Genomic DNA, 57,671 nt, shown 5'->3' with positions numbered 1-57,671 from the left:
GAAGCCGAAACACAACCGAAGAAGCAAGTCTTATGGATAAAACAACAAAAGATCTCGTCTGTCTTCTGCTGACGGATCCCGACCCTGATGTCCGGCGCAGAGCAGCAGAAGATCTTGCTGAGAGCAGCGACCAAAATGTCTTAGCGGTTCTCTCGATTGCTCTGCAAGATGAAAATAAAGGAGTCGAAGATGCTGTCTCGCGTTCATTTCTGAGTATTGGCGGGGCGGCTGCAGCGCGAGCTATCGTATATCATATTGAGGATGAAGATATTGTCCCTCGAAATCTTGCTGCAAAGTTGCTTGTCAGACTTGGAAAAAACTCAATTCATGCGCTTGTTCCTTATCTCAGATCTAATAACAAAGATGTTCGCAAATTAGCTGTTGATATTCTCGGAGAAATAAAGGATAAAGAACCAATTTATTATCTCTTGCCGCTTTTAGATGATACGGACCCCAACGTCATTGTTGCGGTACTCGAGGCACTTGGCAATATTGGCAGCAATACGACGATCAAACCAATCGGCGACGCGTATGAGCACTATCCATTTGCCCGTATTATGGCGATTGAAGCACTCGGGAAAATCGGCGGCACCTCTGTCCGAGATTTTCTCGAGGATAAATTCAAGAATGCGCTCATTATTGGTAATCCAGATGGAGTATATCTTTTCGCATTGCTCGATGCCATTGGAATTGTGGGAGACAAGGGAACACTCGAAATACTTCTTGCAAACTATGAGCACATCAGGGAACACCTTCGGGATGTGTTGCTGCATGAAGTTGTTCAAATCATAGAACGGCACAACCTGGATTTTCAATTTGAGGATAAAGTACGAGACGATTTGTTGCATGCACTATGCATTGATAATCAACATATTCAACTCAGCGCAGCAAAGGGGCTGGTCCAGTTCAAAGACCGGGATGTAACGCAAGCTCTTCTCCTCTCACTTGGTATTTCTGAAGAGATGGATTTTGTCATTATCGCCCAGATGTCTGCCAGACCGTTGGTCTTTCAAATTGCTGTTGAATGTCTCGAACGAGGAGTGTCAAGAGGGAAGATTCAAATGATCATGTTGCTTGGGAAGCTTGCAACCGAATTTATTCACTCATACAAAAATTATTCTGTTTTCCCCATAAACGACATTGAACTGAAACGGATATTTGCTGTGACCATAGAGGCATGGCAGGATGCCAGCGAGGAAGATCGTGAAATCATTGCGGATACGCTTTTTCGGCTCGATTGTGATTGTGCTGTTACTTTTTTGAGCAGCGCTCTCATTGAGATGGATCCGTGGTCTCGAGCTCATATAATAGATCAACTTGGAACAATGCCGACACGACGTGCTCTGGATTGCATCGCTCGATTTGTTAATGACGAGAATGAAATGGTGCAAGAAGCAGCCATAACAGCGTTGCGAGCTGCTGGACTTCCGGTGGAAATTGGTAGTTCAATAACTGGAGATGAAGCACTTGATAAGGGAGCCGATGACTGTGCTTGAACAAGTCCCAGATAGAATCCGACCAGAGATTTCTTCCGCACCGAAGCTTTCTGATGAAACCTTTGCGCTCCTGAGGGATTTTATTTATTCAAAAACAGGTATTTATTTCACGGAAAAGAAAAAGTACCTCATCGAAGGAAGACTTACGAGACGGCTGCAATTACTCAATATTGCTCATTTTGAAGAGTATCTTCAATTGTTGAAATATGGTAAGCAAAGAGAACGTGAGTTCGAATCCCTGTGCAATATCGTGACGATCAACGAGACTTCTTTCTTTAGGAACGAAGGGCAAATGAACGCGTTTCAACAGAAACTTGCAGGGGAAATCATCGCCAAGAAGACATATGGCGCACGAACCCTTCGAATATGGAGCGCAGCATGTTCTTCCGGTGAAGAACCTTATACGCTGGCAATGTTATGTTTAGAACATCTCAAACCTCAATATCCCGACCTGCATATCGATATCATAGGTTCGGATATTAACACGGCAGTGGTCGACATGGCACGCGTTGCTGAATATAGTCACTATGCGATCCGCTCTCTGCCGGAAGTATATGTGAAAAAATATTTTGAGAGTTATAATGGACTCTACCGTCTGAGAACAGAAGTAAAAGAGTTAGTGCGGTTTGAATATAATAACTTGATTAATCACCAAACGATGCGACAAATGACGCATTTCGATTTCATTTTTTGTTCGAATGTTCTTATCTATTTCGATCAAAAAGCAAAAATACAGGTTATTGGAGATTTATACGATAGTCTCAATCGAGGCGGATATCTCTTCATAGGTTCTTCGGAAATGCTGCACAAGATTTCGAATGCGTTTAAATTGGTGAGTTTTCCCAAGACGACCGTATATAAAAAGGAGTAATATAAGTATGGACAAGGTAGTTTTGGTTGTAGATGATTCGGCGACAGTAAGAAAGTTCGTCGCCGCATCATTGAATATGAAGGGATTTCGAGTGGTCACTGCAGCGGACGGAGTTGAGGCATTGGAACTAATGCCCGCAGAAAAGTTCGATCTTATCATCACAGATCTCAATATGCCCGATATGGATGGATTTGAATTCATCCGAACACTTCGAGAAACTCCGGAATATTATGCTATTCCAATAATTGTCCTGTCTTCAATGACAGATTTGAAAAACAAAGATTATGCGTTAGAACTAGGAGCGGTTGCGTTTCTCGAAAAGCCGCTGAGTACTGAAGCTATACAGCGTGAAGTTTTTCGGTTTGTTAATAAAACAATCCAGCATAAGATATGAGTATAGGAAATATCCTATTATCAAATCGTTCCTTTCCTTATATCTTTTACGATGACAAAATAGCACTTTGATGCAGAGCATCAGTGAATGGTCTGCAAAGAAAAAAAGAAACTTAACAATAACACCAAACAAAGGATAAGATCATGACATCAATGAAAATCCTCATTGTGGACGATTCGATCACAATACGACGTATTATAACGAATGCGTTGAAAACCGTAGGGTTTCCAGATACCGTTGAGGCGGCAAATGGAAAAGATGCCCTTGAAAAACTGACTAACGCCAATGTGGATTTCATTATCACAGACTGGAATATGCCGGAAATGAACGGCCTGGATTTTATTAAACAGGTCCGTGCAAATCCGATATACTCATCTTTGCCCATCCTTATGATCACCACTCGAGGCACAGAACATGATGTGATTGAAGCACTTCAGGCAAAAGTGAACAGCTATATTGTGAAGCCATTTACGCCGCAAGAACTGAAAGAAAAGATTGAAGGTATTCTCAAAACTGTTCAAGTCAATACAGTGTAGAGCAGATGAATAGATCAATCTCAATACAATTTGTTCTGGAGAGGGTAGAGTTATGAATCAACAGGAACTTGATGGCATCTTGCAAAAAGCCGCTGAACTGAAGGTGTTCTGCGAGTATGGAGAGCGCACCGTTCCGGTTCTCGATGAGATCGCTGCCTTTGTCAGGGAAATTAGTCCTGCCATTGAAGATCTCAGGGCGGTTGTCGAGGTGTCGATGGTTAATATTCCCAGGGCTGCAGATCAGCTCGCACGGGTTACACAAGCCACTGAACAGGCATCGACCGACATCTTGAACACGTTAGATAGAATGGTAGCAACTCTTGACGAAGTGATTGCGTCGGTTGCCTCTGGAATGATATCTTCAGATCTAGGCGCGGCGACAAAAAAAATGGCCGCAATAGTGAAATCATTAGTAGATAAATCAGGTTGGGATGAAGATATTGTCAAGCTCGCAGAAGCATGGGATATTCATCTGCAAAGCATGAGAATGAACGGTCCAACAAGCAACCTTGAACGATTGTTGAAGGATCTTCAAAGTGATTGCACTGAAATTATGATGGCACTTCAAGTATCGGATATCACTCAGCAGCATATTGGTACTGTGATGGGAACAATTGAAGCCGTCGCTGATGGACTTCGTAAGCTCACGACCGGCTTTTTCAGTACGAGTACAGCAGAGACTCTCCCGCCGTTGCCCGCCATACTGATTCAACCTGAACAGGAGAATGTGGGTGATGTCGAAAGGAAGAAAATGGTTGAGGCCTTGCTGAGTAAGGCGCGTGCAGGACAATTGTAGAAGTTGAAAAGTGAAAATCTGGTTTAACGCGAAATTGAATAATCACGAGCATAAAAAAAAGGTGAAAAACATGGCAAACGAAGAGAAAATCGAAAATGTTGAAGGGACGACAGAAAGCGTAATAACTGCGCTCCAGAAGGTTATCACATTGCTTGATCGTATAAAGAACGCCATTGAGGAAAGCTCAAGCAAGATTCCCAATGCATCTGTCCAGTTGAATACCGTAACGCAAGCAACAGAACTCGCTACGGTGGAAATTCTTGATGTTCTCGATGTGATGGGAACGAAGATTCACATACTAGAGAATGGAATGAAAGAATTCGATCAAGCCGGGATTTCCGAAAAACAAGTCTTGATGCTCACAGGCATCAAGCAGACCTTGGCAGAATTGAAAGAGAACACAAGCAATATCACTGTTGCCTTACAGGTGCAGGATATAACAGCACAAAAAATTGGAGCAGCAAATCATCTTATAGAATCTGTTCGCAAAGAATTATTAAACGAGTTGAATTATTTTGAGACAGCCAAACAGAATGCCGACAATGCGCGGCGTCAATTTGAAGTGGAAATAGATGGACCCAGAGCATTTGACGTGAATGCCTCATATATGAAAGCGCCCGAACATCAATCAAAGATTGATGAGGTCGTTTCGGCTTGGCAGGAAAAAGAAGCAAAATAAGTGAAGGAGTTTTTCCGTCAGAGTATACAAAAGATGGAACATTATTCAATGGATGATAAACAAGATAAAGCCGGTTTTGATGAGGATATGAGGGAGATCTTCGACAGTTATCTTGTCGAATCTAAAGAAATTCTTGATCATTTAAGTCAGGATTTGCTTGCTCTGGAAAAAAGTCCTACCGATGCGGATTTATTAAACAATATTTTTCGAGGAGTACATACACTCAAAGGCACATCGTCGTTTCTCGGTTTCAACCAGATGACAGAACTGACCCATACCGGTGAAGACTTATTAAACAAACTCCGGAAAGGTGATTTTATTGCGGATAGTAAAATCATAGATGTGCTCATTGAAGTTCACAATGCAGCAAGTGCTCTCCTCCAACGGATCGAGAGTCGCAATCTACAGCCCATTGAACTGAATGGGATTCTTGAAAGATTACGTGCAGCAATGCAGCCGCAGCCTGTTATAGCTCAGGTTGAAGATGGTGTACAGGTAACGAAAGAGCAAACCCCATCCGCATCTGAAACATTTGAAGTCAAGCAACAACGCACAGCTGATCCGACAATCCGGGTTGATATTGACAGACTTGACGATTTGATGAATCTTGTTGGCGAGCTTGTTCTTGCCCGCAATCGTCTTGCACAGGCTACCCAGTCGCTGATGGAAAAATATGAACGGATTGAAATATCAAAACATATCGCCGATGTCAGCAGTCAGATTGACTTTGTGACAACGGAACTTCAAATGGCTGTCATGAAAACGCGGATGGTTCCAATTGAGAAAGTATTCAATGGACTTCCTCTTCTCGTGAGAGACCTTATGCGCACGACAGGCAAGGAAGTCGATCTTCAAATTTACGGCAAGGAAACGGAGCTGGATAAATCTATAATAGAAGAATTAAACGATCCGCTCATCCATATGACGCGCAATGCCATTGATCATGGTATTGAATCGCCGGAAGAGAGAACGAAAAATGGAAAACCAGCGCAAGGGATCGTTGTGGTCAACGCTGAGCGTGACGGAAATTATATTCTTATCACAATGGAAGATGACGGGCGCGGTATGGATGCCGAGCTCATTAAACAGAAAGCAATCGAAAAAGGAATAATCTCAGAAGCACAAGTACGGGATATGACGACATCCGACATACTGAACTTGATTTTCGTCCCTGGCTTCAGTACAAAACCTGAAGCTACAAATGTATCGGGAAGGGGTGTCGGAATGGATGTCGTTAAAACAAATATCGCAAAGTTAAAAGGAATTGTCGAAATAGATTCCGAAGTCGGCAAGGGAACTATTATCATCTTGAAAGTACCGTTGACGCTTGCAATTATTCAAGGCCTTCTCATGAAGGTGGCAGACGAAATTTTTGCTGTTCCGCTGAGCGCTGTGCTTGAAATTATTAGTATTGAACCTGATGATATATATACAATTCAAGGACGGGAAGTAATACGGCTCAGGGACGTTATCTTACCGCTGGCAAGGATGTCCGATATTATTGGAAATTCAAAAGCCGCAAAACAGTCACCAAATTCATACGTTGTTGTAGTCGGTTGGGCGGAAAAACGAATCGGCCTTTTGGTCGACTCTCTCAAAGGACAGAAAGAGATCGTTATCAAATCGTTAGGCAATTATCTGGGCAATGTTCCTGGAATAGCAGGCTCAACAATTCTCGGAGATGGAAGCGTCATTTTAGTCATCGACGTTGGTCAATTTATTGAATTGTTTGCACGTCATTTTGGAAAAGTAGCATAAGTAACGGATAGAGCATGAAACAATCCGAAGAGAACTTGATAAAAGTCATAATCATTGATGATTCTGCATTTATGCGGAAATCATTAACGCTTATGTTGGAATCGGATAAAGAAATCCAAGTCATTGCTACTGCTCGAGATGGCAATGATGGAATAGACAAGATAGGTAAATTGAAGCCTGACATAGTAACGCTGGATATTGAAATGCCTGGTATGGATGGCCTCACTGCTTTAAAAATTATTATGGAACAAATGCCGGTGCCGGTGCTTATGGTCAGCTCGTTGACGACGGCGGGCGCATATTCCACCATGCAGGCACTTGAATTAGGGGCAGTTGATTTCATTTCAAAAGATCTTGCCTCTCTCTCGACGAACATCAGGAATATCAAAGATGAACTTATCGACAAGATAAAACAAATTGTACATAGCCGTTTAATTCAAACCCGATTTCGTATGAGGCGGTTAGCGCAATCATCGTACGTGAGAAAAAGTCAAAGCAAACCAAAATCTAAAACTGTCTCTTTCGAAAGTATAGCATTGGATTTCCAAGCAGTCGTTGTTGGGATCTCAACAGGTGGACCCGAGGTTTTAAATAAGCTCATTCCGAAAATTCCAGAGCAATTTCCCATAGGCATGGCAATTGTACAACACATGCCCCCGCATTTTACAAAATCGTTAGCGGATAGACTGAATAGTTTAAGCAGGGTTTATGTAAAGGAAGCAGAACAGGGGGAAATCATTGAAGCGGGAAAAGTGCTGATTGCACCTGGTGGGAAACAAATGACGTTTTGCAATGACGGTCCATATGTAAAAGCGGAAATTTCTGATGAACCTTTGAATGAACTGTATCGACCTTCTGCGGATATTATGATGAAATCTGCAGCTGCAACATTTCATGGACCGTTACTCAGCCTCATTATGACTGGTATGGGAAAAGATGGAGTCGGAGGACTGAAATGCATCAAATCAAAAGGCGGATATGTAATTGCGCAAGATGAAGAAAGCTGTATTGTGTATGGTATGCCACAGGCGGCGCTTGAAGAAGGTGTTGTAGATTGTATGGTATCACTCGAGAAAATCTCACTTGCACTTGAACAGTTAACAAAATTAAGGGTGCCATCATATAAGCCTGTTGGCAGAGGAGAAGGTATATGAATAAATATACCATGAATGATAATATGAATATTGCTTTCGGTGAATCGGATAAAAATCGTGTTTCCGATGAACAGAAGGGTAAATCGTTCAAGCGCCTCTTAGGAAAGAGGGATCAACATCTAAAATCAAATGACTCTTGTTCAGAAGGTACTGACGATAGATTGATGCCATCTATGAATATTCACGGTGCGGTTCGAGCATTCGAACAATTAATGCTGCATCGTCAAACATCAAAACAACTTTCCAACGATATTATTAAAGTATATACGGAAATGCTTCAGGTCGATGGTGCTTGCATATACAAATGCACCACCGAAGGTACTCTTGAGGTGGTGGCTTGTAATGCTACTTGGTCAAATACATTTTCCACGCCGGAGGCAGCGGAAGAAGTCGACGGTCGAAATATTCTTTTAAACCCAGTAGCGTTATTCCCCTGCGCCACGAGCACCACGAACTTATGGGAGATGGATCGATCGTCGAAAGCAATACCTTTGCCCTTAGGTGCGCATACGTATGGTTCGATCATATCATTGCCGCTGATATGCGACGGTACAACAGTTGGGGCGATCTCACTACTCAGTGCCCGTCCGCAATTCTTTTTACCAGAACGTATCGATGTCCTCCGCACGGTTGCCTCTCTGACCGCTTCGCTTTATATGAATATAAATGTAAGGAATGTCCTAGAGAAAGAACAGATTGAACGAATATCTCTTCAAAAAGATATTCAGATGCTACGTGAACAAAGAGCATCTCGGCAGCGCAATACCGACATAGGCACTGGAGCTGATGCCGTGTATGATGAATTGGAAGCGTTGTCATTTTCGGTCTCTCACGATTTGCGTGGACCAATTCTGACGATACGGAACATTTGCGATTGGTTAAGTACACAACATGCAGCAAATCTCGATACAGAAGGGCATGCACTGTTACGGCAGATTACTGCAAGCTCAGAGCACATGGAAAAGCTTCTTGACGGATTGCTCGCTTTTTCAAAAGTTGTTCAACTTGATCCACAGCAATCGCTGATTGATATGACTACTCTCGTGCATGCGGTGGTTGACGATTTGTTGAAATGTGAAGGCGGATCGTCTTCTCTTTCAATAGCTATCCGACCGCTCATTCCTGCTTACGGTGATGCAACATTAGTACGTCAAGTATGGTACAATCTTCTTTCGAATGCCTTCAAATATACACGCTATAAACAAAAACGAGAAGTGACCATTGATTCACAGCCGTTCAACGAAGGCGCAAAATATTGTGTAAGTGATAACGGTGTCGGATTTGATATGCAATATGTTGATCGCCTTTTCGGTGCGTTTCACAGATTACACGCTGCTGAAGAATTTGAAGGGACAGGAGTCGGTTTGGCAATTGTCCAACGGATTGTCCGAAGACACGGCGGACAAGTTTGGGCCGAAGGCAAAGTGGACACGGGTGCTCGGTTCTCATTTACACTTCCCAAAACAACGAAAACAATAAGTGAAACAATAGGCATAATGCAATGACACAGCAAAATGGAAATTTGAAAATTCTGATGCTGGAAGATATTCCGATCGACGCTGAAATGATAGAACGAGAACTTCAGAACGCAAACATTTTGTACAATGCACGGCGAGTTGCTTCCAAGAATAAGTTCTTGAAAGAGCTTGAAATATTTTCTCCAGATTTAGTGCTTGCAGATTATTCGCTGCCTCAGTTCAGCGGCTTGGAAGCGTTGAAAATAGTGCGTGGAAAGAAAGTAAGGATTCCATTTATCCTTGTCACAGGAATGAAGAATGAAGAAATAGCTGTAGAATGCCTGAAGGAAGGTGCTGATGACTATATTCTGAAGTCAAGTCTTCGTCGATTACCGGGTGCTATTCAAAATGCGCTTGAAAAACAGAGAGCAGAACGGGAAAATGAACGGCTTGAGGAGGAACTCAGACGGTCTCAGAAACAAATGCTCACCATCTTTGAAAGTATCACAGATGCATTCTTTTCCGTGAACAAATCTTGGTATGTCATGTATTTAAACCCGCGATCCGATACATTTCTGGCAAAAGTAAATAAACGACGTGAAGATCTCTGGGGGAAAAATTGGTGGGATGAATTTCCCGCCCCAAGCGATTCGGTGGCGTACAAAGCGTTACATCGCGCAATGGCAGCTCATGAATTTGCTGAATTTGAAGAGTACAATGCTGCATTAGATTCTTGGATGCAGGTTCGGGCGTATCCCGCAGAAGATGGTCTTGCCATTTATATGCAAGATATTTCTGAACGCAAAACAGCAGAGGAAAAAATTAGAGAACAAGCGAGTTTACTCGACATCGCACAAGATGCAATTATTGTTCGTGATCTTAACGATCATATCATTTACTGGAATAATAGTGCGGAAAGGATCTACGGATGGAAGCAAGAAGAAGCAATTTCAAAAAATGCTTCTCAATTGCTTCACACAGAACTCGACAGTATCGAGCGCGCGCTGCAGGACATAGAAAAGAAGGGACTATGGTTTGGTGAATTGCATCAGGTGACCAAGATGCAAAAGAGTGTTATTGTTGAAAGCAAGTGGAGCGTTGTCCGGGACGAACAAGGAAAGCCAAAGTCGATCCTTACTATCAATACGGACATTACTGATAAAAAGAACATCGAGCAGCAGTTTCTTCGTGCACAACGTTTGGAAAGCGTTGGTACACTGGCAAGCGGGATTTTACATGATCTCAACAATGTTCTGACACCAATCATTTTAGCTGTTCCTTTTATGAGGGAAAAACTAACAGATGAAGCAAGTCAGGATATCCTCAGAACGCTCGAAAGCTCTGCAAAACGGGGCGAGGGGGTTGTCAGACAACTGATGTCATTTGTACGGGGAGTGAAGGGCGACCGCGTTATGCTTCAACTCAAACTCCTTGTGTTTGAATTATTACATTTCATTGCAGAAACATTTCCACCAATTATTAAAGTAGAAAAGCATTGTCCTAAAGGTATTTGGTTTGTTGTGGGAGATTCGACACAATTATATCAAGTATTGATGAATCTTTCGATCAACGCCCGTGATGCAATGCCCAACGGTGGTACGCTCAAAATTGATTTACAAAATATTACACTCAGCGAACAAGAGGCAGGGTTACACCTGGATGCTGCACCTGGCATGTATGTTGTCTTAAGTGTGAAGGATACTGGCAGCGGAATTCCGCGGGAAATAATCAATCGAATATTCGATCCATTTTTCACAACGAAGGAACCGGGGAAAGGAACTGGCTTAGGCCTCTCATCGGCGTTAAGCATTGTAAAAAGCCACGGCGGTTTCATCGATGTTCATAGTGAAGTAGACAAGGGGACAGAATTTAAAGTCTTTCTTCCTGCCAAGGAAGAGGTGGCGGAGTTGGAAGTTGTGCAGGATTGCGCTGTCGCGATGGGCCATGGTGAGACCATTCTTGTCGTGGATGATGAAAAAACCATGCAGGATCTTTTGCGGCCGACACTTGAAAAGAAAAACTTTAAAGTACTGACTGCTTATGATGGGTATGAAGCAATTACTGTGTATAAAGAAAATCAAAAGAAGATTGATATTGTATTGCTGGACATGCTTATGCCAAAATTAAGCGGACTATCAACAATTCCTGAACTCCGACAAATAAATCCACAAATTAAAATAATTGGTATGACGGGAAGTATGTTGGAAAACATGAGTAGTGAGATGAACGCGATAATGCATGAGTTACCTTTCCTTCAGAAGCCTTTCAGTTCTGAAGACGTCGCTTCAATGGTGAACGAAGTATTGTGTGAAGTTCCAAGTGCGTGAACCGAGGAATAAGTTTTTATAATTGGCGAAATGCCGTGCATATCGCGGCTCGATGATGAGATAAAATAGTATGGCTGCTGTTAAGACAATTTGGGATCAAAAAAGAATCGGTGTCATTCAAAAGGTGACATCCTCAACTGCGACTGTCTTACTTGATTCGCAATTAGTAAGTCTCTCAGTGCAGTTGAATGGGAAATCGTATCCTATCGGACAGATAGGTACCTATGTGCTTGTGCCTGTTGGCAGACAGGTTTTGCTTGGTATGGTGTCAGAATTCAGAAAGTTCGAATATGGAGAAAATGGGAAAACGAAATCTCATTATGAAATGATCATTTCTCTTATTGGATCTGTCAAAAATGGTATTTTTGAGCGCGGCGTCTCTACGTTCCCAACAGCAGAAACTCCAGTATACATTCTTGAAGAAAAAGATCTTGCAGTTGCTTTTTCAGTGTTTCAGCGGTTCGGGTTTTCGACAGGCAGACTTTCCCTTTTTGAAAACGAGCGGGCCTTTATTGATCCAAACCGGTTTTTTGGAAAACACCTTGCGGTCATTGGAACAAGCGGCTCCGGTAAGTCATGCACCGTTGCTTCAATCCTTCAAAAAGTGATCGGCTTTCCTGATACGAAAGTGATCATTTTAGATATACATAATGAATATCGAAGCGCTTTTCCAAAGAATAGTCAATATCTTAATATAACGGAACTCGAGCTGCCATTCTGGTTAATGACGTTTCAAGAAATGACGGAAGTATTTGTTAATCCTTCAGATGAACATGCGGCAACTCACATTACGGTTTTAAAAGAGCTTGTGTTTCAAGCAAAACGCTTGCAGAATCCGGAATTGAAAAATGTTCTGACGATTGATACGCCAGTGTACTACGATTTCGAAAAAGTTCGTTCAAAAATAGAAGCACTTGATTCAGAAAAAAGCGGCCCATTTTATGGAAAGTTTGCCCGATTTCTGGTGCAGCTCGACACTAAATTAAATGACCCGCGTTATGACTTTATGTTTAAGCCCAGACTGTATATTCACTCTGGCTCGTTTTCAGAATTGCTCACAAAAATGTTCGGGCCGAATGGGGCATCGAAGATTACCATCATGGATATGAGTGGTGTTCCATTCGATATCGTGAATACCGTCGTTTCGCTTATGGCGAGATTGGCATTTGATTTTAATTTCTGGAATATTAGCCGCCGCGAATGTCCGATTCTCTTGGTCTTTGAAGAAGCACATAATTATTTGTCAACTACCACAGAAGGAACGCAAGCGGCAAGGCGCACAGTCGAACGTATAGCAAAAGAAGGGAGAAAATACGGGGTAAGTTGTATGATCGTCAGCCAAAGACCCTCTGATATTTCCGATACGATTTTATCTCAATGTAACAACTTTGTCGTCATGCGTCTCACAAATCCAGTAGATCAGAATTATGTGTGCCGGCTCGTTGCAGATACATATCCCGGTCTTGAAAGCCTGCTCCCCTCGCTTCGTCAAGGAGAGGGATTATTTGTCGGTGATGCGGTTCCTATGCCGCTGCGTATTCAAATAGACCCGCCAGACCCGGAACCAGCAAGCGCGGATATACAGTTTTTTGATAAATGGAAACGTAAGACTGAACCGACGAATGTCGGCGAGATCGTAAGACGATGGTGGTACCAAGAACGTTGTTAGTGGGATGAACAATGTGCTGAAGAAAAGCTGCACAACGAGAGAATGCATAAATTATTGACATAGTACTTATTGTATCATCAATAATATTGTACAGAAATTGTGAATGACCAACAAGTGATGGCTACAGCACCGAATGCGTCCGAAGAACTTCGAATGGAAGCCAACCACATTTTAAAAGTGGTTGACCAAGCCATTAAAGCAGGATATTTAGACGAAGCAAAAGAGCATCTTGAAAAAGCAAAGAGGATTGATCCGACTAATGCATACATTTATGCATTCCAAGAACGGATTGCCTTCCTGAAGGAGGAAGCAGCAAAGAAAAAAACTGCATTATCCAACCGTGGTGCGATGGAAGATGCAGCACGATCAAAACTCGATGCTGATCGTCGGCGCGCAGAGGAAGAGCGGTTAAAAAGGGAAGAAGCGCAGATACGACAACTAGAGGAGTGGCATCAGAAAAAGCTCGAGGCGGAGCAACGACACCAGGAAGATTTGATACGTGCCGCTAGAGGACAAGCACCGTCTAACGCAACCCCCACTTCCATTGTCCCTGAACGTACCTCTCCTGTTTCGCCAGAACAGCCTAGAAAAACTGATGATGTACCCCAGCAACAACCCATACCGCAACAAAGATCCATACCGCGGCAACAACCCGTGCCACAGCAGCCATCGCCTGTACCACAGCAAAAACCTATTCAGGCAGATGCACAACAGAGTACGCAGGCGACAAAAGCGAACGAAGCCCACGATATGTACAAACGAGTGTTGCTGCTTGCTTGGGCAGACGGCGCAATGTCGCCAGAAGAAGAGAGTCAGCTTAGGGATTTACGAACATCACTCCGTATTACGACGGAGGAACACACACAGCTCGAGTTAGAAGCCAAGGAAGAATCCTACGCACATGCATTTACGCTTGTTTGGACTTCTGGGATGAATGCGAAAGAGCGCTCGGCTGTCATTAATGAACTTCGTCAAAAGTATCATGTTTCACCAGAAGCACATTCAAGAGTCGAAGCAAAAGTTCTCATAGAATTTGGTCATCATCAGAATAAGCCAACACTCTATGTTATTGATGACGAGGAGAATACGCTTGGAATGATCGTACGGGTACTTGAAGGAGGAGGTTTTGCTGTCCATGCTTTCAATACGTCTGATGAGGCACTTGCCAGTCTTCAGCAGGATATACCTGATTTGATCGTTTCTGACATCAATCTTGAATCTTCAACAATTGGAGGATTTTCGTTCTATGAAAAAGTCCGACAGTTGCCCCATCTCAGTCGCGTACCATTCATTTTTCTAAGTGGAATGATTGATGAGGGGATGATAAGATACGGCAAGGGTCTTGGAGCCGATGATTATCTAACAAAACCCTTTTCCGGTGACATGCTTCTCGATACAATTAAAGGGAAATTAAAACGTTATAAACAGCTAAAATCCAATTAATATTTAATATAGCAATATAATGCGCTCACGCAGATATAAAGGAGCAAAATCATGATGGACATATTTAAAAGATCTTTGCAAACCACATTGATTGTGAGATTTCTCATTCCGTTGTTAGCGATCTCTCTTTTCGGAATCATTTACTTTGCAATCAACCAGCAGTCGGCTGGACGTGAAGCATCTGACCGTAATGCACGGTTGCTTTCAGAAACGCTCTCCTTCTCGGTTGGAGCAGGTTTGAATGACGGCAACTTCGATCTTGTTCAAACATCTTTCGACTGGGCGAAGGGAGATGCTGCTGTCGCCTTTATATTGATCCTTGACGAATCCAATAAAATAATTATTGAACATAATCCAAGAAAGCTAACATATGATTTGCCAACACTCATACGGCGTGAAACATTTGACGATGCAAGAGACGTTGTTGTGGCGATTCATCCAATCGAATATAAGAACAGGAAGTTAGGTACAACGATTGTTGGTGTTACCATGGCACCGGTTTTGGAAAGCATGAATAGACAAATATTATTATCTGCCGCATTCAATATATTAATTCTCATATTAGGAATTTGGTATGTTATTTTCTTTGCCCGTGTATTAGTTAAAGACATCAAAGCCGTGCAGATAAGTATCGACAATGCAGATTTGAATACGCAATTTAACACTATACGGGAAGATGAAATGGGCCAGCTTCAACATGCCTTCGATCGTTTTGTTGGATCTATCCGCGAAACATTAATTAAAGTGTCAGAGACAGCCGCTTCCGTTGCAAGCGCAAGTTCAGAGATAAGCTCAAGCACGGAAGAGATGGCAGCGGGTTCTCAAGAACAGACCACACAATCGGAGGAAATAGCAAGGGCGGTTGAGCAAATGGCAAAAACCATCGCCGTGAATTCAGAGAATGCGGGGGAAACTGCACATACTGCGGAACAGGCCAAAACCGCTGCAGAACAAGGTGGAAAGGTCGTTACAGACACTGTGATCGAAATGAAACAGATCGCGAATGTTGTACGAGAGTCTGCAGGCACAATTCAAAATCTTGGTAAATCAAGTGATGAAATTGGTGAGATCATTGGTGTGATCGAGCATATTGCCGACCAAACAAATCTGTTAGCTCTCAATGCGGCTATCGAAGCGGCGAGGGCTGGTGAACAAGGTCGTGGATTTGCAGTGGTTGCCGATGAAGTGAGAAAATTAGCAGAACAGACCACAAAAGCGACAAAACAAATTGCAGGCATGATTCAGCAAATTCAGGCAGATAGTCATGGTGCCGTCAGCTCAATGGCGAATGCCACAAAGCAGGTAGATGCAGGGATTGTGTTAGCAGATCGGGCAGGAACGTCGCTGCAGGAGATCGTGCAGACCTCACAAAAGGTAACACAAATGGTGACTCAGATTGCGGTTGCAAACGAAGAGCAATCGAGCACCAGCGAACAAATCAGTAAGAACATGGAAGCTATTGCCACGGTTACTCAACAAACAGCTTCAGGCACCCAGCAAATAGCACGCGCAGCCGAAGATCTGAATCGATTGACGGAAGCTCTTCAACACCTCGTCGGTCAGTTCAAGTTAACAGCACAAAAGGAACATGAGGTATTTTCTGTGTCTCCACAGAAATCATTTGAATTGAAGCCACGTTCGAAATACGCTATTGAAGAAGGTTCTTCATTACCGGCTATTCATAGAAATTGGACGGAAAAATAAAAAAGGATATATTACTATCAAATCAAAACTCAATAGGGGCAATAATCTTTGAAAATGAACAGTACATTTTTAAAAAATAATCGAAAGGATAAAAATACTATGAAAAAAAGAATAGTTCTTCTCTGTTGCCTAGTTTTTATAAGTTCTGGTTTGATTCTAGCTCAAGTAAACAACAAAAAAGAGAATGCGAAGAGCATCACAATAGGATTTATAGGAAAAAGCAAGTCGAATGATGTGTTTACAGCCGCATATTCTGGAGCCCGTGTTGCTGCAAAAGAACTTGGAGCTAAATATGGAGTCCAGGTTATTATCGACTGGCAGACACCGCAAACTGAGAACCCAAAGGAACAAATTCAGGCAATTGAACGGCTTAGTCAATCTGGTGCAGCTGGAATTGCCATTGCACCCAGCGATGCGAATACAATAACTTCTCCAATCAACAAAGCGGTAGATCTCGGTACACAGGTAGTTTGCTTTGATGCCGATGCACCAAAGAGCAAACGTTTTGCATATTATGCTTCCGATAATGCTGAACTCGGACGTGTAATCATGAAAGAGCTTGCTCAAGAAATGAATGAAAAGGGTGTCATAGCAATTCTCGCCGGTAATAAGAATGCACAAAACCTTCAGCAACGCGTTAAAGCTGTCACTGAAGAACTTAAAAAATATCCATCTATGAAACTCCTGCCAAATGGAGTCTTTTATCATGATGAAATTCCTGCGAGAGCATCTGAGGTGGTTGCAAGAGCGCAAAAAGAATATCCTCAAATTGGAGGTTGGGCGTTTATCGGTGCTTGGCCGCTCTTTATGAAAAATGGAATAAAATGGGAACCGGGGCATGCCAAGATTGTTGCTGCCGATGCGCTCCCTGTTGAATTAGAATACATCAGGAGCGGACATGCGCAAGTTCTTATTGCACAGGACTGTTTTTCTTGGGGATATAAGTCTGTTGAGCTTTTACTTGACAAGGTGCTAATGAATAAAGCTCCAGCTGAAGAATCCATTTCTGCCCCACTGACACGGGTCACGAAAGAGAATTTAGACGAATGGTCTTTGAATTGGAGGAAATGGTTGCTCAAGGAAGCAGTGAATCGTTGAGGATGATTTCATGAGCGACATTGATAAATGTTGCTATAAATTGTATGTAAACAAAATCGCCCAATGTACGTTGGGCGATTTTGTTTTACAGAAGGGGAAGGAAATCAACCAAACTCTGTAGTGTATTGTTTCAATCCACGCGCCCTGACAAAGTCGGGAGCGCGACATCCAGAAGAGACGATTCGTTTCAATCGGATCGCTATAAGGCATTCCAGGGGCAATGTATGTTCATCATACGTTCTCTATATGGAAAAAGAGGAGCGATAAAAGTTCGTGCAACAACGGAAGGATTACGCAGGGAAGAAATTTCAATTCAATCTCAGTAAACTCAAATAAGAACATACGCTTCCAACAAAACAAAAAGCCGATCCAGAAATGAATCGGCTTTCACAACTACCCTATTGCATTTGTCTCACTTCAGCAGAACCAGTTTCTTTGTTTCTGTGAATGAACCAGCTTGTAGACGATAAAAATAAATTCCGCTAGTAAGTCTACTTCCATCAAATTTAATCTCATAATCTCCAGCTTTTTTTCCTTCATTAACTAAAGTTTCTAACTCTCTTCCCAGTGCATCGTATATTTTTATCATTACAAAACAATTGTTAGGAATTGAATAACTTATATAGGTGCTTGGATTAAATGGATTCGGAAAGTTCTGGCGAAGATTAAATACTTGCGGTAATATCTTTTCTTCGAATATGTCTGTAACGTATTGATTTTCAAATATTCCCATATCAGGTTTTAACCCGGTATAATATTCATGAAAAAGATTAAGTACCGCTTCATTCTGCCAAAGAAAAAAATCTGTACCTGCGTCTATGCAAGAGCTGCTTTGCTTAAGTTTAAAATTATCTCTGGTAATATCTTCGAATTTAGGATCCATATTTATATTGTTCTGCAACCAGTTGATAGTGTAACCGCTCTCATAAACTATGTTATTTTTACCTCCCTTTATATCAGAGTAAGCGATATTTATTTCTGCACCGAAAAGTTTAATTTCTGAGAAACCGTTACCCCATAAAATACTATTAAGAAATAATGGTGATGAATGTTCAATATAAGCGCCGGTTGGACTGCCCAGGTTTTGACTAATTGTACAATTAATTATTTCAGGATCGCTACTTGAAAGCATATTTAGTGCATTACCTTGCCATATAGCAGTATTTTTAAAAAGTAAAACTCTTTCTATTCTCGGATTAGAATTTCCAATACAGCTTATTCCGCCACCCATGCTTGAAGTATTATTTTTAATGGTTATATCGAGTAATATAGGGCTTGCATTATCCCGGCATGCTAATCCTCCTCCAAATCCAACGGAAGAATTATTTATAATTTTTAAATTTCTTAAGGTCGGTTGAGAGCCCCTGCAATATATCCCTCCACCCTCCTGAACATCTCTTCCGTTTTCTACTGTCAATCCGGTAAGTACTGCATTATTATTCTCATTGTTTAAAAATTTGACAACATTATATCCCGGGTTACCTCTAATTCTTGTCGACGAAATAAAAGAAGTATCATTTGTTAATAAAAATCTAGAGCCAATAGTTATATTTTTTCCTTTATAATCAATATTTTCATTATAAACTCCCGGTTCTAATAGGATTGTATCATTAATAGCAGAGAGATTTATTCCTCTTTGTATAGATAAAAAAGGATTTTCCAGTGTTCCGTTTCTAGAGTCGGAACCCGTAGGAGAAATCCAAGTAATTCCTTTTTTATATATTGTAATAAAGTCTTTAATAGTGAGGGAATCGGATATTGAGTTATCGGAAGTTTTTAAAGTAACATTATAAAATCCGGGTTCTTCAAATATCCAGGTAGGTTCTTTCTCATATGAATCTGGTTGCCCGTCATTATTAAAGTCCCATTCCCACACAATATCTTTGTTAATTGAACGTGAAAGATTTATAAAATGAATTTCTAACGGCGGATATCCTTCTCTTACGTATGATGTAAAGTCTGCAATTAACAAGCCTGACAACGGAATGTCTAAAGAATTTTCATACGCACCCAAATCTACACTAGAATTGGGATTAACTTGTCTGGCGTTTCCTTCAATATCCTCTCGCGGCGCATCTTCATTATTAATGCCTGTTCCAATACAATAGCTATTATCATTTAGATGAAAATTCCCATTTTGTGCATCGATAAATAGAGGATCTCTCGTTATGTTGGTTCCTTGTTGAAGTACAACATTACCGTTTGCATTATCCCATATTCCGTTTCTACCGTCCTGAATATCAGAGTACGAAATATTAACTGAATTTGGTGAGTCGAGGTCATAAAAAAAAATCTGTTGAGGTGTATTGTTCCACATTATTGAATTTACAGCTTTTATAGAAGTCGCCTGACAGTAGATTCCACCACCCAGGTCCTTAGATTTGTTATATGCAATTGTGACATTTACCAAATTATAACTTGCATGATAACCATAAAGAGCTCCTCCCCAATCATCAGCTATATTATTATAAAGCAAGACATTTATTAATGTAGGATAGGCGCCGAAAGAAGAATTTATCGCTCCACCTTGTAATGAATGACAGTTACTTATTATTACATTTATAATTGTAGGACTGGAAGCGTTACAATATATCCCTCCGCCAAGTCCGTAATCCCCACTTGTTATTTTTAAGTTCTGTATTGTTATATTAGAAATATTACTCAGAAAAAGAATTCCGGAACTGAAATCACCCATTAGAATCGTTTCATTAACCCCGCTGCCGTTTAAACAAAGGTTACTTTTAAGTACTAATTCATATTTCTCACCGTTTGTATTTTTACTGTAAATACCCGGTAAGAGGTTTAGTGTATCCGTTACATTGAAATTTCCATTTAGCTTAGAAAGGGCATAACTTATTGTTTTCAACGGATAATTCTTAGTTAACCCTGAATCATTGTCGTTGCCGTTAGGGGAGACATATAGAACCGTTTGTTGACTCTGTGCGAAAGAAACTTCGCACTGAATTAAAATAAATATTGTTGTAAGTATATTATTCATGATTATCCTAGAAGTTTGAAAACTCTATTTATAATATTGTTACAGTGACAACGGTATTTTATGTTACAATTCAAACGATATGGAGTTCTCTGATTAAAAATAATAAATCTGGCAACCTAACGGTTGGCGGCTAAGCTGCGGCAACGATAACCCGCAAATTGCTAAAAACGAAACAAGTTCATGCTGAAAAAGAAATTATTAAGACTAAAACCTATGCTTGCCATGTGCCGCTTTCCTGCATCCCGTACAGCGGGACTTAACCTACTATGCCCGCCGAAGTTTGCTTTTAAACGTAGGCGGGCAGCTCTCAACCGTCAGTGAGCGCCGAAGGCGCCATCCCGCTAAAATAGATTAATTATTGATAGCGGGACTTGTTGAGCGCTTTATGCGAAACCCCGCATAGCGAGGAGCGCCTGATTAGGCGGCATTTTATGTTTTTGATATCGACAAATGTAGCATATACTGCACGTCAAGAGAATCTGAAAGCAAGCCCATAAGTTTATTTCTAAAACTCAATCCAAGCCCCTTTATCTTAAATGTGTAAAACGTATTTAATATGCTAATCCTCTTATCCCATGAAGTTATGATTGACTTGTTTTTTAGACCCCATTTAAAGAATGATTTGGAATCCAATCCAGATTTATGAATTACTTGGTTTGCTATATGAACTCCTTTAGGTGAAGTTACATCAAATATTATTTCGGAATTATCAAATTTGTCGGCGAGCTTAACAATGAAATTCTTTATTTCTCCTTCTTCAAAATAAACGAATACTCCGGTTGCTATAAACAGAACCTTATCAGGGATAACAATCTTATTAAACCATTTTGTGTCAAGAAAAGAGCATGAGATAAATTGTCTATTTTCATTCTCCATCATGAATTTCTTTCTTAAATCTATCACATCCGGAAGGTCTAAGTCATACCAAAGAATCGACTTATTATTAAGCCTTTCATAGGTAGTATCCAATCCACAACCAATATTTACAATTGTTCCGTTGGGATGATTTTTGATGAAGTTTTCTATTACGGAATCAAATCTTTTGCAGCGAGCGATCCATGCAATCTGACTAATTTCAGATACATTTTTTGACATCCGCGAAAAATCATAATCAACGAGATCAATAATTTCTACTGCTGCTTTATCAATGAATATTTGTTTACTCTTCTTAGCTTCAACTGCTCTTGCCCATACCGGCATAAAAAGAGTTTTTTGAATGTCTCCTAATTCGACTTTAATTTTATTATTCATGTTTTATTCCTTTGGTTCTCAACGTATTTCTTAATTGCCGCTAACATACCCGCTACTTTCCGCGTTTTGTGCGTCCCGCTGTTTTGTAGCGGGATAGCAGGAAGCGCCTGGTCAGGGCACAACCTTCTTTGCAATTAGTGTAGTTTGCCAATTTGAATACAAAACGTTATTCCACCATAGGCTTTTATACTATTGATATTGGCAAATCCTATTATCGCTACACCCAAATAAGAAAATGGTGCTACTGATATTTCAACTTGAATAGGTAAACCAACTGACGAACGAGAGATTTCTTCATAGTCATCAGCACCAAACATTTCATTTGCCCTACGTATCAGTTTACCTCGATTAATAGAGTGTACATAGCTAATGCCGGCACCAGTTGAAGCATACCATTTACCCCATCGAGCGGATACTCCATAAAGGATGCCTATATCTCCGATACGTTCTACTGGATTGTCGCCAAAAAGTTTAAATTCGTCTGTTGCAACAGCATGTATGGAAAGAAACTGACCCGAAAAGTCGTATGCAAATGATGCTGTTCCGCTAACATCCATTGTTCCAACACCAATGCCAAGACTCAATTTATATAAACTGCAAGGGGCATTTTGAAGATCAGTGGCATTACTTGCACTATTTATTTGTGAAAATGATGCACTAATAACGAAAATATTTATAAGGTATGCTTTCGCAAACCATCCAGACACGTTATCCATCAAGTCTCCTGAAAAATTGTGCCCTAACGGACCGACTCCCAATAAATCGAGGCGGAGCCCTGTAACTGTGACACGCGAAGCGTGTCTCTATATCTATAGTTCATGCTGAAAAAGAAATTATTAAGACTAAAACCTATGCCCGCCATGTTTAATGTACCCAGCTCTCAACCGTCAGCTTGAGCGCCTGGTTATACCGCTTGCGCATTTTTTTGACATTAGACTGTCTTTTCTATGGTAGTATCTGAGCTAGAACAAGTATCGCTACTGTCATTCAATTTTGAACAATGGGCAGTAGGATTATCAAAATACTTACGCACATTTGGTTGAAAATCTTTGCTTTTATACCATCGGTTCTCACTGAATGCAGATCGTGGTTGTCTTGTTTCCCTGTCGATAAATGTTCGATAATATTTCTTGTTATTAGCTCCGGTAGAACTAATAAAAACTTTCCACAAACTTTTAAATTCTGGCAAGCTTCCAGCAATGGCTGACTCATATTGCTCAACCGTTGTTGGTTTGTACATCTTTGTCATTGCATAAACCATTCCGTAGATATCTTTTTGCATTTTTTCGAATGGCCGTCTTCCTTTTATCAATTCCTTAAAGCAAAGGAATCCAAAATAGAAATTGTCAAATTTATCAACTTGCTTTAATGTCTCAAGTGTAAAATCTTGGCGAATAAACAATTTCTTTTGGATGCCTTTATTAATATCACCGTTTGCAGAATAGTATATTCTGAAAAACAGGTTTCGTTCTATGATCTGCTCTGAATGAACATATTGATTATAAAGACCGTCGCCAAACTCTCCTCGTTTTCGTTCATAAAGTATACCATAACGTTCGAAGAGGCATTTCTGGATCGTAGCATGGATATCTGAATTCGAGAATCTATCAGCGATGATTACTGGAGTTTGCTGATTCGTTGCGATAGAGATCTCGTCTATTAATGATATTGTGTCTACACGACCTTTGCTTCCGATCAAAGTTATTACTTTAAGCAGAACTTCTTTATTATGAAATATTTGTTCAACGTTATTGTTCTTGTGCTTATCGAATATTCGGCTTAGAGTAAATGCCGTTTGTCCACCATTGATAATTTGGGGATTCTTAATACTCAATTGTGCTTTATTTTTTTGCCCTATTTTTTCATTAATATATGTCTCATCAGATAACATTGTTATACCGTTATTAAACAAGGCAAACTCGTTTGTGTCTTTGCTTAGTATAGTTTCTTTTATCGCCTCATTTACCTTTTGTCCCTCGAGCTCTAAATAACTTCTTGGATTAAATTTCAATATTGAGTTTTTATACTTACTCATTATTCTACCAATTTCTAAGGTAGGAACGAAGAGCACAGTAATTTCACATTCATTATTTTTAGTCTGCACATTATAGCTGATTTTACTCCCGGCACTTTTATTGCTCAAGTCAATAAAAATATTCATATCTGAAGCGTTAAAATATGTACCCGATATAACCGGAAACACAAGTTGCTCATAGCATTTATCACAATTTAGTACTTCAACTGCATATCCACCGCATAAAGTCCTTAACTTCGATTCTTGTATTCCAAACAAGTTTGCGATAATAATGACTCGATACGAATATCTTGCAATATTGTCTAATGTAGAAATTTCTCGTTGCAGTTGTTTTATTTTCCCGCTGTAATCATTACCTTGTTCATCGTTTGCTTCACCTTCAAGTATTCTATTTATATCCATTCTCAGGATTTCTTCAAGCTCTATCTTTTTATTTTCAAAATTATCTTCAGTCGTTCGAAATTTTGATTGTATAAAATAGATAGTTTTATTTTCATTATTAATGTAGTATCCATCTATTCCTCCATCATATGCTCCATCTGTGACAAAGTGCTCCCGATCTTCGAACTCTAATAATCCGAAACTAACCTTTAAATAAAGGTGTATAAACGCACGAGACCTTGCTTGATTGATAGCTTCAATTTCCGACGCAGGATTGTATTTTTTTTCATATCGAGGCGTTGCCTCAGATCTGATTCGATCTAGAATATTTAATAATGTTTGATACTTGCTAATGCTCACTGTTACCTCTATGATATATTTTTAATGTCGCAAGCGGTATAACTACTGCTTAGATAGAGTAATTCTATTATTTATGCATATTAGCATAAGCTATAGACATTGTCCATGTTTTGTTCTTTAAATACATGATAGGCAGACCTGTATTCTATCATTTTAGGATTTTCTTTGAAGATGGAGAAAAGTAGTAGATGCTTAGTACCTCCACAGCCGGAGGCCTGATAATGTAACACGCGAAGCGTGTTTCTATTTCTAAAGTTTATTCGGAAGAAACTCTTATAATGAATGATGCTTCTATTCGCCACGCTTAACGTACCCAGCCCAGCCGCAACTACTTGGTGATAATGTAGCTCTGATTAAAATCATTGTCAATAAGTCGGAGGCCTGAGAATGTAACAAGCGTTAGTTTGCTACAATATTCAAGTCATTTCGCCAGCCAGCGCGATGACTAAAACTACACAGGATTTTTTTAAATAACGCGTAAAGTACGTTTCTTATCAAAAACTAAAGCGCCTGATACACTACCAGATGTCAGACGCTTAGGGAGGATTACGCTCTGTCGGAACGAATAATAAAGTAACGCATAGTATTTCTCCTTAACGACACGGATATTCTCAAGTAATAATAAGATTGAAAGGTTTTAAATCTATTATCAATTCCTCGTGAAGAGTGATGAAGTGGATGAAGCTCTGTTCCAAATCAGGATGAAATGATTGGACACAATCATTACCTCTCCGATCGCTGAGAGCGGTCGGAGAGGTGGTCTCAAGTTGTGAGGGAGTTTCGCTATTTAAATCGGTGGAAGAAACAGGGTTACAGAGATTTTTAATAATATGCGTTCGCTTTCTCTTAATATGACACGGAAACTAAGCAAAGAAATGAACATTCCCGCGGAATCTTTAAGTAGCGTAAATGCAGCGTAATAGATCATAGAATGATTTAACAAAGTCTCAATCTAATATACCGGAAATCGAGGCTTTTTTTATTGACCCCTTCATTCATCCGTTTTGCCCTGTTGACTCAAACAGAAAAAACCCATAGTATTAAGTAAACTCTACCGGTTGTTCACCACACACAAACACCATCTTTCAAATGTGGGGTATCAATTCAATAAAATAAATGAATTGCAAAATCCAATAGACAAATCGGTAGTGGCTATTTTGGATTCCCCTTCCAACGTGTCTAGACTAACGGGAATCTAACTTTTAAATAATTAACTATGTGAAAATAGCCCACTATGTACTATTCACAAACAAATATTGAATCCGAACAAGTAAATTGTTTATAATTTTAAAATTATAGGTTATAGAATTTTGAAATTGTTTTTGAAAGGAGTAGTTATGAAACGATATAAAATCAGTGAACGAAAGGGCTTTTCCCTAACAGAGCTTATGGTAGTTCTGGTTATTATCGGTGTGTTGGTGTTGTTGGCACTGCCTAAATTGCTTCCACTCGTTACAAAAGCAAAAACCACAGAAGCTAAATTAATGCTTAAGCAAGTGTACACATTGGAACAAAGCTATAAGTTTGAGCATGATCATTACGCTCAACTATTACCAGAGATCGGGTTTGAGCAGACCAAGTTAATTGCTGAAGGTGGACAAGCACGATACAAAATTGAAGTGCTCACAGCAGATGAAAAGGGATTTACAGCACAAGCAACATCTGTTGTGGATTTTAATAATAACGGAATATTGAATGTTTGGGTCGTGGATGAGACAGGAACGATTATAGAAAAAGTACCAGATTGATGGACGGTAATCAGCAGTCAACCACAAGAAATCAGTCATTCGTTGTTAATAGTCCGCAGTCTATTTTCCGTTCCTCCAGTAATAAATCACAAATCTCAAATCACATTTTACATCAGCACTTATATATTCTTCATGGGTATTTCACAAAACTAAATTTAGAATTGATCCTGAACATTGTACGTAAAAAATAAAAATGTAATAATAAGAAATTAATTTTTTCTTTTATTTACTGAGATACGTGTTGCCTCATAAATAAAGGTAACCGAAAACTACGAAGAAGGAGGTTCTTTTGCAGCATATCGTGGAAGGTGTTCGGCTTGCACAAGGAGAGCTTCGATTTTCTTAAAGACCAGTTGTTGCAGCAAAAAGGGATTCAAAGAAGAATAAATATTTAGAAGATATTTTTTGTTTTACGAGAGAGCACAGAGGAAATGAGAAGACGTTGGAAAGGAGTTTGAGGGTGATCGTAGACTTTGACAATATGAGAACCTCGACGTTCTTTGCGGATGAGCTTAGTAGAAGGGATAAAAAAGTTCATCAGGAGCCTCCATTGTGAGCGCTAAAAGTTCATTGAGTTGATCGGCTCAGCAGGGTTTCGCCAATCGTTGATAGCCGAGGTATTGTCTGACGAGTGTCCAGTTCTTTTCTTCTATGTGCGCGTTATCGTTTTTGTGATAGGGCCGCGAGCGAGTAAATTGCACAGGGCGTTTACGGTTGGTGAAGTATTTGAGAATGGACCAATTAAGAAATTCGGAACCGTTATCGCAATCAAAGCCAAGCAGTGGGAAAGGCAACGAGTGTCGATGTCTTGGAGAGCCAGTAAGACACGACGTTTCCCTTTGCCCCAGACGGCACGTTGCTCACGCCAGGAAGCAGCTAAATCGATGCAATTGACTGTAAAGACGAACATTCCTTCGGTGGAAGTACCACAATGAGCAACGGTATCAGCTTCGAGGAAGCCAGGACGAGTGACATCCCATTGATCAGTGTTGATGGGAATGTGTTGTTTGAGCAGCGAGCCAGGCTTAGTAGTACAGAGCCCTTGTTTGCGTGCAGAGTTGCGAAGAGCAACCATCAAGCGGTCGATGGTTGCTGGTGAGATACTCAGAAGTAAGGCATGTTGTTTTATGCTCAGCGTCGTACGATATTGAAGAGCGTAGAATGGGAGCCACAGTGGAAGTGCAGCTTTGAGTCGCTTGGAACATGGCAGGTTCAAAGCTATCCAAATGCGTCTCAGCACGATTAAGAGAGTCGGATCAGCATATTTCTTGGGTCGCCCACGGTGTTGTTTTTGAAGTCGCTGTGGTCTCGTTCGTCTGCCATTGAGGAGTTGGATTGCGTATTTGCGATTGTATTCACAAACAGCACAGAACTCATCGAGAATTTTGCGCTTCTGCTTCTTGGTGACTCGATGAGAGCGTTCTAGAATCGCTTGAAGATATTCGTGTTTTCCGTTGATGCCCATAAAATAGGATCCTCCAATTTGGGTTACCTATATTATGAGTCAACGACTCCCATGCATTGCTGCTAAAGTTACATCCTTTTTGAGTCAATGCGTAGCAAACTACAGCGTGAAAATGAATAGAAAAAGGCATAAAATGAGCAGAGAGTGCTCAATCCGACCAGCAGGCAGTTTATGTAACTTAAAGTTGAATGGTTCCTGAATTGTTTCCTTGTAAGAATTCATGTAACTTCTGGCAAGAGTTACGAGTTCAAGAGGGAGCGGGTGTATACCAGACCGTGCTTTTGCTACATCTGCAATGTACGACCCACTCATATGACTTACCATTGAACCCGCAATCTTTATAGCTTATGGCGCGTAATATGCGATGAACATTGTTCCCGTAGCGCCGTTTTTTAGGTTTGTGATTGTGTCTTCTGTTATATCTTTTCAGAGAAGACTTCAATCGCAGACCAAAGTATATGGGAAGGAGCATTGAGACAATGAAGTCCCCGACCGCTACACTATCTATCATCAAAAAACGGTACTTCATTGTTCTCGTTGGCTCGATAAGGATGCTACTCATGTCCGGTGGGAAGAATTGGATAAGAAATGAACTGTGGAACCATCTATCATTTCAAACTTGTTACAAATGCGAACATACGGTTGCAGCCGTGAGAGGTGGTCATTGGTTGAAGAAAAGCCGACGTTATCGATGTCGGCAACACTAACCTTGCGAAGGTTTCTCTATAAAGAATTCTCTTTATGAAATATTCTGAACATATCGTACATCGAACCGGATATATATTCATATTCATTGCCGGGATTGTTACAGCGGGTCTGGGGCTTCTCGTCCTGTTTGGATGGGCTTTCCAATCTCCTTCTTTGACCAGCTTTGGTGTAAATCTTATACCGATGGCGCCAAGCACAGCGTTATTTTTTGTGCTGATGGGAATTGCGCTCTCTCTTCGCAGTCGCATGCCTCAAAACCGCAGGATGTACTATGTGGGCATATTGATCGGTGTGCTCGTTGCCGTCTTAGGAATGATCTTCTTCTTCTCATCTCTCGCGGGAATATTTTCACGTATCGAGTACCTTGGTTTTACTATCACTGACTCTCTTAATGGTATTTCTCTTGGACACATGTCTCCGGCAACAGCAATCTGCTTTGTGTTGTGCGCTTTGGCATTCTTACTGACACTTTCGCAATCACGTGAACGCTCAAAACGAGTATGGATTGCTTTGGTATTAGCTTCTCTAGTCATCTTAACTTTTTTACTTTTTCTGATTGCATATCTCCTTGTATCACCCTTGATGTATGGTGCAGGTGTTATTCCCCCGTCATTGCCTACCTCTCTTGCTTTTCTCATTCTCTCGATTGGCCTGTTTGTGAATGCCGGACTTCACGTCTGGTCTTATGACGGAATAAAAAATGCAGCAACTGCACGAGTGTCCTATGTTCTTTTATTGATTTTCGTTCTTCTTGCAGCGGGTATTGTCACCGGCAGTTATTTTGCTTATCGCAACTATGAGAAGAACTATCGCACTGAAGTAGAACAACAGCTGTCTGCTATTTCGGATTTAAAGGTCAATCAATTGGTTCAGTGGCGAAAAGAACGACTGGGGGATGGAAAGATCTTTTACAAGAACGATTTGTTTTCTGCAGTCGTGAAACGGTACTTCCAAAATCACAATGACCGCGATGCGAAGAAGGGAATTCTGACATGGGCAGGACAATTACAGAACGCTTATAGTTACGATCTCATGATGCTGCTGGATTCACAATTGAATACGGTACTCGTGTTCCCGGAGAATAAGGAACGAGCGAGTTTAGTCATTGGCCAAGAAAATATTGAAATACTTCAGTCAGGGAATATTGCCTTTCAGGATTTTTATCGGAACGATCAAGATCAACACATCTATCTAAAGGTTCTTGTTCCGATTCTGGAAGATCGTTCCACAAAACGGTTGATCGCTGTTCTGGCGCTCCGGATTAGTCCCGAGGAATATCTCTATCCGCTTATTAAGGAATGGCCTACCTTAAGCCGGACAGCTGAGACTATACTCATCCGCAAGGATGGGAACGATGTGCTGTTTCTCAATGATCTTAGATTTCGCAAGGATGCAGCTTTGAATCTGCGAATTCCATTAGAAAATAAAAATGTTCTCGCAGTAAAAGCATCTTTAGGTAGTGAAGGAATTGTAGAAGGTATAGACTATCGTGGAGCACAGGTTATTGGCTATGTGCGAGCAGTTCCGGAATCTCCTTGGTTTTTGGTAGCTCGTATGGATATGGAGGAGGTGTATGCGCCTCTGAAAGAAAGATTGTGGCTGACAATCATTCTTGTAGGCGCCTTATTTGTCGGCGCAGGTACCAGTATGGGTTTTATTTGGCGGCAACAACGTACTCGTTTCTACCAGGAGCAGTATAAATCTGCGGAAGCATTGCGGAATTCGGAAACACGTTATCGCCGGCTCTTTGAGGCGGCAAGAGATGGCATTCTCATCCTTGATGCTAAGACGGGAATGATTGTTGATGCAAATCCATTTTTAATCGAGATGCTGGGTTACACACATGAACAATTTCTTGGGAAGAAACTCTGGGAAGTGGGGTTCCTCAAAGATACAGCAGCGAACGAGAAGAATTTTTTAGAATTACAACAGAAGGAATATATCCGTTACGAAGATATGCCGTTGGAAACAAAAGATGGCCGGATTTTCCATGTGGAGTTTGTCAGCAATGTTTATCTCGTCGACCACTATAAAGTCATTCAGTGCAATATTAGAGATATCACTGACAGGAGGCTGGCGGAAGAAGCGCTGCGGGAAAGTGAGGAAAAATTCCGAGTCATATTTGAAAACAGCTCATCTGCATTGGCGATCATCGAGAGAGATACAACGATATCAATGGTCAACAAGGAATATTGCAGAATGAGTGGTTACGAGGAGAAGGAAGTTCTCGGGATGAGCTGGACGAAGCAAATTACTCCGGAAGATCTCGAGAGACTGAAAGAATATAACCGACGAAGATTGATTGATCCCAAAAGCGTTCCTGATCATTACGAGTTTTCGTTTTATCGTAAAAATGGCGAGGTCAGAAATTCCCTCATGTCTGTTGCTGTGATTCCAACAAACCAAAAAATCATCTGTTCATTCACTGACATTACCGAACGTAAATGGGCAGAAGAGGCGCTCAGGGAAACCCGTGATTATCTTGACAATCTTTTTAGATATGCAAATGCCCCGATCATTACCTGGAGTTCTGATTTTATTATAACCCGCTTCAATGAGGCGTTCGAGCGAATCACTGGCAGGAATGCAAATGATGTCATTGGGGAAAATATCGAATTACTGTTTCCAGAGGAGACGAAGAGACAATCGCTGGAATATATCCATAAAACCGTTTCTGGCGAAAAATGGGAAACCGTTGAGATTGCAATAAAGCATGTTGATGGGACAATAAGGACACTGCTCTGGAACTCCGCCAATATTTACAGCGCGGACGGTACGATGCTCATCTCCACAATTGCTCAAGGGCATGACATTACCGAGCGCAAACGAGCTGAGGAAGAACTGAGTAAATTGTCCGTCGCTGTTGAACAAAGCCCTGCTTCGATAGTTATTACTGACACAACGGGTGCAATTGAGTATGTCAATCCCAAATTCGTTGAAATTACTGGATATTCACTCGCAGAAGCTATCGGCAAAAATCCGCGTATTCTCAAATCTGGTGAAAAACCGGCGGAGGAATATAATCAACTCTGGGATATGATTACTTCCGGTAGTGTGTGGCGAGGAGAGTTTCACAACAAAAAGAAAAATGGCGAACTGTACTGGGAATCTGCTATTATTTCTCCTATTATTGATGTACATAGGGTCATCACTCATTTCCTTGCGGTCAAAGAGGATATCACAGAACGCAAACAGGCTGAAGCAGAACGTGAAAAACTTATCAGGGAACTTAAGGCAGCGTTAAATGATGTCAAGACATTAAGTGGCTTACTGCCGATCTGTTCGTCCTGTAAAAAGATTAGAGATGATAATGGATATTGGCAACAAGTAGAGGGGTATATTCAAAAGCATAGCGATGCTAAATTTACACATGGCATCTGTCCAGATTGTGCAAAGAAACTCTATGGAGATCTCTACGAAAAAACGATTAACAAAAATAGGTGAAAATACATGTAAGTGATCAGTAGTGTCAGGAATTATATTCTGATAGGTACAAAGCAAACTTAAATAAAAGTAAGAACAAACAAGAGGTTTTAATGAAAAACACAACTGCGAATTCTCATGTAATGCAAGCCGCAGAAATGTTGAAAAGGCAACGCTAGCTTGATGTTATCGTCAGGATTCTTGATATTGATGAAAGCATTTGTGAGCTGTTCCACCGCATGGTGGAAAGCTTGCAGTAACAAAAATTACTCTCAATAATAAATAAATTTTTACAGAGCATTCACAATGAGTGTCATTGATTCGATTGACGATATTCTGATTGTTGAGGATACGGCAACAACCCTCAACGTGCTCATGGATGTTTTGAGCGATGCCGGTTACAAAGTACGTCCCGCAAGCGACGGCAAATCAGCTCTCCGCAGCATTCAAGCCAAATCGCCAGCCCTCATTATTTTGGATATTATGATGCCGGATGTAGATGGGTACGAAGTGTGCCGGATCCTCAAAGCAGATGAAAAGACCAATTCCATTCCCATCATCTTCATCAGTGCGTTAGGAGATGAAGATAAAAAGTTGAAGGGTTTCCAAGTCGGCGGCGTGGACTATATTACTAAACCATTTTATTCAGAGGAAGTGATCGCGAGAGTAAAAGCCCATCTCAACTTGCGGCGTATGCAATTTGATCTGGAAGAGTCAAACGCAACGCTTGTGGCGGAGATTAAAGAACGCAAGCGGATGGAAGAGAAATTGCGTGAAAGCGAGGAAAAATTTCGTGTTATATTTGAAAACAACTCATCCGCTATAGCGATCGTTGAACCGGACACTACTATCACCATGGTAAACGGTGCCTTTTGTCAAATGATCGGCTTTACAAAAGAAGAAGCTGTTGGAATGAGGTGGGCACAACAAGTGCCGCCGGAAGATCTTGATCGTCTAAGAGAATTTAACCGTCAACTGCTTGCCAATCCTCTGGATGCTCCTGATAAATATGAAATTACATTCTATCGTAAAAATGGTGATCTAAGGCAAGCATGGATGTCGGTTGCCATGATTCAAAGCAGTCGAAAAATTATATCGTCATTTATTGATGTCACTGAACGCAAACAAGCTGAGTCGGAACGCGAAAAACTTATCGTTGAACTCCAACAAGCGATTGCCGAAGTAAAGACATTAAGTGGACTGTTACCGATCTGCGCATCTTGCAAGAAAATTCGTGATGATAAGGGATATTGGAATTCTCTCGAAGCATATTTGATGAAACACTCCAGCGCGCAGTTTACACATGGCATTTGTCCTGAGTGCATGGCTAAACTCTATCCTAACTTCATGCATACAAAACCAACCGAATAAAATGAAACTTGATAAGTATTGGAAGTACCGGTAAAATCTCTCCGAATGTAGTACAGCCATGACTTCGCCAAATCCTTTGAACCTGATATCACATTGAGAGTCGAGAGGTTGATATGAAAACGCCACTGCGAGTTCTGATTGTCGAGGACTCCGAAATCGATGCCGAACTTGTTCTCCGTCAGTTGAAGAAAGCGGGATACTCGGTTCACCACGAACGGGTTGAAACTGCAAAAGACATGAAAGGTGCATTGGAAAATCAAAAGTGGGATCTTGTGATTTCAGATTACACGCTGTCCCGTTTTAATGCGCCTGCCGCTCTTGCACTCCTGCAAAAAACCAAACTTGATATTCCGTTCATCGTTGTATCTGGCACTATTGGCGAAGAAGATGCGGTGGAACTCATGAAAGCCGGAGCGCACGACTATCTGATGAAGGACAAACTTGCACGTCTTGTGCCGGTTGTGAGGCGTGAATTTGCCGAAGTACAAATGCGGCAGGAACACAAAAAAGTTGAGGAAGAAAGTCTATTATTGGTACAAGCTGTTAAATCGACAAGGGATTGTATATCTATTACTGATCTGGAAAATAAAATTCTATTTGTCAATGATTCCTTCCTTGCTACTTATGGATATTCTGAAGCTGAGTTGCTTGGGAAAAATATATCAATTATTCGTTCGCCAATAGTCTCTTCTGAAGAGAGTGATGCCGTCCAATCAGGAACAATGAGAGTTGGTTGGCATGGAGAAATTCGCAATAGGCGCAAGAACGGCGATGAGTTCATGGTTGAATTATGGACATCTATTGTCATGAACAATTTCGGTCGTCCTATTGCAATGGTAGGTGTCGCACGCGACATTACAGAGCGCAAGCGGACGGAAGAGGCGATAGAGAAGAGCGAGGAGAAATTCAGGCAGATGTTTGATGATGCTCCGCTTGGGTATCATGAAATTGATATTAAAGGAAAAATCAAGAATATAAATCGCATGGAATTGGAGATGCTCGGCTATACCTTGGAAGAAATGCGGGATGCTCCAGTCTGGAAGTTCAATTCTGATAGGGAAGAATCAAAAAAGAGGATACTATCCAAGTTAGCAGGGACAATGCCTTGTGATAAGCAAGTAGAACGAACCTACACGCGAAAAAATGGAACAACAATTCCGGTCTTGCTTGATGATGGTCTCCTGAAAGATGAAAAAGGAAATATAACAGGAATACGAACAATCATTCAAGACATCACCGAGCGCAACCGGGCAGAGGAAGAGCTCAAAAAGTCGAAAGAACGATTCGAACTCATATTCAAATTTGCGCCCGATGCTTATTATCTGAGCGATCTGAAAGGAAATTTTATCGACGGCAATAATGCCGCGGAGATAATTACAGGTTATAATAAGGAAGAACTCATCGGGGGTAGCTTCCTAGACCTCAACCTGCTTTCCTTGGATCAATTTCCGAAAGCCGCAGCACTTTTAGTTAAAAACGTCATGGGGAAACCGACCGGTCCCGATGAATTTATTTTGAAGAGAAAAGCTGGAGATAAAATCCCCGTCGAAATCACAACGTATCCTATAGAATTGGAAAAAGGAACCGTGGTTTTGGGAATCGCCAGAGACCTCACCGAGCGCAAGCGGGCAGAGGAAGCGCTCCGGAAATCTGAAGAAACGCTGTCGCGAATCACAAATTCGATTGAAGATGTAATTTATAGTGTCAATGGCCAGACACAGGAGTTCACTTATCTCAGCCCTGCTTTTGAGAAATTGCTTGGCTATACAATTGCTGATGTTCGCCAGATGGGAGGGCGTCGAGCGTTTCTTTCAAAGGTGATCGAGGGAGGGCAATTTGCAGAACAAGATGTGGAGTTTGAAAAACTGCGCTCAAATATAAAATCGGAGGCGCCGATATGGGAAGCATGGTGGCGCTGTAAAGATGGTTCATTAGTATGCCTTGAGGATCGTTCAATACCAACATATGACGGGGAACGCTTATTAAATACGGATGGTGTTTTAAGAAACATTACCGACCGTAAGCATGCTGAGAAAGCGATAAACGAATCGCAAGCGCTTTATCATTCGCTCGTTGAGCAACTTCCCGCCGGAGTTTTCCGCAAAGACAGTGAAGGGCGCTACGTCTTCGTCAATTCATATTTTTGCCAACTCAAAGGATTAAATGCGGATGAAATTTTAGGTAAGACGCCCCATGAATTATCAGTATACGAATCAGCGATAGAAAATTCTCGAACTCCAGAAATGATTGGCACGCAACGCACATTGGCAGAGCAAGATTCTGACCACCATAAATTAATTATGAGCACCGGCAAACCTATCGAACTGGAAGAAATATATCCCCAATCAGACGGTATGACACAATATTTTCAAGTCGTAAAATTGCCGGTCTTTGCCTCAGATGGAAAAATAATAGGCAGCCAGGGAATCCATTTTGATATCACCGAACGTAAACTGGCGGAAGAAGCGAGGCACATTAGCGAGAAGTTATTTCGGGATTTGTTCAATGCTTCACCTGACGCCATTGTATTAATCGATCCCAATAATCCAGGTATATCATGGCCAATCGTGGATTGCAATGAAGCGGCTTGTCAAATGAACGGGTATACGCGCGAGGAACTGGTCGGCCATTCCATCGATATACTCAATCCGACGGAGGGAACACGAGAAGAGCGCATCGCCTATATTAAAAACCTTCGGATAAAGGGTACTATCCACGTGGAAATTTTCCACCGTCATAAGGATGGACACATCTTTCCCATCGAGGTTTCAACAACAATTATCACTTTGGGTGGGCGTGAGATGGTGCTTGGTATTGATCGTGATATAACTGAGCGCAAGCGAGCAGAGAAAGCGTTGCGACAATCTGAAGAGAATTATCGTTCGATTTTTGACAATGCAGCCGAAGGCATTTTCCAAAGTACCCCCGAAGGAAAGTTCCTTAAGGCAAATCTTACTATGGCGCGCATTCTCGGTTTCTCCTCGCCCGAGGAGTTAATTCGCGAGCGCACTGACATCGCCCGACAAAGCTATGTGCACCCTGAGCAGCGGGAGGAATTTAAGCGGCTGATGGAACAACAAAACAAAGTATCCGGAATCGAATATGAGGTTCCACGCAAGGATGGCAGTCTTGTATGGGTCTCCGAAACGGCACAAACCGTTCGGGACGCTGCAGGCCGCATAGTGCGTTACGAGGGAATATTCATAGATATCACCGAACGTAAAAAAGCAGAAATTGAACTGAAAGAAAGTGAAGAACGCTATAGGCGCCTCGTAGAATTTTCTCCAGATGCTATTGCAGTGCATAGCGAGGGAAAAATTGTATATGTGAATCCTGCCGCTATTACACTCCTTGGTGCAAACAACGCTTCGGAGTTGATCGGTAAGCCGTTCTTGGATATCATCCATCCGGATTATCGGGACTCTGTCCATCAGCAGATCATCGCGGTCATAAAGGAAGAATATGCAATCCCACCGATAGAGCAAAAATTCATGCGGTTGGATGGATCTTGCATCGAGGTCGAAGTCGCTGCATTACCGATAGTCTATAAAGAAAAATCTGCCATGCAGATTGTTGTTCGTGACATTTCTGAACAAAAAAAGCTGCAGAACCAGCTTATGCAAACACAGAAGATACAGAGCATCGGTACACTTGCAGGCGGTATTGCGCACGACTTTAATAATATACTCGGTATCATTTTGGCATACTCTTCTCTTCTCGACAAGAACAAACTGAGTCCGGATAAATTCGCTAACAGTATTGCCGCTATCAATCAAGCGGTACAGCGGGGAGCTGCGCTTGTCCGCCAGATTCTAACGTTTGCACGGAAAACTGATGTCGTATTTGAACCGATGGATATTTCTGTATTGATACATGAGCTTCTCTCAATGTTGGAGCAGACCTTTCCTAAAACTATTACGTTCTCAGAGAGCATCGAAAATGATCTTCCGTTTATCTTTGCTGATCGTACACAGGTCCATCAAACGTTATTGAATCTCTGCATCAATGCGCGGGATGCTATGCCAAACGGTGGATCAATCTCTCTTGTGGCTGAGAAACGAACCAAAGAACAGATGAACCAGCAATTCCCCGATGCCGAGGCGGAAGCGTACGTTTGTTTGACTGTAACCGATACGGGCAAAGGAATGGACGAGGCAACGTGCCTTCGCGTATTTGATCCGTTTTTTACAACAAAGGAAAAAGGAAAAGGAACTGGTCTCGGTCTGTCCGTTGTATACGGTGTTATACAAGTTCATCATGGCTTCATAGATCTCAAGAGTGAACCGGGCTGCGGTACAACCTTCTGGCTCTTTTTCCCTATCCCAGCGATCAACAAACAAACGGCCGATTCTCAGCTGCCGACCGAATCATTTGAAATCGGAGGAACAGAAACAATTTTGTTTGTTGAAGATGAAGAAATGCTAATCCAAATGGTGACTTTCTTACTCGAATCCAAAGGGTACAAGGTGCTCTGTGCACGTGACGGCCTTGAGGCAGTTCAAGTATATCAATCTCATAAACAAGAGATTGCACTTGTTCTTACCGATATGGGACTTCCGGTGATGACGGGAACTGATGAGTTCAAGAAAATAAGAGAGATAAATCCAAATAGTAAAGTAATCTTTGCCAGCGGTTATTTTGAACCAGATTTAAAATCGGAACTCTTAAAAGACGGGGCCAACGGTTTCATCCAAAAGCCGTATGAGCCGAATGATATTTTACGGATCGTTCGACAAGCATTGGATCAGAAAGTGTGAGTGGAAACAGGGTGTACCGAAGCGAGATAGGTGATTCAATGTTTGCAAATTATCAAATAGGAAAGTGTATTGTTGAATAATTGATATGGCAGAGGAGATAACGAAGAAGCGAGAGTGCTTAATGGAGGGAAGGGGCACTGCAATTGGAAAAAGCTTTTCAACTATTAATCATCATCATTTTTTTCTGCACTGAGATATTGGATGTCAATGCACAGTCTGTCCAGGATTTTCTCATCAGCGGAGAAAATAACCCGTCAACATTCCGACAACAAAATGTCCGTTTATTTCCCTTTATATCCGGCCACTTCCTCGCGGCCTGGGAAGATAACCGCGATGGAAATGGGGGGTGGTATGCACAGGAATTTGATACTGTGGGGCGATTGATAGGTAAGAATAATCCCATTCCTTCCAATAACATCATTCAATGTATATCAGATGGTTCATTTCTTGTTCTATCAGAAAAAATGGGTTCTTATTTCGATCAGCAAACGCTCAATGTTTATGGTAATTATTTTGGAACTTCACATCAGTTGATGCAGACCAATCTTCTAGGATCGGCAGTGCTTCCCTGGTGTGGAACAGGATACCTTGGCATTGATTACGATTGTAAGAGTACTTCAAAGAATTATCTTTTCCTCTTTCGCAATGACGGGCATCTTAGTCTCTCTAAATATCAAGCCGAGGGGGCGGAAGTCTTTCGTCTTTCAGATTCTCTTTCTTATGGTCGTATTGCATCTGCAAGTGCACTCGCTGTCAACGCGCAGGACGATTATGCAATACTATCGTGTCGTATAGATCGAAACACCATGAAAAACTCTGGTGTCTATGGAACCTTCTTTAATGATCGAGATTCGGTTCTTGCATTAGATCAGCCTCTCGGATTTCCTTTCGATTCATCAGAAACTATTTATTCCTCTCGACAGCAACATGTTTTGAAGACAGTCATGTTGCCAGATACTGCTTATCTTATTTTCTTCGTTCATGCTGATTCCGGATTGGTATATTTTAACAAGTTTAATCAAAGCGGTGTACGTTTGTCTAATTTTCGATCTTTCCCGATTCCGAGGACCAATGCGCAAATTCCCAACGTGACGAATATTTCTATTTCTCAAATCGTAAATAACAATTTCAGTCTTCTCATTTCTAATTCTGAATGGAGGGGCAATGTATCTGTGACGTTGCATGGGCTCTATTCTTTTAATATCGATGGAAACATTCAAGAATTTACAGAAATTGATTCCATGCAGCACTTTGCAAACAGCGACAATTTTGTTAAAATATCTGATAGTACATATTATTTTGGAATGAATGATGGGAAAGACGTATATCTCACACGGAATCGGAATCTTTCAGTGCTGGATAGCCTCAAACTTAATGATGATGAGATTGGCAGCAACGAAGATAATTCTATTGTGCTTCCAGCAGGACAAAATCAATTCTGTATTCTATGGGAAGATGGCATCAAAACCTCCGGACAAATAATTACGTTCGATGGTGAGAAAAATGGTTTTCCTCTTGTCATAGGAGGCAATGGAATTGAATTCTTTTCAGATGGATCGTCGCTCAGTTGCTGGAGACATCTTTCTCCGGCAGGAGAAGATACAATAGGATACACAATTCTTGGAATAAATGGTGAAATGGTACGCCAGGGTCTTGTTGTGGCAGGAAAGCCAATTACAGCTGCTTCGATGATATCAAAGATATTAACTGACAGTTCATTCGTTCTGGTCTTACAAGAGAATTCCAGCAACGCAAAAATGCTTCTCTTTACGAAAAGTGGTTCTTTGATACAAGAGAACAGTATCATTTCGCAAGAAAATATCTATTCGCTTCAAATATCCATCAATGATAAACAATCGTTCTGGATGCACTACGGGTCGAAAGTACGTTTGTATTCAAACCAATTAAATCCATTGACGGATGAAAAAACACTCAATTCACGCATTCATCTTCAGGCCAATGTTTTTCTCTCACTATGGCCTGAGTGGGACAATATCTTATATTTTCCGACGTATTATGGAACAATCTTATCAGCTGACGGAGATACACTTCAGAAGAAAATATATTTAATGACAAACCCCGATGGATATACGATTGGTAAACTGACGGAAGGTAGATTTCTTCTTATTACGGGGAAAAACAATTCCTACTATGCACGGGCATTCACGAAAGATGGAGTAAGGGAAAAGGATTCTATCTGTATTCATAGGGCGACTCCGGGGAGTAAAAAAAATCCATCATTTGCTCTGAATGGAAATAAGATATGTTTCGCTTGGAGTGAGGTACGCAATCCTTCACTGGGCTATAGCATCTATGGTAGCGTGATGGATCTTTCAACATTAGTTGATGTGAAAACGACTCCTGCGACTATTCCGATATACAGCCAACTGTATCAAAATTATCCGAATCCATTCAATCCGGTTACGAATATTCAATTCACGATTGCCGGTTCAGAATTGACAATTTTAAAAGTGTACGATGTATTAGGCCGTGAAATAGCGATGTTCATCAATGAAGTGAAACACCCTGGAACGTATTCGGTTCAATGGGATGCAACCAGTCAACCAAGCGGTGTGTATTTTTATAAACTTCAAGACGGGAAAAATATTCAAACGAAAAAAATGGTTTTAATAAAATAGATAGCTCAATATTTTATTTTATCCAATTTATTTTTCCATGCTTCGAACCCCGCGAGTGCTTCTGTATGCATGAGCTGCACCATAGGGATGCTCCGATCGCTCATCTTTTTATAAAACTCCTCATAGATGAACGAATCATCAAAGTCTATTTCCGCGGCATCCTGTTTCGTGTTCCCATAGAATACCCGTTCCGGCCGCGCCCAATACAGGGCTCCAAGGCACATTGGGCAAGGTTCACATGAAGTATAGATCTCGCATCCATCTAATTGAAAAGTGCCAAGTGCCTTACATGCTTCTCGTATTGCTGCGATTTCTGCATGCGCGGTAGGATCGTTCGTGCTTGTGACGAGATTTGTTCCGCGTGCGATGATTTTACCGTCTTTAACAACTATTGCAGCAAAAGGTCCGCCTCTTCCAGATTGAACATTTTCAATCGAAAGCCGAATTGCTTCACGCATGAACTGTTTTCGTTCCTCATCTGTTAACTGTCGTTCGATCTTCATTCCTTAATGCTCTCTGTTAGAGTTTCCCGATATCTTCATTCCAGAGTGTCGGATTCTTTTTAATAAATTCTTCCATTAATTCGACGCACTCGTTCATGTCCCAATCTTCTACCTCTACCCAATGATCTTTGAGAAACTCAATATCTCCTTTGAATGTGCGGGATTCGCCCACGATGATTTTTTCTATCCCGAACTGTACAATCGCACCGGAACAGAGATAGCATGGGATAAGAGTCGAGAAGAGAATTGTATTGGAGTACGAACCTATGCGGCCGGCATTACGGAGGCATTCAATTTCTGCATGGGCAAGCGGATCCCCGTTCTGAATTCGGCGGTTATGTCCACGCCCGAGTATCTTGCTATCGCGCACAAGAACAGATCCAATGGGAATACCGCCTTCCTGCAAACCGAGTCTGGCTTCCTCAAGTGCGGCTTTCATAAATTCTTCCATGGTCATTTTCCTTTCCGATGCTCTTCTACCATCTTCCATAGTCTATGAATTATCGGATCAAGAATCAATCTGGAAATGAGTACACCGGCAGAATAGTGCTTGAATTTTCACTTCTATTATTCTATTCTATATATCATTATGTAGGAATAGATATGACCCGCACGTACGCATTTATTATTTTCTTCTCTATCGTTATCGTCCTGTATGGATTGATGAACACGTATATTTATCTCCGTGGTTTGCAAGCCATACCATCTGCCTCATCTCTGCGGCAGTGGTTTAATATCGTGTTTTGGTTCCTTGCACTTTCGTACTTTGCGGCACGGTTCTTAGAACGTATTGCCCTCTCGTGGTTTACAGATGCTCTTGTCTGGATCGGTTCTTTTTGGCTGGGGGCAATGGCATATTTAGTTATCATTCTTCTCGCGATTGATCTGCTGAGGATGCTCAATTACATCATTCCTTTTTTTCCTGACTTCATCACAAAGAATATTCAGCAAACAAAGCAGATAATTTTCTATGCAGTGAGCGGCATCGTCCTTATAACGATTATCGGTGCGCGAATCAATCAAGCTTTACCGCAAATTAAAACGTTAGATTTGGTTATCCATAAAAAGTCACCGCTGAAGGAACTCAATGTAGCCCTGGTGTCCGATGTCCACTTAGGAACTATTATTTGCAATAGTCATTTCATGCGCATCGTAGCAAAGATCAATTCATTGAATCCTGATCTTGTCCTGTTTGCCGGCGATCTGGTTGATGAAGATATCGAACCGGTGATACGAGAGAATCTTGGTGAAACTTTACGCCAAATTAAGTCGAAGTATGGCATCTATGGAATTACCGGCAATCATGAATATATCGGCGGTGTGGAGGCAGCATGCAACTATTTGACCGAGCATGGTGTAGTGATGCTGAGGGATAGCGCAGTGAAGATAGCCGATGCATTTATATTAGCTGGAAGAGAAGATATAAGTATGGAGGGTTTTGTAGGAAAGTCGCATGGCATGCATCGGAAACGAATTAATGATTTGATGAAGGATCAGGATACATCTCTGCCTATAATATTGATGGATCATCAGCCATTGCGTTTGAACGATGCTGTTGATAATGGAATAGACCTTCAGCTTTCCGGCCATACTCATCATGGACAGTTATGGCCATTTAATTATATTGCAGAATCTGTTTATGAACTCAGTTGGGGCTATAAACAAAAAGGCAATACGCATTTCTACGTTTCTTGCGGTGTCGGAACATGGGGACCGCCGATGCGTACCGGAAATCGACCGGAAGTAGTAAATGTGAAATTAAAATTTGAGAATTAAACTGGGGAGTGTTTCATTTATAGCGCTTGATTTGTGACTTGATTCACTGAACATAGGCAAATGGCCGTTTGATCTCCCCAAAATTCGTACTGATGAGGTAACAATAAGAAGAGATTGCCGTAAGAGAAATAAAACGATTGTTCATAGAAAGCAAGTATGATTACTCGTGAAAATTGGTTCCGAGGAGGTCTTTCAGTATTCTCGAAAGTGCATCCAATGCTGACGGCTTTCTCCTGAAGATATGAAAATGAATCCACGCACTTTTAAGGCTGCACCCCGAGCAGGAAGGAAGATAGGCATTATCTTTGTTCTGGCAGCCCTTTTACCGATGGTCTTTTACTCGGCATATGAATTGAGTTCACTCAACTCAAATGAGGAACTGATCCAATCGATCTACAGCAAACAACTGGACGTTATTCTATTTTCCATCAATCAGTATTCGCTGGATGCCGCCCAGAGCTGGTCGAGCGAGATCAACACGCAAGTTCTTACTTCTTCCCACATCGCACAACTCGAATCTGCTACGCAGTTGTTTTTAAAGAAAACTCCCTCTGTCCGCGGAGTGCTGTATGCCGATTCCAATGGTCGTTCTATTCGTTTCATAGAGCGTCAAGAGAGGAAGGACAAAGGAGTGGGACAGGAGAGAACATCTTTTGTGCTGGAAAAGGATTCGGTAACGCTTGAGAAATTATTGCAATATGCTTCTGCCGGGTACCGGAAGATCGAACCGATCGTCATCGGAGACAGCGCTTCCGGACAGTCCCTGCTGCTTGCATTTGTCACGTTGTCCAAAAACTATGACCAGAAGATAGCAGGATTCATACTCGATGAAAAGTCGTTCGTAACCGGTATCCTTGGGTCGAAGCTCAATCAGGCGGCAGGAGATGAATTCCAGCTTGCGGTGTTCGACCGCCGCAGCAATCAAATTGTGCTCTCTACCTCTCCAGTCGAGATTTCGGAACTGCGCCAGGAAAAGGAGCTATGGCTTTTACCAGACTACCGCATCGGTATCCGGTTGAAAGGGACCAGCATTGAGGATGTTGTCAGGGCCCGATCAGAACGGAACCTCATGCTCATTGCTCTCCTGGACGTTTTGCTGATCGGTGCCGTCTGGCTTGTGTACCGAACTATCAAAAAAGAAATGGAGCTTGTACGTCTGAAGGGAGATTTTGTCTCGAATGTTTCCCACGAACTGCGAACGCCGCTTTCCCTCATTCGTATGTTTACCGAGACCCTCTCAATGAAACGAGTGCCGACGGAAGAGAAGAAACAGGAATATTATACAACTATCCTCCAGGAAACCGAACGGCTGACGCGCCTCATCAATAATATTCTTAATTTTTCCAGAATGGAGGCGGGGAAGAAGCAATATAACTTTGAGCCTGCCGATCTGAATGATATTGTGAAGCGTGTGATGAAGACCTTTCAGTCTCATCTCGAGCACGAGGGATTTGTAATTGCGATCGAATTGACGAAAAAAATGCCATCCGTTCTTGCGGACAATGAGACCATTGCAGAAGCGCTCATCAATATCCTCGATAATGCTATGAAGTACAGCGGGACTGAAAAATTTGTCCGGGTCGGTACTGGAATATCCGGCAAAATGATTTTTATAGAGGTGGAAGACCATGGCATCGGCATCGATCCTCAGCATCAGACAAAAATATTCGAGACATTTTATCGTGTTTCGACCGGATTGACGAATAATATCAAAGGGAGCGGGCTTGGCCTTTCACTTGTTAAGCATATTATGGACACACATGGCGGAAAAATTGAGCTTATAAGTGCACCCGGCAAAGGAAGCACCCTCCGGCTCCTTTTCCCATCCTTGACACAGCAGTACAAAGGAACATAAATATGGCACATATACTTCTTGTGGAAGATGAACCTCAGATGCAGCGCGGACTTCGGGATAATCTCGAGTTTGAAGGCCATGAAGTCACGATAGAGGGAGACGGCAACAGCGGTTTGCAAACCTTACTCCGTGAAAAATTCGATCTCATAATTCTAGATGTAATGCTTCCGAAGATGTCAGGATTTGATATTGTGCGCAAATCGAGGGAGAGGGGAGTGCGCACCCCCATCCTCATGTTAACAGCGAAGGGGGAAGAAATCGATAAGGTTCTCGGGCTGGAGCTTGGTGCAGATGATTACGTGACAAAACCATTCGGCCTTCACGAACTTATTGCACGGGTAAATGCACTCCTGCGCCGTGCAAATCCAACTGGTGCTAATGGCGATACGCTCTTGAAACTTGGTGATGTAACAGTGAATTTTGCCAGCTATACTGGAACGAAAGACGGTAAGGAATTTACAATGACACCGAAAGAGTTCGAGATCCTGAAGTATCTCTGGCAGCACCGCAATGAGACGGTAAGCCGTGACGACTTGTTGACTAACGTCTGGGGGTACGATGAATCGGTGACCACGCGGACGGTGGACAATTTTGTGTTGAAACTGCGGCAAAAGATCGAGGATGACCCGACACATCCTCGGACTATTATCACGATACACGGGACCGGCTATAAGCTGATCGCTTGATCCCATGACATTCTTTTACAAATCCTGACATATTAATGACATCTTTGACCTGTGGTGGGCGTATCATTATTCAGTTAACGAAACAACAAACCACAACAAAACAGGAGGATGTCATGAACAAAAAACAAATTATACTGGCTGCGATGATGCTGGTTGCAGCAACCAATTTTTCATTTACACAATCCTTTTTTCCAACGCTAGGAAAACTCTCTCCGGTTCAAATAGAACGCATTGATAAAAATTATGCAGCCGCTCTTGCGTCCGGGAACAATGGCATTGTAGAATCAGCTCTCGCCATTATTACGATGATCAAACTAGATCAGCCGGCAATTGAATTGCCCCTTCTCAGGACAAAGATTGAATATCTGGCGTCTTACAGCAGGACACCTTCCATCCGCTACAAGGCATGTCTTGCAAACGGAGTGTTAGCCGATCCGGCAATGTTCAAACAGGTAAGTGCGCGCCAGTACAACGATCCAGATGAGTTCTTTAGCGCCATAGATGGAAAGTCAGATCAAACATCGCTAAGTTTAAAATAAAATGCCGAGGATACTATGGAAAAAAACACAGATATGAAACGCACGATCGTGAAATACCGTACCCTCTCTTTCTTGATAATGCTGTCGCTCCTATTGATCTCTTTAACGTCGGCTCAGGAGTGGAAATCTGTTCTCGAACTTCGCGGGAAGTGGAAGTTTCAGATGGGAGATGAAAAGAAATGGGCAGAGAAATCATTCAATGATTCAAAGTGGGACGAGGTGTTCGTCCCATCACCCTGGGAAGATGAGGGCTTTCCGGGTTATGATGGTTATGCTTGGTACCGTAAGCATTTCAACCTGCCTTCCGGGACAGAGAAAAAGGTTCTCTATCTCCGCCTCGGCTGTGTGGACGATGTAGGTGAAGTTTACTTCAATGGTACGCTCATAGGGATCTCCGGCAGTTTTCCACCAGACTACTATACAGCGTATAATTCTGAGATTGTATTACCACTTCCACAGAACATTCTCAACGTTTCAGGTGACAATGTTATAGCAGTGCGTGTGTACGATGACCAGCTTGCAGGAGGAATTGTGCAAGGTAAGATTGGTCTCTTTGAATCGATTGATAATCCAATGCCGGAAATTTCTTTTAATGGAATTTGGCAGTTTAAAACTGGTGATTCTGATCAGTGGAAAGATACCAATTACGATGACCGAAGTTGGAACAAAATATTTGTTCCAGCGGTCTGGGAATCTCAGGGATATTCTTATTATGATGGTTTCGCATGGTACAGGTTTCATTTTAAAGTGCCCGCAGAGCTTGTAGACAAAACGTTAGTACTCCTGCTTGGCAAGATCGATGATCTGGATGAGACATACATTAACGGTGAACTGATCGGGCGTACCGGAAGAATTCGAAGCAATACAAAAAGTATCACTACCAATGACGAGTACCAGAGGCTGCGGGAGTACACCATTCCATCCGGGGTATTAAAGTCAGGTGCAGATAATACCATCGCAGTTCGCGTCTTTGACAGTGGAGGGTTCGGAGGGATATATCAAGGCCCCACGGGCATTGTGACACGCGAACAGTATAAAAAGTGGAAAAAGAGCCGGCCTTGGCAGGAACGAATAAATGAAGAAACGAAAAATATATTCGATTTGATTTTCGAGTAATCACCTGCAGGTTTCTTGGAGAAAGCAGGAATATGCCGGCGGTACAGAATAAATGGAGCGAATGATCGGGAATAGAGATCATTGTTGATCGCTCAACTTCATAATTACGAAATATAAACAAATAGCGTAGATACAAGAGACCCGGAAATAATCCGGGTCTTTCGTTTTATTCTATCTGTTGCGTTTTTCCAGTTAAATATTTCGTGAAAACGTTACTCAAAGACCGGTATCATTACTCGCCTTTCCATGTCTCGGTTTCCCTATCCCTCTGAAGAACACTTACTTCTTCCTAAAAGGATTAACTACTCTTTCATCCTTTCGGGCTATTTCTAATCACTAAAATCATGAGTATGATTTCTTGCCGCTATAGTGATAGAGGCAATGTGACAATGTACTGGGGAAAGAAAATTTGGCGTGAGAATATGAAATTGAAAAAGTCAAACACTCATCCATTCTTGACGGATAAACCAAAAAGGAAAGGATAATTTTCATGCTGTACATGATCGCTGTTGTTTTAATTGCACTGTGGCTGCTAGGTCTTATCACCTCCTACACCATGAGCGGATTCATTCACATCCTGCTGGTGATCGCCATTGTAGTCGTTTTGGTGAGACTGATTCAAGGACGAAATATACTTGGGACAAAGGGTTGATGAACATTGCGTTATCTTAACCTTTTTGTTGGGACTTAACCAGTCGAACGATCCATACAATTTATTACATCATACTACAAAGGACTCAATATATGAAGCATCTCTATTTCGCAATTCTTACACTTTGTCTGTTCCTTGCAATTCATGTCTCTGTTGCACAAGAACGCAAATTCGGACTTGGGCTGATCATCGGTGAACCGACAGGAATCAGTGCAAAGTTATGGACTTCAAATGAGAACGCGTTTGATTTTGGCCTTGGTTGGACAACATTTAACAACCATAATTATCCAGGAAGCCGTGTTCATATTCACATGGATTACCTCTGGCATTCATTTGATGCTATTCAAGCGACTGAACGATTTCCAATATACTATGGCTTCGGGGGACGCATGAATAGCGGTGCCGGATATGAAAGCTCATTAGCGATCCGCGGTGTGGTGGGGATTGCATGGATGCCGCACAGGACTCCAATTGACATTTTTCTCGAATTGGTTCCATCGCTCGAGCTTACGCCTTCTAGCGGTTTTGCTCTCGATGCGGCTATCGGGATAAGATATTTCTTTTAATGATTCTGTCATGATGTGTCAACATTTTTACGAAGGTGATATTTCTGATGAATTTTTAACGAGCTAAGCGATATCCGATTCGCAAATAATTATTTCAGAAAATATTCTTACGAGATACAAAGAGTAAACTAACCAAAGAGGGAAACAATGAAAACAATTTTAATCATTATCGCTTTGGGTTTTGCCGGTGTCGCTTATTATTTTTATGATGCCAAGACGAAAGCGGAGAACGAGCATCAGACAAAAATCGCCAGTATTTCCGATGATAAGGAAAATGAGATTGCGCGGCTGAAGGGCACGTATGCTGAGTTAGCTGCCAATCTAAAAAAAGAAATTGAACAGGGTCAGATTAAAATCGTTCAGTTATCCGATCGGTTGTCGGTTATTATGGTTGATAAAATATTGTTTCCTTCGGGCGAATCAGAAATCACGCCTGAAGGACTGAAAGTGCTGGATCGGATCGGCAATGTTTTGAAAAACGCTAAAAACAAAATAATTCGTGTCGAGGGACATACCGACAATGTGCAGATAGATAAGCGCCTGCAAAAAAAATACCCAACCAATTGGGAGCTTTCTACAGCACGGGCAACAAATGTTGTACGTTTTCTTCAGGAAAATATCGGTATTGAAGGAGAGCTCTTACAGCCCATCGGAATGTCGGAATATCATCCCGTAGCGAGCAATGAAACACCAGACGGTCGCAGTCAGAATCGTAGGATAGAGATCGCCCTGTTACCGTAGCGTACTGGTGAAACGTCTATGACGTTCGAAACAACTTCGAGGATCATGAATATTTTCCAAAATGGAAATATGTAGTCCACTATTCACATTCTGATGAAAATTTTAAAATAATATCTAAGAGTATTTCGATTGTTCCCAATGAGTTTCACATCCGCTGTTCGTTCTCACGGCCGGATGAAACAGTGGAATTAGAAAGGAAAAACATTATGCGTTACTTTTTTATACTATTCGCAGCTTTATTCTTATTGAATACTTCGAGCACTTTACATGCTCAAGTGCGCGTTAATCTTGACTTCAACTTGGGGAATCAACCAGCTTGGGGCCCGACTGGGTATGACTACGTTGATTATTATTATTTGCCGGATATCGAAGTTTACTACAACGTTCCTCAACACCGTTATTACTATTATAATAGAGGGCGTTGGATAGGCAGCGCAAATTTACCATCACGTTTTCGTCATTTTGACTTTTATAATTCTTATAAAGTTGTCGTGAATGAGCGGGAACCGTGGCGGAATCACAACATCTATAGGGAAAAATATTCCTCCTATAGAGGTCGTCACGATCAACAGCCAATCCGCGATAGCAGGGATTCAAAATATTTTGTAAACAGAAATCATCCCGAGCATAACAACTGGCTTCAGCAGCAAAAACATGATAATGGAAATCACAACGGCTGGAATAAGGAAAATAATGGCAAGGGTGGTAAAAAGGATCATAAGCAAAAAAACGATCGTGGTAAAAACAAAATATAACTGGTTGTTTCATGGATGATGTACAACATGCAAGTTTACTTGTATAGAATACAATAATAAAGGAGCAAAACGTGAGATCTACGCAACGACAATTTTCGATTCTGTTTCTGCGTTGGTGGATTGTCGTTGGTCTCTTGGTGACTTCAAGTAGTAACCCCTTGCAGGCACAGGAAGAAGAGGAGGTAGAAGAAGAACAACCGTGGAATGTGTCTCTGGGAACTCGCTTCATGAATCGTTACACGAGATTCGGCGTTGATCTCGATCAGGATCAGCCAGCCCTGTCGTTCGAGGGAGGGATTTATCACACAAACGGCTTTAGTTTCGGGGCAGAAGCGATCAGTGGGTTCGGTACAAATGGTGGATACCAACAATCTTTGTTTCATGTCGGCTATAAACAACCTATAGGCAAAGTCGTGACGCTCTTTGGGGTATTCACGTATCATGCATATAAAAGTGATACACTGAACGTATTAGCCGGGCTTTCAAGTACCCTCACGCTTGGCGGAACGTTCAACATCAATCAGTTTCTTGTATCAGTTTCTTATGACCTTTTCTTTGGAGGCGGAAGTGCAAATTATGTTTCCGCCGGCGTTTCAACAAGTTGTCGGATCGGAAGTCTGGCACTTGAGCCGTCTATCAATACCATTTTTGTATCGCAGACAGTTGATGTCAGTCTGCTCCCAAAAAATCGGGGTCAGGGAAAAGGAGCTGTAAAGAAGCAGGGGACGACGACAACAACGACGACAATAACAGGGTTAAGTAATCTGACAATTTCCGTTGCATTTAATTATCCGCTGGGAAAAGGATTCACAGTATCATTTACACCTGTGTATGATTACTCTCCGACCGATCTTGCAGTGCGAACTTCTCAATTTTTATGGTCAGGCGGATTGAGTTACTCTATTGATTTTTGAAATGTACACATTTAGACCGTTCATTTTAAATGAAATACTATGTCAAGTGTATTACAAACTGATTTATCGATAATTAAAAGATTAATTATGAAAACCAAATATGTTTTGCTCTTGACAGTATTTGTATTCGCTTTAACACTGCAAAGTTCTCAGGCTGACGCTCAAGGAGCTTATGTGGGTCCGCAACTGGGTATTTACAATGCCAAGGATGCGGATAAGGCTAAGCTCATGGGAGGGGTTGTCCTTCGTTTGCCGACTTCTCTAGGAATCGATTTGGAAGGATCTATCAACTATCGAGCAGAGAGCTACGCCGGCGGTGGAGTGACGGTGCGGAACTGGCCGATAATGATCACCGCGCTCGTGTACCCTCTCCCGTTCATCTACGGGGCCATCGGGACAGGATGGTACAATACGACATTCGAATACGATAAGACGATAATCGGACAGGACATTGCATCTGAGACGAAACTGCAAACCGCTTGGCATTTCGGCGGTGGAATAGAACTTCCTATTGGAACAAGTGCGAAGCTTGTAGGAGACATGCGATACGTTTTCTTGAATTACGACTTCAAGCAGTTCCCCGGAAGCTCTGGTTTGAATTCCAATTTTTACGTTATCATGATCGGATTGCTCTTTGGATTATAGCTATTTGCAAAAGTAGTGACACAATGGAACTTACTTCTTTTCTTAAGGGAATCTTTATTGGTTTTGCGATGGCAGTGCCCATCGGACCTATTGGAATTATGTGCATTCGCAAAACCCTTACGGAAGGACGATTACACGGACTCATTATAGGTCTTGGAGCAGCAACTGCCGATTTGCTTTACGGTTGTGTTGCTGCATTTGGGCTTACATTTATTTCTAATACACTCGTTAGTCAAAGAATTTGGATACGACTGGCTGGGGGAATACTTCTTCTTTTCATGGGTGTAAGAACATTTCGCAAACAGCCTGCCGACCCTAAGGTTCATATTAAAAGCCGTAGATGGATCGGACCATACCTTTATACTGTTTTTCTCACACTCACGAACCCTTTAACCATCTTCGCTTTTATTGCTGTATTTGCTGCACTCGGCTTAGTAAACGAGCTCGATTATTTATCTGCATCAGCTCTTGTTGCAGGAGTTTTTATTGGTTCAAGTTTATGGTTCCTGCTTCTTAGTTCCGGTGTTACACTTTTTAGAAAGAAATTAGACGTCATCGGTCTGCAATGGGTAAACAGAATTGCCGGTATTTTAATAATTACTTCCGGTATTATAATTATTGTGACATTACTGTAAGTATTGTTTTTGCATTCTTTTTTTAGAAAAGAATGCACATTGAAAAAATATACACTAATTCGCTTTGGCAGGTAACCTCAAAATGGAATGGCGAATTTAATTGAGAAGCGTCTACAAATTGTACATTGTGATAAGGAGGTCGAGTAATGGAACAGTTACAGATTGCCTTAACTGAGCAAAGCAAGTCCCAGCGTGGAATGCGTTTCCTTATCAGCGCAGCAGCACTTGTCATCATCATTGACGGTATCATTCAAGCACAGTCGGTCCTGGCATTGATTCTCATATCTGGTTTCCTCGCTGTCATTGGGACGCCGCCGGTACTCTGGCTCAAGCGAAAACGTATTCCCTTTGCTCTCGCTGTAGTGATTGTGATCGCAGGATTTGTTCTGATTCTGTTGATAGCCGGTGTACTGGTGGGTATCTCCATCAAGAGCGTTTTTAATTCAATGCCTTTCTATCAAACTCGCTTACAGGAACAAGTTTTAGCTCTCAAGGCATTCTTGGCAAGCATGGGGATTATAGTGAACGCCAAAGCCATCCTTGGATATGTTAATCCGGAAGCGCTGAGCAGTTTGGGTACCGGTATATTAGAAAGCATGGGCTCGGTGTTGTCCAACACTGTTCTGATTCTGCTCACGGTTTCTTTTATTTTGTTCGAGGCTTCAAGTTTTCCCATCAAGCTCCGCGCTGCGCTTGGTGAACCCAAGGCGGTATTCCCAGAGTTTGCCAAATTTGTCAATGATATCAAACGCTATGTAGTGATTCAGACAGTGGTCAGTTTGATATCTGGAATACTTGCAGGTGTGTGGCTGGCCATCCTTGGTGCGGATTTTGCGATTCTCTTTGGTCTGCTGGCCTTTTTCTTCAGTTATGTACCACAAATAGGCGTCGTTATCGCTATCATTCCCGCAGCTATCCTGACGTTTATTCAATTCGGAGTGGGACGTGCCTTACTGGTTGCAAGTTTTCTTGTCATAACATTCGTGATCGGGAATGTGATTCAGCCTCGGATTATGGGACAAAAACTCGGACTCTCTACCTTGGTTGTCTTTCTCTCATTAATTTTTTGGGGAAGCTTGCTTGGCTTGATCGGCATGGTTTTATGTGTGCCGTTTACTATGGCCTTAAAGTTTGCACTCGAAAGGAGTGAAAATACACGATGGATTGCAGCGTTGCTCGGGCGGTAGCCGCTCAATGTACCAATTTCACCGATATCATAAAAAGGAATGAGATTGCTGAAGAAAATGTCGATTGAACAAGAAAGCCCAGATCGAAAAAAACGATCGCTATGGAAAGTTGCAGCATATGTGAGTCTTGCCGCAAGTGTCATTCTACTTGTGTGTGTACTGGTATTGCTATTGTTTCCGGATACATATATCAACAAGTTTCTCAAAGGTCAGATCATCAATGGATTAACAAAAGCGTATCCTGCCTACTCTATAAAGATTGCTGATGTGCATTACAAGGTTTCTGAGAACAGCATTGAAGTTGACTCCATAACAATAAAGGCAAAGGATTCCACCTTCTCATGCCATATTGCTGAACTCTCATTGAGAGGGGTTGGCTGGATGAAGGTTCTCCGGGAAGGAAGCATTGCCCCTCGATGCCTCACCAATTCTATTGTACATGTACAACAAATTGTAATGACCTTTGGGGAAAATACATTCCATTGTCAGCAATTGCGTGTATCGGTGCCCGATTCATCGATAGTGGCTGAAGCATTAGAGTTACATCCTTTGGTGAACGATGAGCAATTTTTTGCAAATAGCAAATTCAAAAGGACTCGTTGCCGTCTCGTTATTCCTCAATGTAGAGTTATTGGTGCAGATTTTCTCGGGATGATGCAAGAAAATATTTACCGTATCCATTCGGCACACGTCGATAGTGTCTCCCTCGATCTCATGCTCAACATGGATAAACCCTTCGATATAAACTCACCGAGTCCTCCCATGCCGCATGAACTTCTTTCATCGATAAAAGGCACCTTACAGATCGATAGCCTATACCTTCAAGGACGTGTAAAATATTCCGAGAGGTTTGCAGTCGGTACGGTGCCTGGTGTGGTGACATTTGATGATATCAAAATGTCGGTAGAAGGAATTGCCAATCGAACTAATCGTGGCACCCCAATAAATATTCATGCACAGGCAAAATTCATGAATTCAGGTGCGATGACAGTTCACATGTCGATTCCTGTTGCATCGGCGGATTTATCCCTCCGGTACTATGGTTCACTCGGCAAAATGGATATGAACAAAATCAATCAGTACCTTGAGATTGCCGAACATACACGCATCAAATCAGGAATACTTCAAGAAGCAAAGTTTGACATCAATGTCACGGCAGGACATGCAAGGGGAAGTGTGCGTGGAGTGTACAAAGATTTTTCTATTGCTGTTCTTGATAAACATACTGGAAGTGAAACCGGATTAGTCAATCGCGTCACAAGTTTTATCGCCAACCTTTTTAAATTACGCAAGAGCAATATACCCGACAAATCCGGGAAGATGAAGATCGGTGTAGTAGACTATACGCGAAAACCGGATGAGACGTTTATTCAGTTTATATGGCCTGCACTTCGCGGCGGTCTTGGTAATGTTGCCGGATTTTGAAATAAGCACAAACATTATCAGCAGCACATGTTCGAATGGATGTTTCCGAAGATGAGGCGGCCGGAGTATATATATCAATTGCTTGTTTTCAGCATTCTGATACTCTGCATGTCAGAATGCCTCGTAGCTCAAAAATAAGTATTGAACCTGTTGACTCTAAAAATTTCAATGCTCAACTCCTTCGGCTGTTTCAATAGAATAAACCTTTGATTGAAAAATATTCTATGGATTATTGTTAAACGCTACCATGCTCATCTGTTGTTATCTCACCGAACTCTTTACCCACTCTTCTTTGCTGTTGTTGGTTCGCAGCATGTCAGCTAACCTTAAGGGATTAATTCCTTTTTCATACTTTCGAGCTATTCCCTCTTTGAGAAATTAGCGGTACAGTTTTTCAGACTCAGAAGAGAATTTTACCCTTCACGAAGCGCCGGAGGGGAAAATCTGGAATAAACATTTTGTGGGAAAGGAAATGATACAGTGAACTGGGATCGAATGGAAGGACAATGGAAGCAACGGAGAGGAAATGCCATGCGCCATTGGGGGAAAATAATGAACGACGAATTGGCGTCAGTTGCGGGCAGGTACGAGGAACTTGTTGGAAAGCTCCAGGAGAAATACGGGATTGCCCAACTGGAAGCCAAAGAACAGGTCGCCGAATTCAAAAAAGAAATTGATCAATTAAAAATGCCCAAGGGCAAGGTGTTGATAGTGAAGAAGTCCTCGATCAAGAACAAGCCCAAAACAAAATTGCTGAAGAAAAAAAAACGGTCCAGTAAAAGAGTACTGTCAAAGCCAAGTAGAAAATAAATAAACTAGTTTTCTTTTTAATTAACCAAAGGAGAGTTTTATGAAGACTCACGCAACAAGTCGAACAAATGTTTTGGGGCGATATGCTCGCTACCTCGGCGTCCCGCTCAAAGTGGCAATGACGGCCGCATTACTGTCGGTTGTCTTTATGGCCGGATGCAAAGATGACACTATTGTAGGCATCTGCGACACCACCGCGCCATTCGTAATTTCCACAGACCCTGTGAATAATGCCACAGGTGTTGCTTTCGCTAAAATGAACGCGAATACTACCACGAGTGTGGCTCACAGCAAGATCATTGCAAAGAATACAACGGGTAAGTCTCTCACCAAGACCGTTGCAAATACTGCCGCGGATGTGGTTCAGATCATCACTGTAACATTCAGTGAGACAATGGACGCTTCAACGATTACCACGGCATCATTTACTTTAATGCAGGGGTCAACGTATGTTGCGGGCACTGTATCGTGCTCTAACGCAGTTGCGACTTTTGTACCAGGAGGCAATCTATTGCCAAATACTATATATACTGGTACGATCACAACCAGCGTCAAAGACCTCGCAGGAAACTCATTGGCAAGCAGCTATGTGTGGAGCTTCACAACACAAGCTGCGGCAGTCGTCATCCCGCCCACAGTGTCATTTACAGATCCTGCGAATAATGCCACAGGTGTTGGTTTCAACAAGAAAATAGCTGCAACATTTAGTGATTCAATGAATGCTTCAACGATAACCACGGCATCATTTACCTTAATGCAAGGGTCAACATTTGTTGCGGGCACTGTATCCTATGTTGGTACTACTGCAATTTATTCACCATCAAGTAATCTTGCGCCCAATACAACATATACGGCTACGATCACAACCAGCATAAAGGACCTTGCAGGTATCGCAATGGCCAGTAATTATGTATGGAGTTTCACAACAGGGGCAGCAGCAGTTATCATTCCACCCACTGTAACATTTACGGACCCTGCGAATAATGCCACGGGTGTAGGATTCAACAAAAAAATAGCAGCAACTTTCAGTGAGACAATGGACGCTTCAACGATAACCACGGCAACGTTTACCTTAATGCAAGGGACAACGTTTGTTTCGGGCACTGTATCCTACGTTGGCACAACTGCAATTTATTCACCGACAAGTAATCTCGCGCCTAGCACAACATATACGGCGACGATCACAACCAGCGCAAAGGATCTTGCAGGTATCGCAATGGTCAGTAACTATGTATGGAGTTTCACAACAGGCGCAGCAGCAGTCATCATCCCGCCCACAGTGACATTGACAGATCCTGTTAATGCTGCCACGGGTGTAGGGTTCAACAAGAAAATAGCTGCAACCTTCAGTGAGACGATGGATGCTACGACGATCACCACAGCATCATTTACCTTGATGCAAGGGTCAACGTTTGTTTCGGGCACTGTATCGTATTCAGGTACAACTGCAATTTATTCACCGTCGAGCAATCTCGCGCCCAGTACAACATATACGGCGACGATCACAACCAGCGCAAAGGACCTTGCAGGTATCGCGATGGTCAGTAACTATGTATGGAGTTTCACAACAGGCGCAGCGGCAGTCATCATTCCGCCCACCGTGACATTGACAGATCCTGTTAATGCTGCCACGGGTGTAGGGTTCAACAAGAAAATAGCTGCAACTTTCAGTGAGACAATGGACGCATCAACGATAACCACGGCAACGTTTACCTTAATGCAAGGGACAACGTTTGTTGCAGGCACTGTATCGTATTCAGGTGTAACTGCAATCTATTCACCGACAAGTAATCTCGCGCCCAGTACAATATATACGGCTACGATCACAACCAGCGCAAAGGATCTTGCAGGTATCGCGATGGTCAGTAACTATGTATGGAGCTTTACAACAGGTGCAGCAGCAGTCATTATCCCGCCCACGGTGACCTTAACAGATCCTTTGAATATTGCCACGGGTGTAGGGTTCAACAAGAAAATAGCTGCAACCTTCAGTGAGACGATGGACGCATCAACGATAACCACGGCAACGTTTACCTTAATGCAAGGGACAACGTTTGTTGCAGGCACTGTATCGTATTCAGGTGTAACTGCAATCTATTCACCGACTAGTAATCTCGCGCCCAGCACAACATATACAGCGACGATCACAACCAGCGCAAAGGATCTTGCAGGTATCGCGATGGTCAGTAACTATGTATGGAGTTTCACAACAGGCGCAGCAGCAGTCATTATCCCGCCCACAGTGACATTAACAGATCCTTTGAACAATGCCACAGGTGTAGGGTTCAACAAGAAAATAGCTGCAACCTTCAGTGAGACGATGGACGCTACGACGATCACCACAGCAT

Annotated in this window: 42 protein-coding genes; 35 read left to right on the top strand and 7 right to left on the bottom strand. The window is 41.9% G+C overall.

Annotated features, from left to right (window positions below; all coding sequences use genetic code 11):
* The first annotated feature begins 32 nt into the window (after window positions 1-32).
* From NTX44_04005 to NTX44_03940, 14 genes are all read left to right on the top strand, one after another.
* Window positions 33-1,496 (top strand): HEAT repeat domain-containing protein, encoded by a 1,464-nt coding sequence (locus tag NTX44_04005; protein MCX6120763.1) that lies wholly within the window; start codon window positions 33-35, stop codon window positions 1,494-1,496.
* The gene (locus NTX44_04000; protein MCX6120762.1) at window positions 1,489-2,367 is read left to right on the top strand and encodes a protein-glutamate O-methyltransferase CheR; all 879 of its coding nucleotides are present in this window, start codon (window positions 1,489-1,491) and stop codon (window positions 2,365-2,367) included. Before NTX44_04005 ends, NTX44_04000 begins: the two co-directional genes overlap by 8 nt.
* Window positions 2,368-2,374: 7 nt before the next feature.
* A complete protein-coding gene (locus NTX44_03995) occupies window positions 2,375-2,761 on the top strand; it encodes a response regulator (GenBank protein ID MCX6120761.1) in 387 nt (128 codons plus the stop codon).
* Between the two features lie 143 nt (window positions 2,762-2,904).
* On the top strand, window positions 2,905-3,297 hold the full coding sequence (locus NTX44_03990) for a response regulator (GenBank protein MCX6120760.1): 393 nt from the start codon (window positions 2,905-2,907) through the stop codon (window positions 3,295-3,297).
* A 52-nt stretch (window positions 3,298-3,349) separates the two neighbouring features.
* Window positions 3,350-4,093 (top strand): protein phosphatase CheZ, encoded by a 744-nt coding sequence (locus NTX44_03985; GenBank protein MCX6120759.1) that lies wholly within the window; start codon window positions 3,350-3,352, stop codon window positions 4,091-4,093.
* A gap of 70 nt (window positions 4,094-4,163) precedes the next feature.
* On the top strand, window positions 4,164-4,772 hold the full coding sequence (locus tag NTX44_03980; protein ID MCX6120758.1) for a hypothetical protein: 609 nt from the start codon (window positions 4,164-4,166) through the stop codon (window positions 4,770-4,772).
* A gap of 48 nt (window positions 4,773-4,820) precedes the next feature.
* Window positions 4,821-6,530: a chemotaxis protein CheA gene (locus NTX44_03975; protein ID MCX6120757.1), complete on the top strand. Its 1,710-nt coding sequence runs from the start codon at window positions 4,821-4,823 to the stop codon at window positions 6,528-6,530.
* A 14-nt stretch (window positions 6,531-6,544) separates the two neighbouring features.
* Entirely contained in the window at window positions 6,545-7,684 is a 1,140-nt protein-coding gene (locus tag NTX44_03970) for a chemotaxis response regulator protein-glutamate methylesterase (GenBank protein MCX6120756.1), read from the top strand.
* On the top strand, window positions 7,681-9,189 hold the full coding sequence (locus tag NTX44_03965; GenBank protein MCX6120755.1) for an ATP-binding protein: 1,509 nt from the start codon (window positions 7,681-7,683) through the stop codon (window positions 9,187-9,189). The genes NTX44_03970 and NTX44_03965 overlap by 4 nt, the downstream gene beginning before the upstream one ends.
* Window positions 9,186-11,468, top strand: a complete 2,283-nt coding sequence (locus NTX44_03960) for a response regulator (GenBank protein ID MCX6120754.1) — start codon at window positions 9,186-9,188, stop codon at window positions 11,466-11,468. Before NTX44_03965 ends, NTX44_03960 begins: the two co-directional genes overlap by 4 nt.
* 70 nt (window positions 11,469-11,538) lie before the next feature.
* Entirely contained in the window at window positions 11,539-13,137 is a 1,599-nt protein-coding gene (locus NTX44_03955) for a DUF853 family protein (protein MCX6120753.1), read from the top strand.
* 99 nt (window positions 13,138-13,236) lie between these two features.
* Window positions 13,237-14,580, top strand: a complete 1,344-nt coding sequence (locus NTX44_03950; protein MCX6120752.1) for a response regulator — start codon at window positions 13,237-13,239, stop codon at window positions 14,578-14,580.
* Window positions 14,581-14,631: 51 nt separating this feature from the next.
* Complete coding sequence (locus tag NTX44_03945) at window positions 14,632-16,284, top strand: HAMP domain-containing methyl-accepting chemotaxis protein (GenBank protein MCX6120751.1); 1,653 nt, start codon at window positions 14,632-14,634, stop codon at window positions 16,282-16,284.
* Between the two features lie 99 nt (window positions 16,285-16,383).
* Complete coding sequence (locus NTX44_03940) at window positions 16,384-17,382, top strand: substrate-binding domain-containing protein (protein ID MCX6120750.1); 999 nt, start codon at window positions 16,384-16,386, stop codon at window positions 17,380-17,382.
* A gap of 412 nt (window positions 17,383-17,794) precedes the next feature.
* On the opposite strand, the gene NTX44_03935 is transcribed toward NTX44_03940, so the two are convergent.
* The 4 genes from NTX44_03935 to NTX44_03920 form a co-directional block, all read right to left on the bottom strand.
* Window positions 17,795-20,380, bottom strand: a complete 2,586-nt coding sequence (locus NTX44_03935) for a T9SS type A sorting domain-containing protein (GenBank protein MCX6120749.1) — start codon at window positions 20,378-20,380, stop codon at window positions 17,795-17,797.
* 429 nt (window positions 20,381-20,809) lie between these two features.
* On the bottom strand, window positions 20,810-21,631 hold the full coding sequence (locus NTX44_03930; GenBank protein MCX6120748.1) for a class I SAM-dependent methyltransferase: 822 nt from the start codon (window positions 21,629-21,631) through the stop codon (window positions 20,810-20,812).
* Window positions 21,632-21,765: 134 nt separating this feature from the next.
* Complete coding sequence (locus tag NTX44_03925; protein ID MCX6120747.1) at window positions 21,766-22,347, bottom strand: hypothetical protein; 582 nt, start codon at window positions 22,345-22,347, stop codon at window positions 21,766-21,768.
* A 215-nt stretch (window positions 22,348-22,562) separates the two neighbouring features.
* Window positions 22,563-24,407, bottom strand: a complete 1,845-nt coding sequence (locus NTX44_03920; GenBank protein ID MCX6120746.1) for an AIPR family protein — start codon at window positions 24,405-24,407, stop codon at window positions 22,563-22,565.
* 1,337 nt (window positions 24,408-25,744) lie between these two features.
* Between NTX44_03920 and NTX44_03915 the strand changes: the two genes are divergently transcribed.
* Window positions 25,745-26,155 carry a prepilin-type N-terminal cleavage/methylation domain-containing protein gene (locus tag NTX44_03915; GenBank protein ID MCX6120745.1) on the top strand — a complete coding sequence of 137 codons (411 nt, stop codon included), beginning with the start codon at window positions 25,745-25,747 and terminating at the stop codon, window positions 26,153-26,155.
* 649 nt (window positions 26,156-26,804) lie between these two features.
* Here the strand turns inward: NTX44_03915 and NTX44_03910 are convergent.
* Window positions 26,805-27,620: a hypothetical protein gene (locus NTX44_03910; GenBank protein ID MCX6120744.1), complete on the bottom strand. Its 816-nt coding sequence runs from the start codon at window positions 27,618-27,620 to the stop codon at window positions 26,805-26,807.
* Window positions 27,621-28,361: 741 nt separating this feature from the next.
* On the opposite strand from NTX44_03910, the gene NTX44_03905 reads away from it, so the two are divergent.
* The 4 genes from NTX44_03905 (at window position 28,362) to NTX44_03890 (ending at window position 40,518) form a co-directional block, all read left to right on the top strand.
* Entirely contained in the window at window positions 28,362-31,772 is a 3,411-nt protein-coding gene (locus NTX44_03905; GenBank protein ID MCX6120743.1) for a PAS domain S-box protein, read from the top strand.
* A gap of 285 nt (window positions 31,773-32,057) precedes the next feature.
* Complete coding sequence (locus NTX44_03900; protein ID MCX6120742.1) at window positions 32,058-33,122, top strand: response regulator; 1,065 nt, start codon at window positions 32,058-32,060, stop codon at window positions 33,120-33,122.
* Between the two features lie 113 nt (window positions 33,123-33,235).
* Window positions 33,236-37,879: a PAS domain S-box protein gene (locus tag NTX44_03895; GenBank protein ID MCX6120741.1), complete on the top strand. Its 4,644-nt coding sequence runs from the start codon at window positions 33,236-33,238 to the stop codon at window positions 37,877-37,879.
* Window positions 37,880-38,022: 143 nt separating this feature from the next.
* Window positions 38,023-40,518, top strand: coding sequence for a T9SS type A sorting domain-containing protein (locus tag NTX44_03890; protein MCX6120740.1), 2,496 nt, complete (start codon window positions 38,023-38,025; stop codon window positions 40,516-40,518).
* A gap of 5 nt (window positions 40,519-40,523) precedes the next feature.
* On the opposite strand, the gene NTX44_03885 is transcribed toward NTX44_03890, so the two are convergent.
* Both NTX44_03885 and NTX44_03880 read right to left on the bottom strand, forming a co-directional pair.
* On the bottom strand, window positions 40,524-41,021 hold the full coding sequence (locus NTX44_03885) for a nucleoside deaminase (GenBank protein ID MCX6120739.1): 498 nt from the start codon (window positions 41,019-41,021) through the stop codon (window positions 40,524-40,526).
* 16 nt (window positions 41,022-41,037) lie between these two features.
* The gene (locus tag NTX44_03880; GenBank protein ID MCX6120738.1) at window positions 41,038-41,472 is read right to left on the bottom strand and encodes a nucleoside deaminase; all 435 of its coding nucleotides are present in this window, start codon (window positions 41,470-41,472) and stop codon (window positions 41,038-41,040) included.
* Window positions 41,473-41,624: 152 nt separating this feature from the next.
* Between NTX44_03880 and NTX44_03875 the strand changes: the two genes are divergently transcribed.
* From NTX44_03875 to NTX44_03800, 16 genes are all read left to right on the top strand, one after another.
* Window positions 41,625-42,797 (top strand): metallophosphoesterase, encoded by a 1,173-nt coding sequence (locus tag NTX44_03875; GenBank protein ID MCX6120737.1) that lies wholly within the window; start codon window positions 41,625-41,627, stop codon window positions 42,795-42,797.
* 247 nt (window positions 42,798-43,044) lie between these two features.
* Entirely contained in the window at window positions 43,045-44,652 is a 1,608-nt protein-coding gene (locus NTX44_03870; protein ID MCX6120736.1) for an ATP-binding protein, read from the top strand.
* A gap of 2 nt (window positions 44,653-44,654) precedes the next feature.
* Window positions 44,655-45,338 carry a response regulator transcription factor gene (locus tag NTX44_03865; GenBank protein MCX6120735.1) on the top strand — a complete coding sequence of 228 codons (684 nt, stop codon included), beginning with the start codon at window positions 44,655-44,657 and terminating at the stop codon, window positions 45,336-45,338.
* A 113-nt stretch (window positions 45,339-45,451) separates the two neighbouring features.
* On the top strand, window positions 45,452-45,877 hold the full coding sequence (locus tag NTX44_03860) for a hypothetical protein (protein MCX6120734.1): 426 nt from the start codon (window positions 45,452-45,454) through the stop codon (window positions 45,875-45,877).
* A 15-nt stretch (window positions 45,878-45,892) separates the two neighbouring features.
* Window positions 45,893-46,993: a beta galactosidase jelly roll domain-containing protein gene (locus NTX44_03855; protein MCX6120733.1), complete on the top strand. Its 1,101-nt coding sequence runs from the start codon at window positions 45,893-45,895 to the stop codon at window positions 46,991-46,993.
* 490 nt (window positions 46,994-47,483) lie between these two features.
* Window positions 47,484-47,645 (top strand): lmo0937 family membrane protein, encoded by a 162-nt coding sequence (locus tag NTX44_03850; protein MCX6120732.1) that lies wholly within the window; start codon window positions 47,484-47,486, stop codon window positions 47,643-47,645.
* Between the two features lie 92 nt (window positions 47,646-47,737).
* The gene (locus NTX44_03845; protein MCX6120731.1) at window positions 47,738-48,211 is read left to right on the top strand and encodes a hypothetical protein; all 474 of its coding nucleotides are present in this window, start codon (window positions 47,738-47,740) and stop codon (window positions 48,209-48,211) included.
* A gap of 147 nt (window positions 48,212-48,358) precedes the next feature.
* Window positions 48,359-48,952, top strand: coding sequence for an OmpA family protein (locus NTX44_03840; protein MCX6120730.1), 594 nt, complete (start codon window positions 48,359-48,361; stop codon window positions 48,950-48,952).
* A gap of 206 nt (window positions 48,953-49,158) precedes the next feature.
* A complete protein-coding gene (locus NTX44_03835; GenBank protein ID MCX6120729.1) occupies window positions 49,159-49,707 on the top strand; it encodes a hypothetical protein in 549 nt (182 codons plus the stop codon).
* A gap of 71 nt (window positions 49,708-49,778) precedes the next feature.
* The gene (locus NTX44_03830; GenBank protein MCX6120728.1) at window positions 49,779-50,621 is read left to right on the top strand and encodes a hypothetical protein; all 843 of its coding nucleotides are present in this window, start codon (window positions 49,779-49,781) and stop codon (window positions 50,619-50,621) included.
* A gap of 87 nt (window positions 50,622-50,708) precedes the next feature.
* Window positions 50,709-51,266, top strand: coding sequence for an outer membrane beta-barrel protein (locus NTX44_03825; protein MCX6120727.1), 558 nt, complete (start codon window positions 50,709-50,711; stop codon window positions 51,264-51,266).
* Window positions 51,267-51,289: 23 nt separating this feature from the next.
* Window positions 51,290-51,901 carry a LysE family transporter gene (locus NTX44_03820; protein ID MCX6120726.1) on the top strand — a complete coding sequence of 204 codons (612 nt, stop codon included), beginning with the start codon at window positions 51,290-51,292 and terminating at the stop codon, window positions 51,899-51,901.
* Window positions 51,902-52,047: 146 nt separating this feature from the next.
* On the top strand, window positions 52,048-53,088 hold the full coding sequence (locus NTX44_03815; GenBank protein MCX6120725.1) for an AI-2E family transporter: 1,041 nt from the start codon (window positions 52,048-52,050) through the stop codon (window positions 53,086-53,088).
* Window positions 53,089-53,145: 57 nt separating this feature from the next.
* Window positions 53,146-54,513: a hypothetical protein gene (locus NTX44_03810; GenBank protein ID MCX6120724.1), complete on the top strand. Its 1,368-nt coding sequence runs from the start codon at window positions 53,146-53,148 to the stop codon at window positions 54,511-54,513.
* A 480-nt stretch (window positions 54,514-54,993) separates the two neighbouring features.
* Window positions 54,994-55,323, top strand: a complete 330-nt coding sequence (locus NTX44_03805; GenBank protein ID MCX6120723.1) for a CsbD family protein — start codon at window positions 54,994-54,996, stop codon at window positions 55,321-55,323.
* 40 nt (window positions 55,324-55,363) lie between these two features.
* Window positions 55,364-57,671 (top strand): Ig-like domain-containing protein (locus NTX44_03800; protein MCX6120722.1); only part of this gene is annotated, 2,308 nt, incomplete at its 3' end.

Source organism: Ignavibacteriales bacterium, from assembly GCA_026390575.1.
GTDB lineage: Bacteria > Bacteroidota > Ignavibacteria > UBA10030 > UBA10030 > Fen-1298.
This window is presented reverse-complemented; position numbering and strand designations above follow the sequence as displayed.

Excerpts from the sequence above, each read along its gene's own strand:
- NTX44_04005 (MCX6120763.1), top strand. The coding sequence starts at position 33 with ATGGATAAAACAACAAAAGATCTCGTCTGTCTTCTGCTGACGGATCCC.
- NTX44_03995 (MCX6120761.1), top strand. The coding sequence starts at position 2,375 with ATGGACAAGGTAGTTTTGGTTGTAGATGATTCGGCGACAGTAAGAAAG.
- NTX44_03990 (MCX6120760.1), top strand. The coding sequence starts at position 2,905 with ATGACATCAATGAAAATCCTCATTGTGGACGATTCGATCACAATACGA.
- NTX44_03985 (MCX6120759.1), top strand. The coding sequence starts at position 3,350 with ATGAATCAACAGGAACTTGATGGCATCTTGCAAAAAGCCGCTGAACTG.
- NTX44_03980 (MCX6120758.1), top strand. The coding sequence starts at position 4,164 with ATGGCAAACGAAGAGAAAATCGAAAATGTTGAAGGGACGACAGAAAGC.
- NTX44_03975 (MCX6120757.1), top strand. The coding sequence starts at position 4,821 with ATGGATGATAAACAAGATAAAGCCGGTTTTGATGAGGATATGAGGGAG.
- NTX44_03970 (MCX6120756.1), top strand. The coding sequence starts at position 6,545 with ATGAAACAATCCGAAGAGAACTTGATAAAAGTCATAATCATTGATGAT.
- NTX44_03965 (MCX6120755.1), top strand. The coding sequence starts at position 7,681 with ATGAATAAATATACCATGAATGATAATATGAATATTGCTTTCGGTGAA.
- NTX44_03960 (MCX6120754.1), top strand. The coding sequence starts at position 9,186 with ATGACACAGCAAAATGGAAATTTGAAAATTCTGATGCTGGAAGATATT.
- NTX44_03955 (MCX6120753.1), top strand. The coding sequence starts at position 11,539 with ATGGCTGCTGTTAAGACAATTTGGGATCAAAAAAGAATCGGTGTCATT.
- NTX44_03945 (MCX6120751.1), top strand. The coding sequence starts at position 14,632 with ATGATGGACATATTTAAAAGATCTTTGCAAACCACATTGATTGTGAGA.
- NTX44_03940 (MCX6120750.1), top strand. The coding sequence starts at position 16,384 with ATGAAAAAAAGAATAGTTCTTCTCTGTTGCCTAGTTTTTATAAGTTCT.
- NTX44_03935 (MCX6120749.1), bottom strand. The coding sequence starts at position 20,380 with ATGAATAATATACTTACAACAATATTTATTTTAATTCAGTGCGAAGTT.
- NTX44_03930 (MCX6120748.1), bottom strand. The coding sequence starts at position 21,631 with ATGAATAATAAAATTAAAGTCGAATTAGGAGACATTCAAAAAACTCTT.
- NTX44_03925 (MCX6120747.1), bottom strand. The coding sequence starts at position 22,347 with ATGGATAACGTGTCTGGATGGTTTGCGAAAGCATACCTTATAAATATT.
- NTX44_03915 (MCX6120745.1), top strand. The coding sequence starts at position 25,745 with ATGAAACGATATAAAATCAGTGAACGAAAGGGCTTTTCCCTAACAGAG.
- NTX44_03910 (MCX6120744.1), bottom strand. The coding sequence starts at position 27,620 with ATGGGCATCAACGGAAAACACGAATATCTTCAAGCGATTCTAGAACGC.
- NTX44_03905 (MCX6120743.1), top strand. The coding sequence starts at position 28,362 with ATGAAATATTCTGAACATATCGTACATCGAACCGGATATATATTCATA.
- NTX44_03900 (MCX6120742.1), top strand. The coding sequence starts at position 32,058 with ATGAGTGTCATTGATTCGATTGACGATATTCTGATTGTTGAGGATACG.
- NTX44_03895 (MCX6120741.1), top strand. The coding sequence starts at position 33,236 with ATGAAAACGCCACTGCGAGTTCTGATTGTCGAGGACTCCGAAATCGAT.
- NTX44_03885 (MCX6120739.1), bottom strand. The coding sequence starts at position 41,021 with ATGAAGATCGAACGACAGTTAACAGATGAGGAACGAAAACAGTTCATG.
- NTX44_03880 (MCX6120738.1), bottom strand. The coding sequence starts at position 41,472 with ATGGAAGAATTTATGAAAGCCGCACTTGAGGAAGCCAGACTCGGTTTG.
- NTX44_03875 (MCX6120737.1), top strand. The coding sequence starts at position 41,625 with ATGACCCGCACGTACGCATTTATTATTTTCTTCTCTATCGTTATCGTC.
- NTX44_03870 (MCX6120736.1), top strand. The coding sequence starts at position 43,045 with ATGAATCCACGCACTTTTAAGGCTGCACCCCGAGCAGGAAGGAAGATA.
- NTX44_03865 (MCX6120735.1), top strand. The coding sequence starts at position 44,655 with ATGGCACATATACTTCTTGTGGAAGATGAACCTCAGATGCAGCGCGGA.
- NTX44_03860 (MCX6120734.1), top strand. The coding sequence starts at position 45,452 with ATGAACAAAAAACAAATTATACTGGCTGCGATGATGCTGGTTGCAGCA.
- NTX44_03855 (MCX6120733.1), top strand. The coding sequence starts at position 45,893 with ATGGAAAAAAACACAGATATGAAACGCACGATCGTGAAATACCGTACC.
- NTX44_03850 (MCX6120732.1), top strand. The coding sequence starts at position 47,484 with ATGCTGTACATGATCGCTGTTGTTTTAATTGCACTGTGGCTGCTAGGT.
- NTX44_03845 (MCX6120731.1), top strand. The coding sequence starts at position 47,738 with ATGAAGCATCTCTATTTCGCAATTCTTACACTTTGTCTGTTCCTTGCA.
- NTX44_03840 (MCX6120730.1), top strand. The coding sequence starts at position 48,359 with ATGAAAACAATTTTAATCATTATCGCTTTGGGTTTTGCCGGTGTCGCT.
- NTX44_03835 (MCX6120729.1), top strand. The coding sequence starts at position 49,159 with ATGCGTTACTTTTTTATACTATTCGCAGCTTTATTCTTATTGAATACT.
- NTX44_03825 (MCX6120727.1), top strand. The coding sequence starts at position 50,709 with ATGAAAACCAAATATGTTTTGCTCTTGACAGTATTTGTATTCGCTTTA.
- NTX44_03820 (MCX6120726.1), top strand. The coding sequence starts at position 51,290 with ATGGAACTTACTTCTTTTCTTAAGGGAATCTTTATTGGTTTTGCGATG.
- NTX44_03815 (MCX6120725.1), top strand. The coding sequence starts at position 52,048 with ATGGAACAGTTACAGATTGCCTTAACTGAGCAAAGCAAGTCCCAGCGT.
- NTX44_03810 (MCX6120724.1), top strand. The coding sequence starts at position 53,146 with ATGTCGATTGAACAAGAAAGCCCAGATCGAAAAAAACGATCGCTATGG.